Raw genomic sequence first — 57,671 nt, forward strand, 5'->3', positions numbered from 1 at the left:
TCGCCAGCTTTTCAATCACTGCCTCAATATGCGCTTCTACGGCAGCGCCATGCCGTTTCCGCACATCCAAGGGGCGTTTCGTCAAAATCTCATCGCGCTCGCCAGCCAATGCCACAAGCTGGATGACGACACGCCAACTTCTCACGGAGCGGTGGCCGAGCCATTGGCAGTCACGCTTCACGCCTGCAATCGAGCAGGGGATATGCACGGCAAGAGCGTGCTCGTTACGGGCTGCGGCCCTATCGGCGCCCTCGCCATTCTGGCCGCCCGCCATAAAGGGGCGGCAAAAATCACCGCAACTGATATTGAAGATACGGCTCTCGACCGCGCCAATGCACTGGGCGCAGATGCCGTCATCAACACCCGAACCAACCTTGAGGCTTTGGAGCCCTTGAAAGCCGGGAAGGGCACCTTCGATGTGATGCTGGAAGCCTCTGGCAGCGAAATTGCATTGCGCCAAGGGTTGGATGTGTTGCGTCCGCGCGGGGTGCTGGTGCAATTGGGCTTGGGCGGAGACATCTCGATCCCGCAGAACACCATCGTAGCCAAAGAAATCGACCTGCGCGGGACGTTTCGTTTTCATGAGGAGTTCAGCGAGGCAGTGACAGCCATCAATTCTGGCGCAATCGACGTCGCCTCGCTTATCACCCATGAATTTGTGCTGGAAGACGCGGTCGCCGCCTTCGAAATGGCGTCGGACCGTTCGCAGGCAATGAAAGTCCAAATCAAGTTCTGAGAGGTAAAGATGGCAGCAATCGCCAAAGTCAAAACCCAGCATTTCAACGTGCCGCTATCAGAGGTTCTGGTAGACGCAAAGCATGGCGACCACACGCACTTCGAGTTGGTCACCGTCACGATTACTGATGCCGATGGCAAGGAAGGCACGGGTTACACCTATACCGGCGGGAAGGGCGGCCGCGCTATCGAAGCGATGGTGAATCATGACCTTGCGCCGATGTTAATAGGCCGAGAGGCTGACGAAGTTGAGACGCTGTACGACGCGATGCAGTGGCACATTCACTATGTCGGTCGCGGCGGCATCGCTTCGTTCGCGATTTCAGCGGTCGATATTGCCTTGTGGGATATCCGTGGTCGCAAGTTGGGCCAGCCACTTTGGCAAATGGCAGGCGGCGAGGGCAAAACCTGCAAAGCCTATTGTGGCGGCATTGATTTGGGATTCAGTCTACCCAAATTACTGGAAAGCATCCGCTCTTACCTCGGTCGCGGCTTCAACGCCGTCAAAATCAAAATCGGTCAACCGATGTTGGCGCAGGATATTGAAAGAATAGCGGCGGTGCGTGATATGATCGGACCGGACGTTACTTTCATGGTCGATGCCAATTATTCCATGAGCGTCAAACAAGCCATCGAAGCCGCCAAAGCCTTTGAGCAATACGACATTACATGGTTCGAGGAGCCAACGATCCCGGACGATTACATTGGCTATGGCACCATCGCCGACGCAACGGGCATGCCGCTGGCCATGGGCGAAAACCTGCACACGATCCACGAATTCGAATATGCGTTCGAGCGTGCCAAACTCTCCTACATCCAGCCAGATGCCTCTAATTGCGGTGGAATTACTGGCTGGCTACAGGTGGCTGAGCTATCGCGCCAATACGACATTCCTGTTTGCTCCCACGGCATGCAGGAGCTTCATGTAAGCCTCGTGTCGGGGCAAACCAACGGCGGTTGGTTGGAAGTTCATTCGTTTCCAATAGACGAATACACCAAACGCCCGCTGGTCGTTAAAGACCACCGCGCCGTTGCGCCGGATACACCCGGGACAGGGGTGGAGTTTGATTGGGCTAAGCTGGAAGCGGCCTGCGAGCGAAGCGGTGGCGCCTAAGCCTCGTCTTCAGCCTTCTTGCGGCGCGGGGCGGGTTTTGGCTTTTTCGTAGGCGGCTTGCCACCCAGCGATTTTACCACATCGTCGTCTATCGAACGGATGTTCAAATCGCGTTGCGGGAACGGAATTTCGATTTCATGCTCGCCAAAAATCTCGCAAATATCAAAAAGCATCTCGCTTCGGATGATCGGAAATTGTGTCCAGTCCCGCAAATGCACGCGCAACTCGAAGTCTACCGAGCTTTCACCAAAACCTACAAAGTTCACGAATGGTGCAGGTTCTTTCATCACTTCAGGCGGCCTGCTGCCAACTTCCAGAAGTAACTCGCGCACCAACTTGTAATCGGTGCCGTAAGCCACGCCGATTGCGATATCGATGCGCCCGTTCTTCATCTTGTGGGTCCAGTTGCCTACCGATGAGTTGATCAGTTCGGAATTGGGAACGATGACCGACATTCTATGAATCGTCTCAAGCTCGGTTGCGCGCACACTAATTTTTTTGATCGTGCCGGTGTGGCTGCCCGTCTCAATGAAATCTCCAACTTTGATGGGCCGCTCGACCAATAGGATCAGACCGGACACAAAGTTGCTCACGACGTTCTGCAGGCCAAAACCGATGCCCAGGGAAAGCGCACCGGCAACAATTGCGAGGCTCGCGAGATTGAAACCAGCAGCGGTTACGCCCATCAGGCATGCAATGGCGATGCCGGTATACCCTACGCCCGTGGTGATTGAGTTTCGCACGCCGATATCGGCCCGTGTGCGCGACAGAACCGAGCGCGAAAGCCAGCGCTGAAACAGCCGTGTTATGAAGAAAATCAGCACGAAAACGCCGATGCCAAAAAGAATGTTGCCAAGCGAAAACGTGAAGGAACCAATGCTGAAGCCAAAGAAGAGCTGTTTCACAAAGGTCCAAATATCGTCGATCCGCGACCCCCATTGCATTGCGAGAGCAGGAATGCCGACAAGCAACGTGACTGCCATCATCGAAAGGCTAATGAGCAGTCCGTATTGATCCATCCGGTCTGCTAAGACACCGCGATGCGTCGCCAGCCAGTGGCCAAAGCGGGTGTTGGCGAAATTGCCTGGCTCTCCCAATTCGCGGCTTGCTGAAATGCCTATATAGATGGTCACCACAATCGCGCCCGAGATAACGATCTGCTGCGCTATAAAGCGCGATAGGCCGATATAGCCAGAAAGCGCAACGCTAAAGATTGTCAATGAGATGAGTAAGATCGGCACCCTCAGCCAGCGCGGAATGGCACGCTGCGCAACGTCTTTATCTTTGCGAACCAGCATGAGTGCCAGCAAAATCAGCCCGATAAGCATCGCTGCAATGAAGCTGTTGACCAGAGTAACGGTCAATTGCGCACTAACTGCAGTTGCAAGACTGGACACAACGTAATCCAAAACTTGAACGGCCGCTAAAATAACGATCAAAAAGCTGATGCGTGATGCTGCATGGCTGGAAAAGGGCACCAGCCGCATCTTGTCGCTATCCGGCGAGAACACTGCCGAGGCTAACGCCACAATGAAGAAATAAGAGACAGTCGCCAGCATGATTGGGGTCAAAATGCGCCCTACGGTCGCCGGATAGAGCTCAAACGCTGTCAGCACGCCGACGAATACAAACGCTGCAATACCCATAACCAAAGTCGGGATCAGTGTTTTGACCAGCGCATTGGAAAGCAGAAAAAGTTTTGAAGGATATTCCGGCATATCGTGGCGTATGACATTGCGCACGAACCACCGGAAACTCCCGGCGAGCGCAAATGCAAGAAAGGCCGCCAAAGCCAGCTTGCTGGGATTGCTGTTCAACAGACCGGTAAACCAGTTTGAAACGGTGTTCCAAACACGGAATGCAGCTTGGTCGATGTCGGAGCCAAGGGATGAAAAAGTCTCGGTAGAGATGGGCGTGCGCTGGGTAAGTGCTTGTGCAAACGCTTCCCGCCTCAATTGGGCGATACGGTCGACATTGCGGCTAATGCGATTGAGCAGATCGTCACGCCGTGTGGTGAGAACCAGCAGTTCAGATCTCTCGTTCGTGAGCCGTTGGCGTTCCTCGCTGACGAGTTGATCTTCAGCAGAGCCGTCCTCGGGCGGCGCACCAATCTTTGTGATGGCCTCATTGAGCTGGCTCAGCCGATCTTGAACGGGCTTCATGACCCCATCAATAGCCGGCCGTTGGTCGAGCAACTTGCTGCGCGCGCCGATCAAGGTGTCGTCATCGCCTTCCGCGGAATTAATCACACGTTCTATGAAATCAGTAGTGCGGTTTAACTGCTCAAGCTGCTCGGGCACCGTTTCTACCAACGGTGCTTCGGTTTGCGCGTATGCAGGCGAAAAAGTCATTGCGAGCGCAATGAGGGCGATTCCAATTGCGGCCGCATAGTGCGAAGCGAACCAAAAAGTGGAACGACGGAAAGGGGTGTTCATCAGACCGGCGCTCTTCGCTGTAGGCGCAGGATGCGCCAATTGTTGAAATTGCTCATTGTCGATTTGGAAAATGCCACAAGCACCACGAAAACAAAACAGATGTACACATAAGTTCAGAGCCGCCAATTGGTTCCCCAAAAGGCGGCTCTCGCATCCGGCTTTGCGAAGCCGAGGGTTTATTGTGTCGCGACAGACTTCAACTTGTCTTCAATTGCAGTCGTGATTTTGGATGCCTTGGCGAAATCCGCTTCCGTGCAGGCAGATTTTGCCTGATCCGCAAGGCTTACCAGCATGTTCAGATCTTCAGCCGAAAGGGTTGCCCTTACGATAGCCTTCTCCGACGCAGCAACCGCCGTGTTACATCCATCAGCGTCCGTAATATTGGCAGCAAGAGCCGGTGTGGCGCTGAAGCCAACGATAGCAGCAACGGCAATGGCTGCCATGCTGTAGCGAGAGTTGCGGACGAGACGGGTCTGATTTTCAAAGATCGACATAGGAATTCCTTTCCTGCCGACGCACAGTGCATCGGCCAAACTTCCGGCTGCATACTTGGTACGAGCCGATGGGTAATTCAATGGTATATTTCACCTGAACGGAGCCTGAACAGGCTTTGCGATGGTCCGCTAGGTTGAAATTTTATAGCTTGTTTACAGGATCTTATCCCACAAATGCTTTTTCTAAAACAAATGTGTTTGGCATTGAATTGGAGCCCTCTACCAGCCCTGCCTCTTCGCAAATGGCTTTGATGTCCAGATTGAGAGCCATCGAACCACAAATCATCACCCGATCATCGGGCCCCAATGGTGGTACGCCAAGGTCACGGGCAACGTCGCCGTTTTGCAACAGCGTGGTGATCCGCCCCATCTTTGGCGATTCCTCGCGGGTGGTTGTTGGATAGTAGAGCAGTTTACCTTCGCATTCCTCTCCAACAAGCGGGTCATTCTTGACCCGTTCGATAAGGTCGGCCCCGTAAGCCAGCTCAGCGACGTCTCGGGTTGTGTGGGTAAGAATGACCGTGTCAAAGCGCTCATACATCTCCGGTTCGCGCAACAGCGAGGCGAAGGGCGCAATACCCGTGCCAGTGGCAATCAGATAGCAACGTTTGCCGGGCAATAAGGCGTCCAGCACGAGCGTCCCCGTGGGCTTGGGTTTAACGATCACTTGATCGCCAACCTTAATGTGTTGAAGCCGTGAGGTGAGAGGGCCGTCCGGCACCTTGATTGAATAGAATTCCAGCTCTTCGTCCCATGCGGGAGAGGCAATCGAATAGGCACGCAAGAGCGGACGTCCATTATCGCCGACCAAGCCCAGCATCACGAATTCGCCAGAGCGAAAGCGCAGGCTTTTGGGTCGCGTGACCCGAAACGAGAAAAGCCGGTCAGTCCAATGGCGCACATCCGTTACGATTTGCGCGTCGGGATGCATTAATTCTGGTGTGGTGCTTGGAGAGGAGGTGTCGATGGTCGTGTCGCTCATGTATCGTCCATATTCCGGCAAGGCGCAGGCTGGCTTCTTGGTCCAATTGTGCAATGCCCCCAGTTCAATGTCCATTCAGCATGTCGCAAACAAATGTCAAATTCCATGACAGCTGCGCAAAAGCTTTCCCTTTCACACCGCCTGCTCGACATGCCACATTGGTGCAACTGATTTGCATGAAACCGGAATGCCTGCCCGTGAGCGCCAAACGCCTTCCTCAAGAAACCATACGACGCAAGCGCGATGGTGAGCACCTCTCCGCCGAAGAGATCGCTGATTTTGTGTCGGGCATTACAGATGGTTCGATTACCGAGGGCCAAATCGCAGCACTCGCGATGGCAACTTTCTTCAAAGGCATGAAGCGCGATGAAGCTGTCGCCCTGACGCTCGCCATGCGCGATTCCGGCACGGTTTTGGATTGGTCAGACCTCGATGGGCCTGTCTTGGACAAGCACTCCACAGGCGGCGTGGGCGACAACGTCTCGCTGATGCTCGCGCCTGCAGTGGCGGCTTGCGGCGGTTTTGTACCCATGATTTCCGGGCGGGGACTTGGGCACACCGGCGGCACGCTCGACAAATTTGATTCCATTCCCGGCTACACAACTCAGCCCGACAACGCGCTCTTCCGGAAAGTCACTAAGCAAGTTGGTTGCGCCATCATCGGCCAAACCGGCGACCTTGCCCCTGCCGACAAGCGTTTTTATGGCATCCGCGATGTAACAGCGACGGTTGAATCAGTGCCACTCATTACGGCTTCTATCTTGTCCAAAAAGTTGGCTGCCGGACTGCAAGGTTTGGTGCTGGATGTGAAATGCGGCAACGGCGCTTTCATGGATGATTTGGAGAAGGCGCGAGAATTGGCGCGCTCGCTCGTGGCTGTGGCCAACGGTGCGGGGCTTGCCACCAACGCCGTGCTGACCGACATGAACCAACCGTTAGCCACAGCAGCGGGGAACGCGGTTGAAGTTCAAAACGCCATCGACTTTCTCACGGGACGGCATGTTGACACCCGCCTGTGGGATGTGTCCGTGGAAACTTGCGCCTCCATGCTGGTGAGCGGCTCCTTGGCGGCTGATATTGAAGAAGGACGTGAGAAAATCTCCCAAGCCTTGTCTAGCGGTGCGGCAGCGGAAAAATTTGCTCGCATGGTCGCGGAACTGGGCGGACCGCGAGACATTCTGGAAAAGCCTGAAGTGCATCTTGAGAAAGCACCGATTGTACGTGCGGTCACAGCTGAACAAACCGGTAGCGTGACTGCAGTAAACACCCGTGCAGTCGGCATCGCTGTGGTCAGCCTCGGTGGCGGGCGTATTCGTGCTGCCGATCCTGTCGATCCAGCAGTAGGCTTCACCGATCTTGCGTTGGTGGGTGACGCCGTTGAAGCCGACGACCCTATCGCGATGGTTCATGCGCGAACGGACGCGGACGCCGATGCTGCGATTGCTGCGCTGCGGGCTGCGTACCAGATTGGCAGTGCCCGGGATGTGGTGGATGCGTCCGTGATTATCGAGCGGGTGTCGTCCCATGATGTTTAAGCGTCTGTTCTAAAGATGGAACACCGTAAATACGCTGTGCGGCCCTTCGCAAAGCTGCCTGGCTTAAACTACGCCCATGCCCAACCGTTCCGAAACTGGCCAGATAACATCATCACATCAGCGATTGGCGGTTGGCTGAAAGAGAACCCGCCGGGTTTGGAACTCGCGACGCTTGCGTTGGATGAACTGCAGCGCCGAGGAAAGGATCTCAACGCCGGTATGCGTTTTGCCGAAGCGGGGTTGGAGCCGATCCCCTGGCTTGCGGAAGCTGGAGCCAAGGTGCGGGAGGTCTTCACTTCCGAAGTGTTGTCGACCCAAAAGCAAGGCGCATTACGAGGCTCGGTCTACGTTATGTTGCGTGGCGGGTATACGGCGGAAAACGGTTGGTATGGATGCTATGTCGGATCCACAAAGAAATCGCCTGCCCGCCGCTGCACCGAACACCGCAAATGCATCCGCGCTGGCCGTGGCCTGCCAACCCACGGCATAGAGCCGCTCTGGTCGCTCTTCGATTTCATCAACCCCGTGCCCGTCAAGCGCGATGTGCTTATGGAATGGGAAACCCGTCTGCACGAAGCGTTGGCCCCAGTTGTGCCGAAGGTGACGGGTGATGTGGCCTTTTAGGCGGTTACTGGCTGGCCCAAACGATACGCGCTACCCATTCAACATCGCTCATGTCCAACACCCGCTTCGGATGGGCCGGATTGAGACTGTCCAGCTCAATTGTCTTAACTGTCTTGCGCGCCAAGACCTTCGCCATGACTTCGCCCTCAAGCGTTTTGACAACCACTCGGTCGCCTTTTCGAACCTTTTCGCCGGGCGAGACGATGATTGTGTCGCCATCGCGGTAAAGAGGCATCATGCTGTCACCGGAAATTTCCAAAGCATAAATATTTTCCCCGTCCGGGCGGGGCAGGTTCACCTCGTCCCAACCTTGTCCGGAAGGATAACCACCGTCGTCAAAGTAACCGCCTGCGCCCGCTTCTGCCATACCGAGCAACGGCACTGAGGGGGGCAGGGAATAGACGGGTGGGGTGGTTGCCTGGGCGACCAAAGCTTTCAACGCGTCCACCTTTGAGGGCACCGCGCCGTTAATAAGCGCGGTGAAGGTATCAATGTCGGTGTTGGTAGCCGCCATGATTTTCGACAGACTTTCCGTCGATGGCCAGCGCAAACGACCATCCGCGCCTTCGCGTTTTGATTTGTTGAAGGTTGTTGGATCAAGCCCAGCCGTGCGCGCCAGACGTGAGACAGACATTTTGTTGCGCTCTGCAAGAGCATCGATAGCGGCCCAGACACGGGCATGTGAAAACATGGCGTGGATATCTTATCAACAGGAATATTTCCCTAGATAACCCTCTAGCCCCACTTTGTAAACGAGCGGGTTATCTGTCCCCCGTTTTATCAACCGGCGGTGTAGGGGGCGCGGCCTGTGGTTAGCGCATGGTCGAGATACTCAATGCGGTCTTGACCCCAGAAGACTTCGCCATTCAGCACATAGGCAGGCGCGCCAACCACGTCCGCGGCGATGGCTTCTTTTGTATTGCGTGTGCGGATGGCGGCAACGTCTTCACTTTTCGCTGCAGTAATGATCGCATCCGCGTCAAAACCGGCGCCAGTCAGCTTGGCGGCGATCACGCTCTCGTCAGACATATCTTTTTCTTCTGCCCACACGCCCGCAAAAACAGATGCCATGTAGGCGGTCGGATCTTCACCCGTTTGCAAAAGTGCAATCACGCACTGATCCGCTAAAGCGATGTTGGTGGGGAAATGCGCAGGTTTGAGATTAAGCGGCAGACCGCGAATATCAGCCACGCGCTGAAGTTCCAGCAGGCGATAACGCTGGCGAACTTCAGGACGCTGCGCTGGCGGAACCGCGCCGGAAACTGCCCAGACGCCCATCAAATCAACCGGCTTATAATTCAGCTTCGCGCCATGTTTTGCCGCGACATCAACGATCGCCTGATGGCCGAGATAGACAAATGGCGACATGCCGATGAAGTAGTAATCAATTTCCATGGGTTGATCTCTTGAAGTTTGGGAAAGTCGTTGAGGCAAAAAATAACCCCGCCGCTTTGCATCTCAAAGAGGCGGGGTTAGCAGTGGTGAACCGAGCCTGGCTTTACGTCAAGCTGCGTCTTTCTTCTCAGCCTCACCGCCAAAACGCCCATAGAACGTCTCGCCGTTTTTCGCCATTTCGTTGATCAGCCTGATCGGCTTGAAGTGGTCGCCATACTTCTTCGCCAGTTGACGCGCCCGCTTTTGGAACGCCTCCAGCCCAATGCGATCAATATAGGAAAGCGGCCCGCCAGACCACGGCGCGAAGCCGAAGCCTAGGATTGCGCCCACATCCGCCTCGCGGATATCGGTCACAACGCCTTCCTGCACAGTGCGTGCGGCTTCCATCGCGATGGTGTAGAGATAGCGATCTTTGATGTCCTGAATGTCGATGCTGTCGGCATCCAATTGCGGAAACTTCTCCCGCAGTTCAGGCCAGAGCTTCTTAGTCTTCGGCTTTTCAGGATAGTCGTAAAAGCCCTTGCCACCCTTTTTGCCAATCCGTCCATTGTCCTCAACCATCCACTTGATGAGGTCTTGATGGCGGGGGTCAATGGCATCGGCCCCAAGGTCGGCAATCGTTTGTTTGATGACCTTGTTAGAAAGATCAATCGCTACTTCGTCGTTGAGTTCCAGCGGTCCCACAGGCATGCCAACCATGCGTGCCACGTTGTCGATCATTGCGACCGGCACGCCTTCGGTAAGCATGGTCCAGGCTTCGCCCATATAGCGAATGACACAGCGGTTTACGTAGAAGCCACGTGAATCCTGCACCACGATGGGCGTCTTCTTGATCGCCATCACATAGTCCATCGCAACGGCCAATGCTTCGGGCGAGGTCTTCTTGCCCATGATGATTTCCACCAGCATCATTTTGTCGACAGGCGAGAAGAAGTGGATGCCGATGAAGTTTCTCGGTCGCATAGACGCCTGCGCCAATTCACCGATTGGAATTGTTGACGTGTTGGAAGCGAAAATCGCCTTTTTGCCGATGACAGCCTCGGAAGACTCTGTGACGATCTTCTTCACGCCCTTATCTTCAAACACCGCTTCAATCACGAGATCGCAGTCGCTGAGATCATCATAATTTGCCGTTGGGTGGATGAGAGAAAGCAGCGCTTCTTTCTTCTCTTCGGTCGAGTGTTTGCGCGAAATCGCCTTGTCGAGAAGTTTCTCTGAATAGGCTTTGCCTTCTTTCGCTTCTTTCTCGTCGCGGTCCAGAAGCACAACTTCAATGCCTGCTTTCGCAGTCACATACGCAATACCCGCTCCCATAAAGCCAGCGCCGATCACGCCTATCTTTTTTACCTTCGGCACTTCAATGTCCGGACGGCGCGCGCCCTTGTTCAACTCCTGCATGTTGATGAACAGTGTGCGGATCATCGCCTTGGCTTCAGGCGTGGTAATGCAATTGGCGAAATACCGGCTCTCGATTTTCAAGGCCAGATCGAAGGGCACTTGAAGGCCTTCATAAACGCATTTCATGATGTTGGTCGCAGCCGGATAATTGCCCGCCGTTTCCTTGCGCATGATCGCGTTGCCCGCGGACAGCATTTGTACACCTTGAGGCGACCAAACATTGATCGGCGCTTTAAAGCCCTTCTCATCCCAAGGCGCGACGGGTTTCAGCCCGTCACGGATCATTTGCTTCGCTTTCGCAACAGTCTCGCCAGCAGGCACAACTTCGGTGATCAATCCAAGCTGTTTCGCCTTTTTGGGGCGCTGATTTTTGCCTTGCAGCAGCATGGTCACCGCGTCCTGCGGGTTTACAAGCCGTATCGTGCGCTGCGTGCCGCCGCCACCGGGCAGAAGGCCGACTTTCACTTCGGGAAAGCCAAACGTGATGCGGTCATCATCCGCCGCAACACGGGCATGGCAGGCAAGAGCGATTTCAAAACAGCCGCCCAGTGCCAAGCCTTCCAGCGCCGCCACCCAAGGCTTGTCGCCCGTCTCGATTTGGCGAAGCGTAAGGTTCAGCTTGTAAGCACCGTCCATCAGCATACGAGCAGCTTTCTGCTCATCGGTCTTTTTCAGCGCTTCATATTCGCCCTGCATAGCCTGCAGCATCGTCAGGTCTGCGCCTGCGCCAAATGCCTTCTTGCCGGAGGTTAAAACAACGCCTTTGATAGCGTCGTCGGAAGCAACCTTGGCAATTAGCGCATCGATGTCTTCCATAACGGAAGCGTCGATGACGTTCATCGACCGACCGGGAGAATCCCAAGTAACAAGCGCAATGCCATCGGCGTCAGTTTCAATGGTGAAGTTTTTCATACCGTTTCCTTAGATTGGACTGGCAAATGCGAGCACTTTGGCCGCTTTTATTGCCCCGTACACGAATAGAAATAGTGCAACGAGTGCGCACGCAACTGATGAGATTTGAGTGGTTTGTTGATCAAACCAACCGGTTTCCCCGAGTGGAGCGTCCCCGTTTAAAATAAAATTCCGAATGCGCCACCAATTGGGGCCGTGATAAGAACTGACGGCAAAATTGAAATAGGCGAATGTGTTAGCAGCTACCACTAGTGCTAGCCCCAGAATGAAACACACTGCAGATGAGTATAGCGTTTCGGATATGCCCAAATCGCTTATCTGTGATTGAGCTAACCTAGTTGAACCAAGATAGCTCAGTATTGCTAAAACGCCGCCACCATTCAGGAGAAAAATTCCCCGTAAAGCCGCAGATCCATAAGCCTTCATGCCTTCAACATAGAGCTGGCCTTCAACGATTAGCGAATCCGCAGTTTTGTCTCTCGCAACATATTCTCTTTCCTGCCCAACGTTTCCCACCAACGCCTTACACCCGCTCGATAATCGTAGCCGTGCCCATGCCGCCGCCAATGCAGAGCGTCACCAGCGCCGTATTGAGATCGCGGCGTTCCAACTCGTCCAGCACGGTGCCGAGTATCATTGCGCCGGTCGCACCCAGCGGATGGCCCATAGCGATTGCGCCGCCGTTCACATTGATGCGGTCGCGGGGGATGTCGAAGGCCTGCATGTAGCGCAGCACGACGGAGGCGAAGGCTTCGTTCAGCTCGAACAGATCGATATCCTCGATCTTCATCTTGGCGCGTTTCAGCAACTTCTCGGTCACGTCCACCGGGCCGGTCAGCATGATGGCCGGTTCCGAACCGATATTGGCAAAAGCGCGGATTTTGGCACGAGGTTTCAAGCCCATCGCCTTGCCACCGCGTTTGGAGCCGAGCAGCACAGCCGCTGCACCGTCCACGATGCCGGACGAATTGCCCGCGTGGTGGACATGATTGACGTCTTCCAATTCTGGATAGCGTTGAACGGCAACAGCATCGAAGCCGCCCATCTGCCCCATCATTTCAAACGCGGCGTTGAGCCCTGCAAGGTTCTGCATATCTGTGCCAGGGCGCATGTGTTCGTCGTGGTCCAGCAATGTCAGGCCATTTATGTCTTTCACCGGCGCAATGGAGTTCTTGAACCTACCTTCTTCCCAGCTTTGGGCCGCACGCTTTTGGCTCTCAACGGCGTAAGCGTCCACATCATCGCGGGAGAATCCGTATTTTGTAGCGATCAAATCCGCCGAAATGCCCTGCGGCACAAAATATGACGGCACGGCCACGCTCGGGTCCATCGGCCAAGCATTGCCCGCCGCGCCGATGCCGATACGGCTCATGCTTTCGACGCCGCCGCCGATGGCGATATCGTCCGCGCCAGCTTCAATTTTGGCAGCAGCGAGGTTCACAGCATCAAGACCCGACGCGCAATAGCGGTTCACCTGAATGCCCGCAACGTCCTGATGGTATTCAGCCTGCAAAACAGCCGTGCGGGCGATGTCGCCACCGGCTTCTTTCACAGGGTCCACGCAACCCAAAACCACGTCGTCTACAAGCTGAGTATCAAGCCCGTTGCGGTCTCGGATGGCTTCCAGCACGGAAGCGCCGAGATAGTTTGTCGTCACCTCGTGGAGGGAACCGTCTTTCTTGCCGCGTCCGCGCGGTGTGCGAACGTGATCGTAAATATATGCGTCGGCCATGATGGTCTCCTCAGGCGGCGGATGTTGGTAGAATGTCTTCGGGGCGGGCGAAATTTGGCAACGCTTCAATGCGGCCAAGCCACGCTTTGATGTTCGGGTAGTCGTTCCAGTCTGTCTCGTAGTGGTCGGGCCAGAAACAGTATCCGGCCAACGAGAGGTCAGCGATGGTCACGCGATCAGCTGCCACCCACTCACGCTCTTCAAGGCGGCGATTAAGCAGTTTGAAGGCTTGAATCATACGGGCCTTGGCGAATTGCGCTTCCGGGGTCTCGCCCTTGCCCATGAATTTGTGCATGAAGCGGAACGTTGCCAGATTGCCGGTGAATTTGTGGTTGTCCCAAAGCAGCCAGCGCAAAACCTCGCGGTGCTCTTCGGCGTTGCGCGCTGCAAACTGGTCAAACCGATCTGCAAGATGCCACAGCATCACGCCGGACTGGCTGATAACAATATCGCCTTGTGTGTGGTCGATCAAAACAGGCACTTCACCCATTTCGTTCAGTGCCCTGAACTCCGGCGAGCGGTTTGCTCCGTTCATAAAGTCCACGAACGCGGCGTCCCAATCCGCCCCTGCCAATTGTAGCATTAAGGCCGGTTTGTAGGCGTTCCCGGATTCGAGAAAGCAGTGGAGTGTATAGTCAGCCATTTTCGGCCTTTCCTAATGAGGTCGGTGCGCTCTTTTCGAATTGCAATCCGTCAAACGCTCGCAGCTTCAGACTTGATGTTGCGCGTGCCGCCAGTTCGCTATCCCCGATATAGAGTTTGGCTTCGGCAAAGACGATTGCCTTGCCAGCTTTGGTTACCCAGGCTTCACCTGTGATTGGCCCCATCGGCACGGCTTTCAAAAATTGCGTGTGCAGATCAATAGTCGCCATCGCGTATTTCATCCCAAGTGAGATGAAGGTGTTGAAGCCCATCGCATCGTCCATCATGGCGCCCAAAAACCCGCCTTGAATGACACCACCAAAATTGATCATGTCGGCGTTGGGGGCAAAAGAAACCCGCGAATACATTTCGTCTGCGCGATGCTCTATCAGGTCCATGCCCATCCAACGGGCGGATGGCGGTGCCATGTCGGGCGAGAAATTTGAGGCCATAGACAAGGTCTTAAAGCCCCCGCGCGATCAGCAGTTTCATGATCTCGTTTGTGCCACCATAAATGCGCTGCACGCGAGCATCGCGGAACATGCGAGCGATAGGATACTCGTTCATATAGCCATAGCCACCGTGAAGCTGGACACATTCGTCCATCACTTTGCATTGCAGATCGGTGACCCAATATTTTGCCATTGAGGCGGTAGAAGCGTCCAGCCCGCCTTCCAGATGCCGCTCGACGCAATGGTCGACGAAAACACGAGCAACACTGGCTTCGGTTTTCAGTTCAGCCAGTTTGAACTGGGTATTTTGAAAGTCGATGATTCGGTTGCCAAAGGCGCGGCGTTCTTTGACGTAGTCGATGGTGATCGCCAGCGCCCGTTCGATGGCACAAATCGCTTGATTGGCGATCAAAAGACGCTCTTGCGGCAATTGCTCCATCAACTGATAGAACCCTTTGCCTTCTTCCGCACCCAATAGATTGGACGTTGGCACGCGCACATCGTTGAAAAACAATTCCGACGTATCATTGGCCTTCAGTCCAACTTTGTCGAGATTGCGTCCCCGTTCGAAACCCTCCAGCCCATCCGTCTCCAGAATAACCAACGAGGTGCCCTTGGCGCCCGCCGTTGGGTCAGTTTTGACGACGACGACAATCAAATTAGCGTGCTGTCCGTTGGTGATGAAAGTCTTCGATCCATTGATCTTGTAGTGATTGCCGTCTTTTACTGCGCTGGTTTTTATGCCTTGCAGGTCTGATCCTGCGCCGGGTTCCGTCATGGCGATCGCGCCAATAAGTTCGCCCGTTGCCATGCGCGGCAACCACTTTTCTTTCTGCTCTTTCGAGCCATAATGAAGAATGTACGGCGCAACGATGGAATTGTGCAGCGCAAGCCCAAACCCATCCACGCCTTGGTGCCCAATGGCTTCCGCGATCACTGCTTCGTGAGCATAGGTGCCACCGCCGCCGCCATAGGCCTCCGGCATGGATGCACAAAGCAGACCAGCCTCGCCAGCCTTTTCCCAAACCGCGCGATCCACCTTTTCCTGCTTTTCAAAGCGGTCGTAGTGCGGCGCAACCTCTTCCGCCATGAAGCGATTGGCCATGTCTTCCAACATGGCCACATCGTCCTCGCGCCAAGCGGGCGTTGCAATCTGCAACGCTTCTCTGGGGTGATTCATGATCTACTCTCTTGCTTGTGGGCTGGGCTAGAAGTCCTCAGCAGCCATAGCCATCATTGTGTCGGCGCCTGTCTGAATGCGTGCCAGATGAGCGGCGCTTTCGGGCATGATACGCTCCATGAAGAACTTGCCGGTCAGCAGTTTGTTTTCCATGAACTTGGTCTGACCATTCGCACCGGCAGCGAGCTTTTCATGCGCGGTTTTCGCCATCATTGCCCACATGTGGCCAAAGGCGACCAGACCGAACAGGTGCATATAGTCAGTTGAAGCAGCACCGGCATTGTCCGGGTTCTTCATGCCGTTTTGCACCAGCCACATTGTTGCGGTTTGCAGATCGGTGAGCGCTTTGGACAGCGGCTCGACGTAGGGCTTCATCTTCTCATCATCTTTGTGCGCGGAGCAGAATTTGCCGACTTCAGCAAAATACGCCTGCACAGCCTTGCCGCCCTTGCTGGGCAGTTTGCGGCCCACGAGATCGAGAGCCTGGATGCCGTTGGCTCCCTCGTAGATCATGGCGATGCGTGCATCGCGCACGAACTGCTCAACACCCTGATCCTTTGTGTAGCCGGTTCCGCCAAACACTTGCTGCGCCTGCACGGTGGCGTCAAAACCCTTGTCGGTGATGACGCCTTTGACCACAGGCGTCATCAGGCCCATGAAATCATCTGCCGCTTCCTGCACTTCTTTATCGTCTGAACGATGGTGCAGATCGCTTTTCAGCGCAGTCCAATATACCAGTGCACGCGCCGCTTCGTTGAAGCTTTTGATCGTCAGCAGGTTCCGGCGAATATCCGGATGTACGATGATCGGATCGGCCTTTTGGTCAGGAAACTTCGTGCCGGTGATTGCCCTGCCTTGAAGCCGCTCACGCGCCCAGTCGGCAGCATTTTGATACGCTACTTCCGACTGCGCCAAACCCTGAACGCCAACACCCAGACGCGCTTCGTTCATCATCACGAACATGGCCTTCAAACCACGGTTCTCTTCGCCCACGAGGTAGGCCGTCGCGCCTTCGTAGTTCATCACGCAGGTCGCGTTACCGTTAATGCCCATTTTGTGTTCAAGCGATCCGCAGGAAAGCTTGTTGCGCTCTCCTGGATTGCCGTCAGCATCAAGAATGTATTTTGGAGCGATGAACAGCGAGATCCCGTCCACGCCCTCCGGTGCACCGTCGATGCGCGCCAGCACAAGGTGAATGATGTTTTTCGACATGTCGTGCTCGCCAGCCGAAATCCAGATCTTCTGACCGGAAATCGCGAACGTGCCATCTTCGTTGCGCACCGCTTTCGTGCGCATCATGCCAAGGTCGGTGCCGCAATGAGGTTCGGTCAAGTTCATGGTGCCGGACCATTCGCCAGACAACATTTTCGGCACGTAGGCTTGCTTCTGCTCTTCCGAAGCGTGCTCAACCAGAGCGGCGGCCGCACCAGCTGTCAGGCCGGGATACATGCCGAAAGCCATGTTGGCCGAGGAGACATACTCCTGAACCGCTGCGTTCAACGTCGCAGGCAGGCCTTGGCCTCCGTATTCTTCCGGGAAGGGCAGGGCGCCCCAACCGGATTGCGAATAGAGATCATACGCTTCTTTAAAGCCGGTCGGCACTTTCACGCGATTGTCGAAACCCTCGCCTTCAATCCACTGGCAGCCCTCGCGGTCGCCCACTTCGTTAAGCGGCTGAAGAACTTCCTCGGCCAGCTTGCCGGCTTCTCCCAAAATCGCTTCGATCATGTCCGGTGTTGCATCGGCAAAACCGGGCAGGTTGTTATATTTCTGTATCTGCAGAACGTCGTTGAGAACGAACAAAGTGTCCTCAAGCGGGGCGCGATATGTGGGCATGGTATTCTCCTCGAATTATTGCGTCTGCTCAGCGGCAGAGATCTCAAACCAAATGTGCAAGCGATTGAGAAGGGGAAGAGTGTTTGTCTGAGTAACCAAGGTCAACACTTGTCGCGTGCTTCTGAAAAAATACCGCACGCAGCATCCATCCGTGTTCCGTTCAATCTTTCACCGCAAACTAAGCACAAAGATCAAACTGCGTCTACAATTCTTACGTTTACGTCAAAGAAAATGCAAAAAAATCCCATGGAAACTGCATTTTGCCGCTTCAATTTCAATGCTTGGCTTTGCCGCTCAACGATTCGATTTTGTTTTGGAGGTCGGCAATCGTGCGCTCAGTTTCAATGCGCTGGTCTTCCAGCGCTTTCAAGCGATCTGCGTATATTAAACGTATTTTCTCTGGCACGTCATCCGCAGATGATTCGTGCAGCGCAAGAACATCGCCAATTTCTGTCAGCGATAGTCCAATTCGCTTGCAAAAAAGGGCGACGCGCAGTTTTTCGCGGTCATTTGGGCTGTAAAGCCGCGTCGTGCCGGAACGCGAAGGCTGTATGAGGCCCTTGTCTTCATAGAACCGAAGAGTTCGGAGCGTGACTCCGAATTCCTTGGCCAGATCTCCGATTTTGTAAAATCTGCTCACTTTGGCCCATCCCTCGCATCGAACGTTCTGTGCACCGCATAATTGCGTTTCGCTGCTCTAACTTATCCGCCCACAAGGTAGTCGCTTGTATCATTTCGCACACATCCGGCACTTGGATGCATCCACTCAACTGAAATAACACAATTAATTTTTTGGCCTTACCAATAGGTCAAGTCAAGCGCTACGGTGATTCAGCCTTGCAGGGCTATGTGATTTCCAATGGCAATTTAACTCAAATGCCAATCATTAACGCACTGTTTACCATAACCGCTGAAAGTGGGCGCGATTAAGCCCGCTCGTGCGGGCACCCCGATTCTGATGTTTGGCGCGGGGCTGGATGTTGTGGGCGTCGACCGGAAGAAGTCGACCAAAAAGGCGAGATTGATAATGCGTGAAGCTTTTCCGGGTCACTCAAATGACGGACCCACCAACACCAATAAAGGTTCCGAGTCAGCACGGATCGCAAAATTGCGGTCGGCTATCGAAGAAATCGAGCAGCGTATTGCCAACAATGCAGGCGGTTCAATTTCTAGCGAAGAATTGCGCGATATGCAGCAGCAGTTAAACCGGCTTTCCAAACAGGTCACGGCAGCGCCCGCGCCAAAGGCTGCCACGCCAACGCGTCCCGTTGCGAGAGCCATTCCTATCGCTCCGCGTGTCCAAGTCAAACCACCGCAACCGCAATCACCGACTGCCAACGACATCGCAGCATTGGCCCTTCAGCAAGATCAGGCGCTCGAGGTGATCTCACGTCAGTTTGATGTTTTGAAGGCTGAGATTGCGACTTTGAAAAAAGATGTCGCCAAGCCGGTGACCGTTCAGTCGAAGATTGGTCAGGATGAAATTCAGCGCATTGCTCGCTCACTTTCCGGTATGAACCCCACGCCCAACAACGATGATGTGGTTGACCGCTTCAGCAATGAATTGGAAAGCCTGCGAGCGCGTATCCATGAAGATATGCAGCGCGAAATGCGCACGACCAAGCAAATAAACGAACGCCTCGACACGCTTGCCGAAGGCGTTGAAACTTTGGCCGTTAATTCATCAAACGCCGTTATGCCGCGCGTTGATGATCTGTCCGCACAGATCGACAATATGCGGGTTTCAATCGAAGACCTTCCGCAAACGCTTTCCATTACCAGCATGGAAAAGCGCTTGAACACGATCGCAGACCAAATAGACCAAATCACGCAAGCTGCCCCCGGCCAAGACATGTCGAGCGTTGAAAAACGCCTTGATGAAATCGCCCGTGCCCTGGTTGCGGTTTCAAATATGTCGGCGCGGGGTCACGAAGATCCGGAAGCCATGCGTCGCCTTGAAGAGCGTTTTGATGGTTTGGATCAAGCTGTTCAGGCATTGGCCCATAATGGTTCCACGCCGCTTGAAAGCGCCCAAATTGCTGAACTCGCAAATCGAATTGAAACTCTTACAGACCGTCTTGGTTCTTTCGAGAAATATGCTGAAAATGGCGATATTGGTGCGGCTTCTGCGCTTTTCGCCGGCCCGGACACGTCTGCTTTGGAAGCGCAGCTAGCTCAACTGACGGCACGTTTGGATGAGGCATCGCAGGTCAACTCATCGGCCGCACAGCTTTCCAATCTCGAAGCCCAAGTTGGCAAAATTCTGCGCCAGATGAACAAGCAAACCGAAACGGCAATCGTCGATTTCACACCGGTAGAGGCGCGCCTCGGTCAGCTTGAAAGCAAGCTGGATACATCAACGCAATTTTCTGTCGAAGCTGCGCAGCAGGCCGCCCAACAGGCTGTCTCCATGCTCGGTGCCAACAGTGATCAAGGTCAGGCGATTGCCGCTCTTTCGCAAGAGCTGCGGGCGCTGCAAACGATTTCGCAGGCCGCTCCTGACAACACTCAGTCGTTTGACGATATGCGTGACATGCTCGGCAGCATTGCCGATCGTTTGGGCCAGATCGAAAACACGCTGGCGACCAGCAAAGCCGACGCACAGCTAAACCATACCGGCCCGCTTGCCATGCCGCGTGCTCCGCAATACGACCCAGAGCCGCAAATGGCCCAGGGCGCCACTGCTGCGGTATCGGCAGCACAAGCTGTCCGCCACGAGGCGCAGGTTGAGCCAGCGCATTCCCCTGCGCATTCATATGAGTTCGCGCCGGTGGTGCCACAGCCCACGAGTACTGCTGCTGTCGCCGCTCCGTCGCTGGATCCGACCAACGATCTCGACAACACCATGGGCTTTGATTCCAACGAGCATATGCCGATAGAGCCGGAAGCGCGCCAATCTTCCGCTTTGCCCGATGGGATCGGAAGCGATGATCTCAACGACATGGTCGAACGCGCTGCCGCTAAACTTGATGTTGCCAAGGCTTCCTACAATTCCGCCAAGGCTTCCTACGGTTCTGGAGCAGACAACATTAAGCCGGACCCAATCGGCGCTGCACGGCGGGCTTTGCAGGCTACTACTGATGAAATGAACGCTGCACGCAGTGAAGCCGAAGGAAACGTCGAAGGACTGACCGACGATCAACGCAAGTCTTCGTTGCTTGCACGTCTTAGTACCCTCAACATTCGCAAACCGTTGATCGTAGCCGCCGCAGCAGCAATTTTGTTGATCGCCGCTTCTACCGGCTACAAGGCACTCACTGTCGAAGGCGATTCCGAAGTCGCCAATGTCAGCGCGCCCGTTGTTGAGCAGACATTGGTGGAAGATGCAGTTCAAGAAGAAGCTGCAGCAGAAAACGAAGTTGCCGATGAACCGCAGACAGTTGCCGAAGCGCCTGCAAATGCAGAATCCAGCGACCAACCTTCGGCACTCTCGCCGCCAGAAGCCGTGCCGGCCGAGACATCCGAGCAAGTCTCAGAGCAAGTGCCTGAGACCACCCCGAATGAAGTGGACAGCGCAACACTGGAAACCGAGCAACCAGCCGTCGAAGACGAAACGGTAGCCTCGGTCGCTGAAGCGGACGAAACTGCAGGCCAGCAAACTGAAGAGACGATGAAATTTGCTGACGTTGCAGACAACGTCGGTCCTGAGCCATTTGTTGCCGCCGCTCGTCAGGGCGATCCAAAGGCGCTGTTCGAACTCGCTATGCGCTACAGCGACGGCAAGATCGTTCCACGCGATCTTTCTCAATCCGCTATTTGGTTTGAACGCGCCGCAGAAGCAGGTTTCGCGCCCGCACAATATTCTGTCGGATCACTCTATGAAAAAGGCATCGGCGTAGAAAAGAACATCGAGAAAGCCGCGCAATGGTATGCGCTTGCTGCTGACCAGGGCAATGCCCGCGCCATGCACAATCTGGCTGTTATCAACGCAATGGGTGTTGGCGGCAACGAGGCCAACATGGAAGTCGCCGTCAATTGGTTCAAGAAAGCGGCAGAATTTGGCATTAAAGACAGCCAGTTCAATCTCGGAATCCTATACGGACAAGGCATGGGCGTTCCGCAGAACCTGTCGGAAAGCTACAAGTGGTTCGGTATCGCCGCCAAGACGGGTGATGCTGATGCTGCCAGCAAACGCGACGAAGTTGCAAAGGCGATGGACAGCGCCGACTTGGCCCAAATGAAAGAAGTGGTTGCAAACTGGAAAGGCTCCAAGCCTGACGATGCCACAAACCGCGTTGCTGTTCCGCAAGAATGGCGCGGCGCGAGCAAGTCCTCTTCAAATTCAATCGAAATGCTGATCAAGAAGACGCAGATCTCGCTCAATGAGCGCGGCTTTAAGGTTGGTGAACCTGACGGCTTGATCGGACCAAAAACCAAACGTGCGATCATGGAATTCCAGCGCGCTGCGGGGCTGCCCATCACTGGCAAGGTTGATCGTCCGCTCGTTGCTGCTCTGGGCGTGAAAGGCTAACGCCAGATTTCCACAAACGTGGCCTCGTCATGGGTCCAGATACGGCCCTTTTGAGGGCCGTTTTTGTGTTCGCAGTTCAGCAGATTTGACAAGTTGGTGTCGTGGGCGCATTGACCCTTCACCTTTGGTTTATCGGGTTTTAGCGCCCGATGTGTCTGGATCTGCTGGTCGTGAATATCTACCTGCCAATTGCCGAAATGTCGGTGAATGTCTTCGTGCTTTTCGGCATGGGTGCAGGCGTGGGTTTCCTGTCAGGCATGTTTGGCGTCGGCGGCGGTTTTCTAATGACGCCGCTTCTGATCTTCTACCAAATTCCCCCCGCTGTTGCGGTTGCGACAGAGGCCAACCAAATCGTCGCTTCATCATTTTCCGGTGCTCTCGCCCACTTAAGGCGGGGTTCGCTCGACATTAAGCTGGGCATAATGCTGCTTATTGGCGGCGTTGCAGGTTCGATGGTCGGCGTCGTGCTGTTCTCCGCTTTGCGCTCGTCAGGTCAGCTCGATTTCATTATCTCGATTCTGTATGTCGGATTTCTGGGAACCATCGGCTCGCTGATGGTGATCGAAAGCCTGAACGCAATCCGCAAGGCCCGAATGTTGCCTTCTGACGCTGCACCGGCCCCGCGCCCGCCTCAACAGGGTTGGATCGCGAACATGCCCTTCAAGATGCGCTTTGAACGCTCACAGCTCTATTTAAGCGTCATCCCTGTTTTGGGCCTTGGCTTCCTTGTGGGCATTCTTGCATCCATCATGGGCGTTGGCGGCGGCTTCATTATGGTTCCTGCGATGATCTACCTGCTGCGTGTTCCCACTAATGTGGTGATCGGGACCTCGTTGTTTCAGATCATGTTTGTGACGATGTTCACGACCATTGCACAATCTGCGACCAACCAAACGGTTGATGTGGTTCTGGCGTTCATTTTGATGGTGGGTGGCGTTATCGGCGCCCAATTCGGTGCGCAGGCGGGGCAGAAACTGAAGGGCGAACAATTGCGCGCACTACTGGGCCTCATCGTCTTGGCAGTCTGCATTCGCCTCGGCTGGGATTTGGTCGCGACCCCGTCGGAACTGTTTTCCATCGGAACAGCGGTGGCGCACTGATGCGGTTTCTGTCGACCATATTCGCAACATTTTGCATCGCCCTCGGCGCTGCCCAAGCAACACAATTGCAAATCGGACTTTCCAACGAATCCGTGGCAATCACGTCTAGCTTTGATGGCGACAGCGTTGTGGTGTTTGGCTCCATCGAAGGCGGCGACCCGGAAGCGCTGACTCTCGCGCAGTACGATCTAGTGGTCGCTTTGGTTGGTCCCGACGCCGATATCGTGGTGCGGCGCAAACAAAGGCGTGCTGGGATTTGGATGAACGGTGCATCGTTGCCGTTCATCCGCGTGCCGTCCTTTTATTCAATGGCCAGCAACCGAAAACTGATCGAGATAGCCGAGCCACCGGTGCTTTCCAAAAACCGTATCGGTTTTGAGTATCTCAAGTTTGAAACAGGTGCGACGCTTATTGCGGATTCAGAAATTCAGACCTTTCGCGAATCCCTCAATCGCTTGAAAGCCTCGCAAGAGCTGTCGTTGAAACGAACGGACGGCGTGAAGTTCCTCAGCCCAACTCTCTTTCGCGCCAAGCTATCCGTCCCCGCCAATGTTCCGATTGGAAGGCACACTGCCCGTGTCTGGCTTTTTAAAAATGGGGAAGTGATTGCCCGCGAGGCTGCAAGACTGGAAGTTCGCAAGATTGGGTTTGAGCAATTCATGTATAATCTGGCTTACAAGAACGGCCTGCTTTACGGCATCATCGCCGTTCTTGTTGCTATCTTCACGGGCTGGCTTGCAAGCGTTGTTTTCCGTAAGGACTGACGCGAGACTATCTTCGCGCCGGAGACTGCATCCTTGTCCCAGACCGATCCGCTAGAACCCGCCAAAACTTCGCTCAGCGCGCCGTCGCTGGAGAAGCAGCACAAACGCCTGACCGACGCTGCATTAACCCGCCGCACGGCATGGTTGCTCTCGCTTGCAGGTGCCATCCCCTTTCTCGCTTTGTCCTTTGCTGTATTCGGGTTGGAAAAAATTCACCCGCTTCATGGGTTGGCACAAGATGCTCTGAAGACGTACGGCGCAGTTATTCTGTCTTTCCTCGGCGGCATTCGTTGGGGCCTCGCCATGCGCAGCCAAGACCCGGAAACGGGACGCAACGTGTTCGTGTTGGCAGTCATCCCCTCGCTCGTCGGCTGGTTCGCGATTTTTCTGCCTGTGCCTTATGTCTATGGAATACTTGCACTGGGCTTTGCGGCGCAGGGAGCTTGGGATTCGTTTGCTGCACAAAATGGCGTGTTCGGCTTGTGGTTTGCAAAACTGCGCATGACGATCACCGCTATCGTGGTCGCTTGCATGGTGATCGCATTTTTCGGCACAGTTTAAAGCCAAACCAATTGCTTGATCGCCTCGCCACGCAAGCCTAAGTGTTCGCCAGACACCTCGGAGACCAAATCATGAGCAACCCCGTTACCCGATTTTTGGGAGATACTCCCACGCGCGTTGCGGTGAAGCTCATCGTTTTATCGCTGATCGTCGGCTTTGTGATGAACTTCGTTGGTTGGCGACCACGTGATATTTTCAACGGTATCGTCAACTTCTTCCGTAATTTGTGGGAGTTGGGCTTTCAGGTTTTTGCCAATTCGCTGGAATATCTCCTGCTGGGTGCGGCTGTCGTCGTGCCGGCTTTCTTCATTATCCGCTTGCTGAATTTCCGCTCCGGCTCACGCGATTGAAAGCCTGGTGAGCGTCGACGAATCAAAGCCCGTCCGCCCTTTTGAAGTCACCAATGCGATGGTCTTTTCCATCGCCATTCCAATGACGCTGGCCTACATCACCACGCCTTTGCTCGGCCTGGTGGACACAGGTGTGGTCGGTCAATTGGGCGATGCTGCGTTGATCGGAGGTTTGGCGGTCGGGGCTGTATTGTTCGATACCATCTTCACGATGTTCAACTTCCTTCGAGCGGCAACCACTGGCCTTGTTGCGCAGGCAATGGGAGCGGGCGACGAAGAGCAACAACGCATCATCGCCATCCGCGCGCTCATCATTTCGGTCTTGGGCGGAGCGCTGGTGTTGGCGTTGGCTCCGCTAATTTTACAGATCAGCCTGTCGCTGATGACGCTCACACCGGCGGTAGTCGCGGCGGTGACGAGTTACTTCATGATCCGCGTTTTGGCCGCGCCGCTGACGCTGCTGAACTATTCCGTCCTCGGTTGGTTGCTCGGCCAATCCCGCGCAGGCATGGGGCTTCTGCTGCAAACTGTGCTGAACGGCACCAACATCGCGCTTTCATTCATTCTGGGCATCTCCTTTGGCTGGGGTTTGGAGGGGGTTGCTTGGGCCACGGTTATTGCCGAAGGCGTTGCGACTGTTTTGGGACTTCTCCTGTTTTTCGCTCGCGCCCGATTGGGCGGTGCAGTCGATTGGAGGCGCGTGTTCAACCGTCCGGCGCTGATGCGTCTTTTCGCAGTCAATCGTGATATCATGATCCGCTCTTTCGTGCTGGTGTTCACCTTCGCCTATTTCACCGCGCAAGGCGCCCTGTTTGGTGAAACGACGCTGGCGGCCAACGCGATATTAATGAACTTCTTTCTGGTTGCCGGATATCTGCTCGACGGATTTGCAATGGCGGCAGAACAGTTCGTCGGCCGGGCAATCGGTGCGAACTATCGCCCCGCCTTTGATAAATCGGTGCGCCTAACGCTCTATTGGGGGCTGCTTTTGGGCACGGCCGGAACGGTTATCGCCTATGCTGTTGGCCCGTGGTTGATTGACCTGCTGACGGTGCTGCCGGACGTGCGATCTGAAGCGCGGGTCTATCTTTTGTGGGCTGCACTCACACCGATTGTCGGCGTTTTAGCGTTCCAGATGGACGGCATTTACATTGGCGCTACGTGGTCTGCGACCATGCGGAACATGATGCTTTTGTCGATCGCCGCGTTCATGATCGTTTGGTATCTGACACAATCAACGCTGGGAAATCATGGCCTGTGGTTGGCCCTGCTCACGTTCCTTGGCGTTCGCGGCATTACGCTTTCAGCGGCCCTACCAGCCCATCGGCGCAGAGCGTTTTTGATTTAGGTTCACTCAAGCGGCTTGGCTGCCCATTCCTCTATCTTGCTGCCGCGCAGTTCTTCGAGGCTTTGTCCAATTTTCCTAAGCCTTTTCTGCATGCCCTCGCAGATTTCGCGGGGCAGGGATGGGCCTTCATAAACCATGCCAGAATAAAGCTGCACCAGCGCCGCCCCCGCTTCTATCTTTGCCATAGCGGTCTGCGCATTGTGCACGCCACCAACACCGATGAGCGGCATTGAACCGCCAAGCCGTTGCGCCATACGCGCCAGCACGGTCGTTGATCGCTCAAACAGCGGGGCACCGGAAAGGCCGCCAGCTTCCGAAGCCAACGGTGTCGGCTTCAAGCCTTTGCGCGAAAGTGTCGTGTTGGAAACGATCAACGCATCAAAATCGCTGGCCTGCAATGCTGCCGCGATTGCGTCCATCTCACCCTCGTCCAAGTCGGGCGCGATCTTCAAGAATAAGGGCACACCGACTTGCAAAGCTGCTCGCGCCGCACTCACGCGGCTCAGCAGATCGCTGAGTGGATCAGCACCTTGCAATGCTCGCAGACCTGGAGTGTTGGGTGATGAAATGTTGATCGTGAAATAGGATGCCAAGCCAGCGAAGGCTGCTATTCCCTTCACATAATCCGCAGCGAAATCTTCGCTGTCTTTGTTTGCTCCAAGATTGACGCCAACGATGCCATGCGAACGGCGCTCGGCGCGTGCCCGAAGCCGAGCGGCAACTTTCTCGTGCCCTTCGCTGTTGAAACCAAGCCGGTTAATGACGCCACGCTCTGCCATAGCGCGAAACACCCGCGGCCTTGGATTGCCCGGTTGGGGGCGTGGCGTCACCGTGCCGATCTCTGCGTGGCCGAAACCCATGCTCAGCAACGCATCGGGAACATCAGCACCCTTGTCATATCCTGCAGCCATGCCAAGTGGATTGGGGAAGTCGAGACCCGCTATTTCAGTTCTCAAACCTGCATGTCTGGCATTGTTGTAGCGGGGGTGGAGCCCGGATTTCAGCGCCTTGATCGAAATGCCGTGGGCTGTCTCCGCATCAAGAGCAAACAATGCGTTACGGCCGATGCCATCGAAAAACAAACCCATAATATCAGATCTCCAAATCGGGCAGTGAATGAACGCCGTCGCTGCCAAGTGGCATAGGCCTGGTCCATGCAACAGCTTCCATCGAAAGCGTGGCATAAAGGTGGGGGAACAACGCGCCGCCGCGCGACTCCTCCCACTTCAAACCCTTGCCCAGAGCTTCGACTGAAATGGCTGCCAGAAGCAGGTCATCTTGGCCCGAGAAATGCTTTGCCGCCGTTTCTGCCACCTGTCCTGCTGTGGAGAAATGAATGTAGCCATCAGCAAGATCAATTGGTGCGCCTTCAAAAACCCCCTCGGCTTCCGCTGCCTGCCAGTCTGCGCGGGGTGTGATTTTATAGATCAATCGGGGGGTGATCATAAGCGGAAATTCCTGAAGGCTGACGTTGTTTACGATGCCCTGCCATACCTTCGCAGCCTAAGCCAATGTGGCACAAACGGCATGTTATGCTGATTGTGCTGTAGCCCTACTATTGCCCATCCTGACACTGCCATGACCCGCCAGCACGATGAGTGCGCTCAACACAATTGAGACCATAGCCGATATGTAGGGTGAAGAGATAAGCACGGGCAGCGAGTTCACGTAAGGAGCGATCATGCCATAAGCGGTTACCGATGTGCCGATCAAAATCGACAAACCAACAGCCCAAGCTGGAAGCCGTCGCGTCTGTGTCGTCGCCAACAGCGGCACAAACAATCCACCAGCTCCAAGCAGAAGCGCACTGCGCAACGCTTCCCATATAGGAACGCTCGTTCCGTTTAAGGAAAGCCCAATACCAACGGCCACCAGCACACAAAGAAGCCGCGTGCCGAACATGCTACGCTCGCCGGGATCTTCACGCCTCGACCTGCGAAAGCTTCGAACCGCGGCGGAAGAGAACGCAAGAATTGTCGTCGAAAGGGCGTTGAAAGCGATGAACAGCAAAGCCAGGTAGGGCAGCACATGCAGCATCGGATTGTTTGATAGCAATCCCGCGCGTTGCTCGTCCGCGCCTTCCATAATCAGCGCAATTGAAAGTCCGGAAACGGCCACCACCACAAACACGAACAACGCGGCCCAGCCGATATGCTCCATCGTTGCTGCCGGTCTTTTGACGGTCGCCATGCGCGAAAAACTCTGCGGCAACACCGAAAAACCAGCGGCCAGAACGCATACACTTAAATACGCAGCCCATCCGCCGCTGTCCTGAAAACTCAGCCCCGTCAACGGTGGCAAAGGTGTCAATTCCGACCCGGCAATGAGGCTCGCATCATCCGATGATAAGACGCCCGGTAGCAGAGCGATGAAAAAAGTTGGAATCAGCACGCAAATAACCGTCCATAACGCCAGAACCGCATTGACGAGTAGAATTGAAAACCAACCGCCGACAAGCGCTGGCAGAACCGCAAGACCCAAAATCATCCAGCCGCCCGTGTTGGAATTGTCCACAGCCAAACGTTCCAACACGGCTAACGAAACCCCAAATTCGGCAATGGCTAACAACAGCAACATTGCCAACACAACCGGCACCGAAGCCATCCCCGCGCCTTGCCCAGGATATCGGATGGCGAAATAGCCGGTCACAGTTGATACGGTCTCGCGATACAAACTGTGGGCAAAGAAAACGCTCATCAGGGTCATGCCCAAAAACACGGCCATCAGCCAAAGCGCTTGGCCTTGTGTGGTGAGCGAAGCAAAAACCAGCAGCACCGCACCACCAGCAAAGTCTGCGCCGCCGCCGAAACCTGTAGTGGCCGACGAACCCATTTTATCAGCAAAGAAAAACGATCGTCCTGTCATCGTTCGCCCGCGCCATGCCAGAACAGCGATAGCAATATTGAACAACAGCAAAGCACCCGCATACGTGAGGAATACCGGCAACCCGAGACGACCGAGAAGGGCGAGAATGACAAGGCCGGATATGAAGGATGCAGCGGCAATCCAAAGCGCGGTGGAAATCTGGTCATTGTCCAGCGGGTGCGCTTTTGCGTCCTTAAGGTTGAGCGAACTCATGGCCGCCGCAACTCGCTGTTTTGATCGGGCGGCAGGGTTGCGTTGCGGCCGGCGCGCAGATCGATCCGCTGCTGCAAACGCGCTACAATTCCCAGCATTACGACAAAGATGAACGGCGCAAGCGTAAGGCTAAGCCAAATCCGCAATTGTTCATTTTCAAACTGAGAGATGCCCACCACGCCCGCCGATATGGTCAGCCCGATAAACGTAGCTCCACAAGCGATCGCCAGCGATTGTTGCCGCCAGGTCAGGTGGGTCCAACGCGGAATATGAAAAGAAAACAAGCGGGCCATCACTCCATCCGGCAAGTTCATGCCGCAAGCGGCATGTTGAAACGGCATTCAGTCAGTGGACGTTCGGTCCAGACATTGACCCAAAAACCAGACAAAAGGCAAACCAATTGCCACTATAAAGATGGTGCAAAGGCACCGTTCAGGTGGTTTGCCTGATTTCCACATTTGTATAGGATATCAAACAGCGAAACAAAGGGGGTTGTTTCGTCAGGGAGAACAAAAGTGGACACTGCAACTACCAAAATCATTATCGTTGACGATCATCCGCTTTTCAGGGGCGCAATGGCGCAGGCTCTTGGCAGTGACGACGGTTCTATTGATATCATTGAGGCTGGTGGGTTTGGCGAGTTGCAATCAGCAATCGGCGAGCACCATGATATTGATCTCGTTTTGCTTGATCTCGCTATGCCGGGCGTTAGCGGATTTTCCGGCCTTCTAACGCTGCAGGCTGAACACCCAGATCTCCCTGTAATGATCGTCTCTGCCAGCGACGACCCATCCACTGTTAGTCGCGCTATGGCGCTGGGCGCAGCGGGCTTTGTGCCGAAATCTTCGTCGATTGACACAATTCGCGTCGCCATCGAAGCGGTTTTGCGCGGCGATACTTGGCAGCCCGAAAACAGTGCCGGTGTCAGCGAAAGCGATCCGGAAATCGAGGATATTTTGAAGCGTGTCACCACTTTGACACCGCAGCAAAAGCGCGTTTTGTCGATGATCTCGCAAGGTCTGCTGAACAAGCAGATTGCCTATGAACTCGACGTTTCCGAGGCGACCATCAAAGCACATGTTTCAGCTGTTCTACAAAAGATGAACGTCGACAGCCGCACCCAAGCCGTCATTCGCCTGTCGCGCCTCGGTGCCGATCCACTTTCACTCGCTTAGAGTTTATTCCGCCGCCTCCGCGATGCTACGTGCGTTGTGATATTGCGTGAGCAACGATCTAAGCGCGGCAGGCTTCACAGGTTTCGTAAGCATCACAATGTCTGCCGCATCCGCCATCCGTCGAACGGCCGTACTGCGATCGGCGGTGAGTAAGATGCAGGCAATGCTGCGCTCCCCTGTTGAACGCACAGCTTCAATCACATCCAAGCCCGTGTCGCCGTCTAGATGATAGTCCGCGATGAGAACATCTGGGGTGGCGTCCCCCAAAGCAGTAAGCAGATCAACGGACTTACCAAAGCATGACACCTCGCAGCCCCACCCGCTCAACAGATGCTGCATGCCGTCCAGAATACGGGGCTCGTTGTCGATACAGGCCACACGCAATCCGCTCAAAGGCATTGAAGGTGTCGGAGCGGCTCCTTGCTGTTGCGACTTTGCCACCACGCCAATCGCGACCGGCACTGTTACAGTAAATTTTGTGCCGCGTTTCATGCGCGATGAGAGCGAGATGTTGTGTCCTAAAGTATCCGCAATGCGCCTAACGATGGAGAGACCAAGTCCCAATCCTTCCTCGGTGTGACGCGCTTCGTCCAATCGTCGGAACTCTTCAAAAACTACCTTTTGATCTTTGCTTCTAATGCCGGTTCCAGTGTCGATTACTTCAATTTCAAGATCTTTGCCTGCGAGGCGCGCATCAACGGTGACGCTGCCGCTGTTGCTGTATTTGATCGCGTTGGAAACCAAATTCTGCAGCAGTCTGTGAAGCAGTGCCGGGTCGCTGTGAACGGCAAATCCGTTATCCCGCACGTCCAGCGACAAGCCTTTGGCCTCAGCTGAGGGTCGAAACTCGACGTCTAGCCGCTTGAACAAGTCCGATAGCGCGAAATCGCTGCGGTTGGGTTTTAAAGCGCCGGCATCCAGACGCGAAATCGCCAGCACTGCCCCCAAAATCTCTTCGACTGATTCCAATGAGTGATCGACTTTCTCGGCCAATTGCCGCGTTGGTTCCTCGGCCAGTCTCTCTGCAAGGCTGGATGCATAAAGCCTTGCCGCGTTGAGCGGTTGCAGAACATCATGACCAACTGCAGCCAGAAACCGGGTCTTACCGATATTTGCGGTTTCTGCTGCCTCGCGGGCAGCGGCCAATTCAGCATTCAACTGGGTAAGTTCTTGGGTTCGCTCCTCAACCCGTCGCTCCAGAGTTTCATTCGACAATTGCAACGCCTGCGCCGCCTGCACTCGGTCTGTCACATCATGCCACGAGACAACATGGCCGCCGATGGGCAGTGCATTGGCATGGATTTCCACGATACGCCCGGTTGCCAAAAGCCGCACCTGCCATGGTTCGCTTTGGTCCAGCAGTTGGCGCGTGAAATCGGAGACGCTGTCGCCTTCCCATGTGCAGCGTTCGGCCACGGCCTCTGCTATTGTCGAAAGCTTGGTTCCGGCTTGTCCGAGGTCGGCAGGCAGGTCCAGCAGACGGCGAAATTGGGAATTCCAGCTCGACAGACGGAAATCCTCATCAAACACCGATATGCCTTGCTCTACTTGGTTGATAGCGGTTTGCAGGATGCCCTGATTCTCCAAAAGCGCTTCCGAGGCATCATCAAGCAGTCGCGCATCGATGGCGTTCGTCTGCCCCTGCTGGCGCAGCATGAGCGACATAACCAACCGTGCGGACGCCGCCCCGATGGCACTTGCCAGCAATTGTTCGGCAAAGCGCATTGTCTTTTCATCGGCGATTGTGTGGCGCTCTTGCACACGCAATTCGCCATCGAAAAAGCTGCTGAACGCGCGATAGGCGCGCTCTTGGCCAATGTAGCTGGAGACTTTCTGGCGCAACTCGCCAACGGTCACCGTATCATTGAAGTTTGAAAATATGCCACTGGCGCGATTATCAAAATACCAAAACGTGTTGGCCTGCATTCGTTCCAACGGCCGTGCGGCGCGGCTTTTGGAAAATACGTAATAGAGCAGACAATTCATCAGAAGGCTGATCAAGACCCCATGCGTCAGCGGTGCCATGTCCAGACCGAACATCGCCTGCGGATGCAACCATGCAATACCGCCGGGACCTGCGCTCAAAAGCGGCGCGTTTGGATCCAGCAAAGTAGGCAGCAACAGCGTGTAGAACCACATTGCAAAGCCGCCAATCATGCCCGCCAGCGCCCCGCGTCCATTGCCATCGCGCCACAACATCCCCCCAAAAAATGATGGCGCGAACTGAGCGACAGCAGCAAACGATAAAAGGCCAATTGCGGCCAATGCGGCGGAGTCTCCTGCGATCACGACGTAGGCGTATGCCATCGTTAAAATCCCGAAGATTGCCGTGCGGCGAATCTTCAGTAGCGAGCGGGACATATCAACCGAATGAACAAGATTGAGCCGCACCATGAGCGGCAAAACGATGTTGTTTGAAAGCATGATCGACAGCGCCACGCTTGCCACGATCACCATCGCGGTCGCGGCAGACAAGCCGCCAATAAAGGCCAGCAGTGTTACTGCGGAAGCGCCTTGCGAGAGCGGCAGTGCAAGCACGTATATGTCCGGGCTGGCGCTGTCACCGAGCTGTATCATACCCGCTAAAGCCACGGGCACTACGAACAGATTTATCGCGATAAGATAGAGTGGAAACAGCCAGCGGGCAGCTTTCAACTCTTCCTGTGTTCGCTGCTCCACCACCCCTACGTGAAACTGCCGCGGCAACAAAAAGAAGGCGCATAGAGACAGCAAGGTGAAAATGGCAAAGGTCGATGGCGTTATGCCTGCCTGAAAATTTGCACTCACATAGGCGGATGAACCAATGGCCTCGACCATATCGCCAAAGCCATCAAACACCTGAAAAACGACGAAAAGACCGACACCTAAGAAGGCCAACAGCTTTACAATAGATTCCGTCGCCACAGCCAACATCAGGCCGTCTTGGTGTTCGGTAGCATCCGCGTGGCGTGTGCCAAATGCGATAGTGAACAGGGCCAACAAAATGGAAATGTACAAGGCGGTATCGACAGGCGCTCCCTGCGCCAGCACGAAGGGTTGCGCGGTCAACATCGTCTCAACAGACGTCTCAATTGCCTTCAACTGCAGTGCGATATACGGCACCGTGCCCACAATCGCGATGATTGCCGCAACCGCGCCCACCACCGAGCTTTTGCCGTGGCGCGATGCGATGAAGTCTGCCACGGATGTAAGCCGCTCTGCTTTCGCCACCCTTATGACATGACTATACAGTGGGTAGAGGACGGTGACCGCTAGAATGGGGCCAACATAGATCGCCAGAAAGTCCAGCCCCGTTGTCGCCGCCAACCCCACTGAGCCGAAGAATGTCCATGAAGTGCAATATATCGCCAGCGAAAGCGCATATATAATCGGGCGACCCGACGAAGGTTGCGATTGCTTCCTGCGGCGATCACCAAAGGCAGCCACCACGAACAAGAACAGCAAATAAGCAATGGCCGCAAATGCGACGCCCCAGGCGTTCATAGTGCGATTTTCCTCCCGCAACCCGCTCCCGAAAGTCGCTACCGCTTTAATTCAACACATTCGCGCGCATTTTGTATAGCGCAGTCTTTCAGCCGCTGTTCAAAGTTGCGCAACTTCAGGGTTAACGCTGGGTAAATAGTGTGCTAACGCGACGCCAGAGATATAATACGCTCTCTTCGCAGCCGGGCTCAAAACGGTTGCCAACCCCAAAACAGATCACAGAGGGAACTACCAATATGTTGAATGAATTCAAAGATTTTATTGCCAAAGGCAATGTCATGGACCTTGCGGTCGGTGTCATCATCGGCGCCGCCTTCGCCGCGATCACCGCATCGCTTGTCGGTGACGTCATCATGCCCATTATCGGCGCCATTTTCGGCGGCCTCGACTTTTCCAACTACTTTGTCGGCCTAAGCGGTGACGTGACCGCTGGTACGCTCGAAGCAGCCAAAGAGCAGGGCGCTGTCCTTGCATATGGTAGCTTCATCACCGCGGTTGTGAATTTCATCATCATCGCTTTCATCATCTTCATGATGGTCAAGGCTGTGAACAACATGCGCAAGAAAGAGGAAGAAGCCCCAGCCGAGCCGGAAGCTCCGCCAGCGGACATTCAGCTTCTCACGGAAATTCGTGACGCGCTGAAAAAATAATCCTCGCACTTCGCAAGCAATTTTAAACCCCGGAATGCGACTACGTGTTCCGGGGTTTTTTATGATGCCATTCTATCTGTTTGTGACATTGCACACATTCATTCACGTCCATAGGTTATAGTCCTTCAGGTAACACCGCGTCGGTGAAAACGGGGAAACAATGAAAAATCTGAAACGAGCTCGGTCTGCTTTCAAAAGAGCCCTTTTTGTGCTGTTCGGTTTCTCGATGGTGGTCAATCTGTTGATGCTCACCATGCCGTTCTACATGCTGCAAATTTACGAGCGTGTTTTGCCTTCGCGCAGCAATGATACCCTGATGTTTCTGTCCATCATTGCGGTTGCGGCTTTGGTGGTGCTTGGCGCGCTGGAGGCTGTTCGTTCCGTCGTTGCATCACGTGCTGCCGCGCGCCTGGAAACCGACTTGGGTGCAGACACCCTTCGGGCTTCCATATTGATGGGTCGCCAATCCGGTAGCGACATACAGCTGCTGCGCGACCTATCTATGGTTCGTTCGTTCATCGGCTCGCGCGGCGTGTTTGCCCTGCTTGACGCCCCATTTGCTCCGATCTTCATCATTCTCCTGTGGTTTCTGCACCCCTTGCTCTTTTGGCTGACGGTTGTCGGCGCAGCTATCCTGCTCATGCTTGCCGTGCTCAACCAATGGGTCACATCGAAACAGACCAAAGAGGCAGTCTCTGAACAATCGCGTGCCATGCGCACCGCCACCGCGATGGTTGAAAACGAAGAGACTTTGCGCGCTATGGGAATGACCGACAACGGCGTGACTGTTTGGGGCAAGAATAATGCTGAAGCTCTGATTGCGCAGGATTCTGTTGATGTGCGCAACGCCGTTTTGGCGGGCATATCCCGCACGATCCGCATGATCCTGCAAATTGCAATTCTTGGGGTTGGTGGCTGGCTGGCCCTGCGCAACGAGATTTCGCCTGGCGTGATTTTCGCTTCATCCATCATTGCAGGTCGCGGTTTGCAACCGATTGACCAGATCATTGGTGCATGGAAGCAATCCACGCTTGCATGGAATGCTTGGGTGCGCCTGCGCGGCTTTATGGAACGCATGCCAGATCCAGCTGAACGCACGATACTTCCCGAAATCAAAGGTCAGATCAGCGTCGATACCATCCGTGTCATGCCACCCAAGGGCAGCGGTGACGAACCAATTTTGAAGAACCTGTCTTTTGAAATTCCGCAAGGGGATATGCTGGGCATCGTTGGCCCAAGTGGGTCTGGTAAATCGACATTGGCCCGCCTTCTCGTCGGTGCTCAGGTGCCAGATCACGGTGTTGTTCGTATTGATGGCACCGATATCCAGAACTGGGATGACCGCCAGATCGGCAACCAGATTGGTTACCTTTCCCAGGAAGTGCGCCTGTTCCCAGGAACTGTTAAGGAAAACATCGCTCGCATGAGCGAAGCGCCCGACGACAACCTTGTTCTCGAGGCCGCCCGCAAAGCGCAGGTTCACGAGCTCATCCAGTCGCTTCCCCAAGGCTACGACACATTCGTTGGCCCCGGCGGTTACAAGCCTTCAGTCGGCCAGCGTCAGCGCATCGCGCTTGCCCGAGCCTTCTATGGAAATCCTCGGATCATGGTGTTGGACGAGCCTAACGCTAACCTTGATGACGATGGCCAATTGGCGCTTCGTCTCGCGCTACGTGCTGCACGGGAAAACGGTGCAACCGTGATCGTTGTGACCCAGCGCAAGCAGGTTTTGACCGACATGGCTAACATCATGCGCTTGCATGCTGGCACGATTGATTTCCACGGCTCCAACCAAGAGTTTGTCGCTGCGTTGCGACAATTGCGCGAACGCAAAGAAAGCGCCGTTGCCGAGCAGCAGCGTAAACTTCGGGAAAATGCATTGTCCGCTGCAGGGGTGTCTCCATCTGCAAACACTGGTGGCGGCAAAACGGACGGAGCCGCAAAGCCAACCCTATCGATGGGCACCGGCACTTCCGGCATGGGCTACACCGCAAAAATGGGTTCTAAACCGGTTAGCGGAGCGGAGAAGGGCAAGAAGTCGCCCAAACAAGACGCAGCACCTGCGGGCGATATGCCCACAAAGAAGGGAGACTGATACAATGGAATTGAAAATGGGTCAGCCGTCAGAAAACTCTGTATCCGGCGCAGCAACAGAAGCGCCCAATACTTCATCGGATTGGGCCAGTCGGGTCAAAACAACCGCGGGCAGGGCCATATTCATCGGCCTGGTCACATTGGCCTTGTTTTTCGGTGGCTTTGGCTACTGGGCAGCAAACGCCCCGCTTGCGGGCGCAGCAATCGCCCCCGGTATCGTAACCGCCAGCGGTCAAAACTTGCGCATTCAGCACCTTGAAGGCGGAATAATCGAGGAGATCCTTGTTCGTGAGGGCGACGAGGTCGTCAAAGGTCAGCCATTGATTAAGCTGGACCCAACAGAGGTTCGTTCCACCAGCAACCGCGTCGCGATTGCTCTCGTCTCGCTTCGTGCACGGGCAGAGCGGCTACAGGCTGAGCTGGCGGGAGACGAAACTCTCACTTTCAGCGAAGGGCTGTTGCAACAGGTTGAGCAGGCGAAAGTCGTTGATTTGTTGAGAGAACAAGCGCGTGAATTCCAAAAACGCAGGGATCGCCTCTCCACCGACGCCAGCATTATCAACCAGTCAATTGAAGCCCAAAAAGAGCGCATTGAAGGCCTGGAATCACAAATCAAAGCGCTTGAGCTTCAGAGCGAAATTCTGGTTGAGGAAATCGCCACCAAGCGCGAATTGTTGCGCCGTGGCCTGACCCGTAAGTCAGAGATCAACATACTGCGTCGCAACCAGGCAGATATTCTTGGCCGCATCGGCAGTGCCCGTTCGGCTATTGCAGAATCGAAGACCGCTATGGTCGAAGCGCAGGAACGCAAAAACAAACTGGGCGCAGATCTTGCAGAGCAGGCAGTCAGCCAACTCAACCAAGTGCGTCAGGAAATCAACGATTTGAGCGAGCGCGGTAGCGCAGCCGAGAGCGTGTTATCCCGAATGATCGTGCGCGCTCCTGCTGATGGTGTCATCGTGACCGCGGCAAAGAATACGGTCGGAGCGGTGGTTCGCCCTGGCGAAGACCTCATGGTGCTTTTGCCCACCGGAGGCGAACTGATTGTTGAGGCGCGGGTGAATCCTGCCGACAAAGAATTGGTGAAGCAGGGGCAAGACGCGAAGCTGTTCTTCTCTACACTTGACCGCAGAACGCCGGAAGTGTCTGGCAAAATCACTTATGTCTCAGTGGACCAAGTTATTGACCCGGTGACCAACGAGCCGTATTTCCCAGCCCGATTGCAGATCGCACAGGAATTGCCAGAAGGTCTGCGTCAGGATCAAATTTTTCCCGGTCTGCCTGTTGAGACATTCATCAAGACAGGCGACCGGACGTTCCTAGAATATCTTGTCAAACCAATATCAGATCGCTTCAACCGCGCCTTCCGTGAAAGCTAGGGGTTAGGGTCAGCACGCAGCACGGTAGGTTCGACCCCGTCTGTCGCGGTAGATGCAGCGACCGTCACGTGCTCGACCGATCAAAGCACCTGTCACGCCGCCAATAGCTGCCCCTACGGCGGCTCCTGTCTTGGTGCCTGTAGTGATCGCTCCAGCTGTTGCACCGATGCCGGCACCGACCGCAGCGCCTCTTTCTGTGGGCGTGCAAGCCGTAAGGCTCAGTATGGCTATGGCGATAATGCTCAAACATTTCATGGCTGTCTCCGTCTATCAAGCGGCGCACACGTCGGGCGCGCTACATAGGTGAAGGCTAAACGCGACAGCATCATGTTGGTCACCAGATCAGCCCATCACATTGGGTGACAGGCGTTAATCTGAGCCTTTAACTGCGTAGCTTTTCACATTCGGGAACAAGGTTTATCGGTGCGCCCTTCATCTCAAAAGCACGCAGATTGTCGACAACCCGCTGCGCCATCGCCGCGCGGGTCTCCTCCGTCGCACTGCCGACATGCGGTTGTAAAACCACGTTATCCATCTTGCACAATACTTCCGGCACGTGCGGTTCTTTCTCAAACACATCCAGACCTGCCGCACCCAAGCGCCCCTCGCTCAAAGCCGAGATCATTGCTTGCTCGTCTATAACGGTGCCGCGCGATAGATTGATAATCGTGCCATCGGGCCCTAGCGCATTCATCACATCGGTATTGATCAATTTGTTGGTTGCAGGCCCACCCGGCGTGATGACGATCAAGACATCGGAAGCAGAGGCCATCTCCACCAGATCGCCATAATAGCGATGGGCCACGCCCGGTTTTTCGTTGCGGGAATGATAGACGACCTCGCAATTGAAAACCGAAAGTTTGTGCGCAATCGCTTCACCGATACGTCCAAGACCAACAATGCCAACCGTCTTGCCTGCGATACTGCGGGTTAGTGGCGCATCTCCATTTTTCTCCCACGCTCCAGAACGCACATATTTGTCGTGCAACACCAAACGGCGCATGGTTGCCAGCAACAGCATGATAGTGGTGTTGGCCACATCATCGTTCAAAACGTCGGGCGTGTGCCCAACCATGATGCCTTTCGAAGCCGCATGTTCAGCCGCGACGCCATCGTAACCGACCCCAAAAGATGAAATCATTTCCAGCGATGGCAGCTTGTCGATCAGGTTCTGCGGCGCATAGCCGAAGGTGGCAACCGCAGTTACACCCTGGAAATTCTTGCCATCAGACGCAGCGATTTCATCTTTGGTTGTATGATGCACCGTGTAGAGATCGGACAATTTGTCCGCGATCGGTGGATTAAAATTTCCGATGATGAGCAACTCTTTAGACATGAACCAACCTTTTTGGGCTTACATTTCGTCCATTGTTGAACATCAACCGATGAAACGACACAAGCCCTGCGGTGCAAAACCGATTGGCTCTGGACAAAAGGCTCAACCATCGGTGCAATTGGCGGCCACGAAGCCCTTTGAAGCCGCACACTATGTCTCTGACCATCCGCCTCGACCCGACCGACAACGTCGTCACCGCTACCCGCTCGCTGGAAGCAGGAATTGATGCTGATGGGGTGACAACCAATGGGATGGTCCCGCGCGGCCACAAGGTTGCCTCTGTTGCCATCGCCAAAGGTGAGGCAGTTCGCAAATACGCCCAGATCATTGGCTATGCGGCGCGCGACATAGCCCCGGGCGATCACGTTCACACGCACAACGTCGAGTTTCGCGCCACGGATGCAACACACGATTTCGCAACAGATCTTCGACCCGTACCGCTAGCGGAAACCGTGGACACTTTTATGGGGTATCGGCGCACCAACGGGCGGGTTGGAACCCGAAATTACATTGCAGTCATTACTTCGGTAAATTGCTCTGCCACCGCCGCGCGTCGCATCGCCGATGCGTTTGGGCCGGAAGAACTTGCCGATTTCCCCAATGTCGACGGCGTAGTCGCTTTCGTCCACGGCACCGGTTGCGGCATGGCAGGCAGCGGCGAAGGCTTTGACGCACTGCAGCGCGTCATGTGGGGATACGCCCGTCACCCGAACCATGCCGGCGTGCTAATGGTTGGGCTCGGTTGCGAGATGAACCAAATCGACTGGCTGTTGGAAGCCTATGGCATTGAGAAAGGCCCATTGTTTCATGCCATGAACATTCAAGACGTTGCCGGCCTTCAAAAAACCATTGATCTTGGAATCGAGAAGATTCGCGCCATGTTGCCCATCGCCAACGAAGCCAAACGTGAGCCGTGCCCTGCATCCGAACTCATTGTCGCGCTGCAATGCGGCGGTTCCGACGCATGGTCTGGTATCACGGCTAACCCGGCATTGGGTTACGCTTGCGACTTGCTCGTTGCACAAGGCGGCACAGGCGTGTTGGCCGAAACGCCGGAAATATACGGCGCCGAGCACCTGCTAACCCGCAGGGCAATCGATGAAAAAACGGGCCAAAAATTGGTCAGTCTCATTCATTGGTGGGAGGACTATACCCACCGCAATCGCGGTTCGATGGACAACAATCCTTCACCTGGAAACAAAAAAGGCGGTCTTACTACCATCTTGGAAAAATCTCTCGGCGCTGCCGCCAAAGGGGGCACCAGTCCGCTGACAGGCGTGTTCAAATATGGTGAGCCGATCACCAGCAAGGGCTTCACTTTCATGGATTCGCCGGGATACGACCCCGCATCCGTAACGGGTCAAATCGCTTCGGGCTGCAATCTTGTCACGTTCACCACAGGACGTGGTTCGGCCTTCGGCTCTAAACCTGCCCCCTGCGTGAAAATTTCAACCAACACCCAGATGTATGAACGCATGAGCGATGACATGGACTTCAACGCTGGCAGCATCCTCAGCGACGGTCAGTCAGTCGAAGAGGCGGGCAGAGCGATCTATGAAATGCTGCTGCGGGTTGCCTCCGGTGAGCAGACGAAATCCGAACGCCAAGGGCTAGGTGACTATGAATTTGTGCCGTGGCAAATCGGCGCGACCATGTAAAAAAGCGCCGGTTTCCGCAGTTCTATCATGAAGGGATCACCAATCTTTCAAAGTGTCATCACTTTGTGACTCTTATCTCGTCACAATTCGTTTCCATGTTGTTAACCATAATTTCTGACACTGGAACTGCACGGAGAAGGATAGGACCATGGCACAACGTCAACACAGTCTGCGCGATGCCCCGCAGCCAAAAAGACCGGAAATGGTGCGCATAAAGCGCAAAGAAAAGCCCGCAATGCGCCCGAATGCGCAGGATTTCTTTTCGCCTTGGACGGTGCCCGTCGATCCGCGTTTCGCAGAAGATTCAACGCGTCCACGACACTAAGCGAAAACGATCATTGGCATGGTGAAAAATGGTGCGCCTAGAGGGAGAAACTTCAAACTCCCTCTTTGAGACCTTAGAAGATTGGAACGCCTATCTCAAAGCCGAAAAGATCGAATTTCCACAAAGGGAGAATCCATCACGCCAGCCTTCCCGTAGAGGGCCTTCGCTATGATGGAAGGAGCATATTCGTCCGAAGGTTCGAGGCTCAACTCGACGTTCCAGTCGGTTTCCGTAAAGCGCAAGTCAGTGAGAAATCACTCGCCCAGGGTCACGCTGCGCCTCACCGAAGAAGAGCTCGATCGCCTGAAGCGCGCGGCAGCAGGAGTTTCCATCAGCGCCTACATTCGGAAGCAGTTGTTTGGCGATCAGGTATCATTGCGAAAGACCAGAAGTCGCGTTCCTGTCAAAAATCAGAAAGCCCTCGCGCAGGTACTCGGTAAACTCGGCGAAACCCGTATTTCCAACAATCTTAATCAGATTGCCTATGAGGCGAACTGCGGTTCATTGCTGATGGATCAGCAGACCGAAGAAGAGCTGAAGATAGCGTGCGCTCATATTGCCTGGATGCGCGTGAAGCTGATCGAAGCCCTTGGCTTGAAAGGAAGCCAAGAAGGATGATCCTCAAGGGCAATCAACGTGCAGGTGGTCGGCAGTTGGCTCGTCACCTCCTAAATGATCGGGATAATGACCATGTTGCTATCCACGATCTGCGCGGCTTCATTTCAGAGGATTTGAACGGTGCATTTACTGAGGCGTTTGCCGTCAGCAAAGGCACTAGGTGTACGCAATTCCTTTTTTCGCTCAGTCTGAATCCACCAGAGAATGCCCGAGTGCCGACCGCTGTATTCGAAAAGGCAATCGATAAAATCGAGGAACGTCTCGGTCTATCCAATCAGCCTAGAGCGATTGTGTTCCATGAAAAAGAAGGGCGTCGACACGCTCATTGTGTCTGGTCGCGAATTGACACCTCTGAGATGAAAGCGATCAATCTGCCGCACTACAAAATGCGCTTGCGCGACATATCCCGTCAGCTCTTTCTAGAGAATGACTGGCGGATGCCTCGCGGATTACAAAACGCGCAAGAGCGAGACCCGTTGGGATTTTGCCAAGCGGAACATCAGCAGGCGAAGAGGACGGAGCAAAGCGCATCTGCCATCAAGAAGATTTTCAAAGAGTGCTGGGCAGCCTCAGACTCCGCCGTATCATTTGGCCATGCGTTGAAAGAACATGGCTACTGTCTTGCTAGAGGTGATCGACGAGGTCATGTCGCTGTCGATGCGGATGGCGAAGTGTTTGCTATGTCCCGATGGCTCGATCTGAAGGCCAAGGATGTTCGTGCCAAATTGGGTGATGGATTGTCACTTCCGTCAGTTGAAGAGGCAAAGGCCTGGATCAAGCAAAAGACCAATGACGTTCCAAGCGAGGAATTGGCTGAAGCGACACGACAGATTCGTAAAAAGCTGCTTGATTTGGAAGCGCGACGCGTTGATCTCGTGAAAAACCAACGAGCGGAAAGGAGGGTGCTAGCTGAAAAACAGGCTGCGAGACGAGACGAGGAAAAAAAGAATTCGTGCCGCTCGCTTACCGACTGGTTTGAAAGCCTTGTGGTTTCGTGTGACTGGTAAATACCAAAAGATCGCAAAGCAAAATGCAGACGAAAAGTTCGCGTGTGACGTTCGTGATAATACGGAACGTCAGCGCTTGATTGAACAACACTTGCGACAACGTCAGCGCCTTCTGACAGAAATGAAAATGACCAATCTCCAAAAGGAGATTGGCCTAGAAAGCTCTAAGCGGTCAGATGCTCCGAGCAAGAGCGTGAACGATGTTCAACGAAGCGCGATCCGTAGTCCCGCCAAGACAAAATTTCGAAGAGGACGTCATCAAAGCGGATAGTTTTATTGCATCATGACGTATGATGCAAAAAATATTTGTTGACTCTGGGTCAGGTAATCACTATTTTCGCATCATGGACAATGATGCACAAATTTACATAAAGCTAGCCGACGCTGTGACGGTCACGGCAGGATATCCGTTACGCCGTTCTGCTGAGGCTCTGGATGACGGCGATGTTCGTCTGATTCAGCTCAAGAATACAAACCCAGACGGTGCGATTAATTGGATGGAGGTGGCTTCCATTTCGCTGCCATCCAAACGTGAGCCAAATTGGCTGACCAATGAAGATGTCATCTTCTCAGCGCGTGGAACAAGAACTTTTGCTTACCCGCTTGATAATGTCCCCCCGAAAACAGTTTGTGCCCCTCAGTTTTTTGTTCTGAGCATCCGCAATACGAATGATCTTTCTCCGCACTTTCTTGCATGGCAGATTAATCAAAAGCCTGCGCAAGACTACTTCCAACGAAACGCCACTGGCTCACATATTTTGAACATTCGCCGCTCGGTCTTGGAAGAACTAACGATCACCGTGCCCAACATTCAAAAGCAAATGATGATTGTCACATTTTGGCAGGCGGCGCAGAGAGAGCGCTCACTCTTAAATAGCTTGATAGAAAACCGAAATTCTCAACTCGAAGCATTGGCCGCTGGCCTTGCACCTAATGGCAAGGAGGCCAGGATATGAACGCACAGATTAAGCAAGACGATATCAACAAAGCCGTATGGGAGGCCTGCGACACGTTTCGTGGCACGGTCGATGGCGCTGTCTATAAAGACTACGTCCTGACGATGTTGTTCCTGAAATACATCAGCGATGTGTGGCAGGATCATTACAACAATTACAAGAAAGAGTATGGCGACGAACCAGAACTCATTCACGAAATGCTGAAGAATGAACGCTTCGTTCTCCCGCCGTCTGCCAATTTCTATGAGCTCTACAAACGCAGGCATGAAGCTGGAAACGGCGAACGCATCGACAAGGCTCTTCATGCAATTGAAGAAGCCAACATCACCAAACTGCGTGATGTCTTTCAGGACATCAGCTTCAACTCTAACAAGCTCGGCGAAGAGGCGCAGAAGAACGAGCTGTTGAAAGACCTTCTTGAAGATTTTGCCAAGGAGAAGCTGAACCTCGCGCCAAGCCGTATCGGCAAGCTCGATATTATCGGCAACGCCTACGAATTCCTAATCAAACAGTTCGCAGCGGATTCTGGGCGTAAAGCTGGCGAGTTCTATACGCCGCCAGAAGTGTCCGAACTCATGGCTGAATTAGTCGCGCCAAAAGAAGGTGATGACATTTGTGACCCTACTTGTGGCTCTGGATCACTCTTAATGAAGTGTGGTCAACGTGTTCAGATCGAGAATAACGGCTCAAAAAAATACGCGCTCTACGGTCAGGAAGCGATAGGCAGCACTTGGGCTCTCGCCAAAATGAATATGTTCCTGCACGGCGAGGACAATCATCGCATTGAATGGGGCGATACGATCCGTAACCCCAAACTCCTGAACAGTGAAGACAGCCTCAAGCACTTTGATGTGGTTGTCGCCAATCCACCATTCAGTCTTGAAAAATGGGGACATGGAACGGCTGATGCAGATCGGTTCGGGCGTTTTCGGCGTGGTATCCCGCCGAAGACGAAAGGTGATTATGCCTTCATCCTTCATATGATTGAGACAATGAAACCGAAGACAGGCCGCATGGCAGTTGTTGCTCCGCATGGTGTGTTGTTTCGCGGATCATCAGAAGGAAAAATCAGACAAAAGCTCGTTGAGGAAAATATCCTCGATGCAGTGATCGGCCTGCCTGAGAAGTTGTTTTATGGCACGGGCATCCCTGCTGCGATCTTGGTTTTCCGCAAAAACAAGACCGATAAAAATACGCTGTTCATCGACGCAAGCCGCGAGTTCAATTCGGGGAAAAATCAAAACCAGCTTTCCGACGACAATATCGCGAAGATTGTTGAAACCTACCAAGCGCGAGAAAGCGTCGACAAGTACGCCTATCTCGCAACGCCTGAGGAAATGGCGGAAAACGACTACAATCTGAACATTCCCCGCTACGTCGACACGTTCGAAGAAGAAGAAGAAATTGATCTGATGGAGGTGCGCGCCGAACGCGTGAAACTCAAGGCCGAACTCGCTGAACTGGAAGACCAAATGGACGGCTATCTCAAAGAGTTGGGGTATGCCGTATGAGCGAAGAAAACCAACAGGATTCACCGAGAGGCGAACTGATCCTCTACCAAACCGAAGATGGTCAGGCAGAAATAAGTCTGCGGGCGATCGACGGTACGGTATGGCTTACTCAGGCAGAGTTGGCAGAGCTCTTTGCAACAACGCCACAGAACGTCACGCTTCATATAAAAAGCATCTATGAGGACGGCGAATTGCACGAAGAGGCAACTTGTAAGGATTTCTTACAAGTTCGCAAAGAGGGCGATCGTAATGTCGAAAGAAGGCTAAAACATTACAATCTTGATATGATTTTGGCGGTTGGCTACCGCGTCCGCTCCCCTCGTGGGGTGCAGTTTCGTCGCTGGGCAAACACCGTCCTCAAGGAATACCTCGTCAAAGGATTTGCGATAGATGACGCGCGGCTGAAACAGGCCGAGCAATGGGACTATTTTGATGAATGGTTGGCGCGCATTCGCGATATCCGCGCCTCGGAAAAGCGTTTCTACCAAAAAGTCAAAGACCTCTACACAACCGCCATCGACTACGACAAGACATCTGACGAAGCGCAGCTCTTTTTCCAGAAAGTTCAGAACAAGATGCTGTGGGCGGTGACGGGTCATACGGCGGCGGAGCTGATTGCTGGTCGCGCTGATCCTGTCAAACCCAATATGGGTGTCATGTCCTGGAAAGGATCGATCGTTCGTAAAGGCGATGTCGGTATCGCCAAGAATTATCTCAACTCGGAAGAGATCGACGAACTGAACCGCATTGTTACTATGTATCTGGATTACGCCGAAGATCAGGCCAAACGTCGTGCACCTGTCACTATGGCGCAATGGGCGGACAAGCTCGATTCATTTCTCTCTTTCAATGAACGCGATGTGCTGACCCATGCAGGAAAACTGCAAATGAAGGTTGCTCAGAAACTCGCCGCTGATCGCTACGATGCATTCGATCTCAAACGCAAGGAAGCAGACGTCATCGCCGCCGACGCAGAAGACATCGAAGCCCTCGAAAGCCTAGCAAAGGATTTGGAAGGCAAGAAAGGCGCAATCGAATGAAGTATCGCGGCCAATATCCGAAAGACTGGAATGTCTCGCTCTTGGACGACGTTACTTCCCGCGCAAGCGGTCACACGCCGAACAAAAATCATCCTGAATATTGGAATGGCGGCATAAAATGGGTGTCACTCGCTGACTCGTCCAAACTCGACTCTGGGTTAATCGCACACACCGACAAAGAAATATCACGGGACGGCTTAAAGCATTCTTCTGCTGTGCTGCTTCCAAAAGGTACGGTAATAATTTCACGTGACGCAGGCGTTGGAAAGTCGGCTGTGTTGGCGGAAGAAATGGCCGTCAGCCAACATTTTATCGCTTGGAAATGCGATGGCCCAAACCAACTACATAACTGGTATTTGTACAACTGGTTAAGACTCAATAAGCCTGAGTTTGAACGTCAGGCTATTGGCTCAACGATCAAAACAATTGGCCTGCCTTTCTTTAAGAAAATCAAGATCGCGCATCCGACCTATGAAGAACAACGTCGCATCGCGGAAATCCTCTCGACTTGGGATCGCGCGATTGAAGCGACGGAAAAACTAATTGCCAATAGCGAAGCGCAAAAGAAGTCGCTGATGCAACAACTTCTCACAGGCAAAAAACGCCTGCCAGGCTTTGATGGCGAATGGAAATCGGCACGTTTGGATGTCCTTTTCAACTTTAAAAAGGGGCAAGGCATTTCAAAACAAGCAGTTTGTGAAGAAGGTGCACATTCATGTGTTCTCTATGGCGAGCTCTACACTCGCTATGGAGAGATCATTGATGAGGTTGCCAGCCGAACAAATTCCAATGATGGAGTGCCTTCAGTAAGTGGCGACCTTCTTATACCAGCGTCTACGACGACGAGCGGAATCGATCTCGCAAATGTTACGGCTATAGGCGAAAGCGGCGTAAAACTCGGCGGCGATATCAATATTTTGCGCATGAAGAAACCTAATGTGTGCGCTTCATTTTTTGCGCACTACCTTACCCATGTGATGAAACACAATATTGCTTCGCGCGCGCAGGGCATCACTATCATTCATCTTTATGCTGCACACCTCAAAGACCTTGAAGTGCAACTCCCACGCTTAGCGGAGCAGGAAAAAATCTCTGATGTGATCCTGACTGCGGCAAAAGAAATCAACTCTCAAAAAGAGAAACTGCAAAAATTGAAATCCGAAAAATGTGCTCTCATGCAGCAGCTCCTAACGGGAAAGCGCCGTGTCGCGATCAATAAGGAGCAAGCCGCATGAGCAAGTCGCGATCCTTTTCAATTTACCTCCTCAAGGAAGGTTTTGATGCCACGAATACGCTGAAAGAAGACAGCACGCTTGAAGATGGAGTCGATGCAAACGACCTGCCCGAAGGCGCGGGTCTTTATGTGCTCGATAGTCAGGAAACACCGCCTTGGTGGAGAGGTTATTTTGGTATTCAGAAGCACCTGATGCAGACTCTCAAGGGTGCGATCGTATTCTTGCCCGTGAATGATCGAACATTTGCAATCACTTTCGGACACGTATTTCATAACCTCAAACCCGAGAGCTATGAGTACGATTTTGGACTTCGTGTTACGCTAAACAGCGTTGATCCTGATCAGCTAAAAAGCCTGGACTCTTTGATGCCCGAGAATGCAAGGCGGCAGAGAACCCAGCTATCCGTTGGCTCTGATCTAACCCTATTTGATTTTGATCGTGACAGCACAATCTTGAAGAGCCTGACTGGTAAAGTCAGAGAAGAACTGAAACCGTTTTTCAAGCACGCGACAGGCGCAAGCAGCATTCGAATTAGCTCAGATGTTGGACCTGCTGGACTGGCTGCGCTTTGCGGTAAATTGCTGGAACTCTATCAGGACGATACATACAAGACTTCGTTTCCTGACATCCAGAATGTTGCCCCAGTCAAAGACCCCGTGATTGTTGACGCTCTCAACGCAAAACTGATTGCCGCGATAAGGGCGAAAGAGGACAATGTTGTCCTGACTATCCCTGACATCGTGAATTATGCCGACGAGATGTATGCGACGTTTGCAGGTGAAGGCGCTGGTCTCGTCTATGACGATGTTTTTATCGATCGGTACTTCGAGTATTTGGATTCAAACGGCTTCAACCTGGCGACGATCGACGTAGATGCGCTCAAGAAGCATCATCTCGTGCTCACAAATGAGGCTGGGCAACCGCGCGGCGATCGACCCAGCATTCTAAAATGTTTGATTTTCGACAGCACGCTCGATGGTGGGGCGGCAAGTTATCACCTATGCGAAGGAAATTGGTATCAGGTCGATGGCAACTATGTCTCAGAACTGTCCACGTATCTTGACCCTTTATGCGCTGACACCACGCTTATTGAATACAGCCACGACGACGAAGGTGCTTACAATGATGCTGCGGCAACTGCTGCCTCTTCTCTTTGCATGGACAAAGAAAACATCGCACCCGCTGGTCAGAAACAAGTCGAACCCTGCGATATTTTCAAGACAGAGAACAATCTCGTTATCCTGCACCATGTGAAGCGATCAACCGTTTCGGCGATGCTGAGCCATCTGTTTAATCAGGGTTTGAATTCCGTCCAGCTTGTTCGCGATGACTCCGAGGCGTTGGAGAATCTCAAAGCGCTCGCGGTCGACAAAGCTGCTGATGGTGAAGAAGCTGAGATATTGGCGGCATTCGAAGGCAATCGCTTCAAGGTGGTTTTTCAGATTATTACTCACAAAGATAAAACCGCAAAATCTCTGAACCTGCCATTGTTCTCACGCATCAGCCTGAAGCGCACTATGAAGGAGTTGCGCCGAATGGGGATCGATGCGGAATTCTGTTTTGTTGAGAACCAGGTGGAAGCTGCTGAAGGCAAAAAGAAACAACGAAAAAAGAAGGCGGATGACGCGCCTGAAGCGGAGGCCGCATGACTTGGTACGAAAGAAGAGAGCCGTGGCAGGCACAGAAAGAGGACGCACGAGAAGCTGGCGATATCGATTACGCCCGCGTCATCCATTCTGCATCGTTCCGCCGATTGCAGGGAAAAACTCAGATTCTGAATCTGGGTGATAGCGACTTCTATCGCACCCGTTTAACCCATTCTCTCGAAGTGGCACAAATTGCGAGCGGTTTGACCAAGCAAATTGCAAAAGATTACTCGGGCAATCCTATTTGCTCGCACCTCCCCGATCGGACACTTATCCAGGCGATCGGCTGTACACACGATCTGGGGCATCCACCTTTCGGTCACGGCGGTGAAGTCGCCTTGAACTATTGTATGCGTGACCACGGTGGCTTCGAAGGAAATGGTCAGACATTGAGAATTCTATCTCGGTTGGAGAATTTCTCTCAAAGCTCTGGTGCAAATCTCAGCCGCCGTGCGCTCTTAGGCGTTCTCAAATATCCAGCGTCTTTTAACGCAACGAACAATCAAGTTCCCGCGCTGGAAAAATCTACTACTACGGTTTCGCTAATCGATGTGAAGTGCAGCAAGCCTCCAAAATGTTATTTGGATTCAGAAAACGATGTTGTTGAGTGGATTCTCAAGCCTCTTTCAGATGCCGAAAGAGATGATTTCCAAGCTGTTGAGCAAAAAGCAGACAAGCACAATAAGACGAATCACAAGTCTCTCGACTGCACCATAATGGACGTGGCCGACGATATCTCTTACGGCGTTCACGATTTGGAAGATGCAATCGCAATGCGATTGCTCACCAGAGAAGCGTTCGAGAACGCTGTTACGCCCGATAGCTCCACCTCTTTTCTTGATGCATTGAAAGAAAAATATCCGCAGGAATGTGGAAACAACGTGTATGCATATTTCGTGGATATGCTCTTTGGAGAAAGTGCTACTCGAAAAAGATGCATAAGCCGTCTCATTCACCACCTAATCACGGCGATCGAAGTGGTAGAAAAAGAGGAATTTTCAGAACCACTGCTACGCTATCGGGTTCAAGTGAAAGAGCGACAAAGAGCGCTTCTCGATGCCCTTCAAGATGTTGTACGAGATCAGGTAATCCTCAACCCAAGCATTCAACACTTGGAGTTCAAGGGTCAGAAAATGGTTGTCTCGGTTTTTGAGGCAATGGCATCTGATCCACTCCGCCTTCTTCCGAAAGATGCAAAAATTATCTTCGAAAAAAGCGGCCAGAACGTAAGAGTGATCTGCGACTACGTTGCAGGAATGACTGATCTTTATCTTCTTAAAACCTATGAACGACTCTTTAGTCCGCGCATGGGGTCAGTATTTGACAAATTGTAAGGGAGTAAAACTAATGAGCGAAACTCCCAACACAGCAGAGCAATATTCAGCGCATATTCCCGCCCTTCAGACCCTAATTTCTTTGGGTTGGACATTCCTGCCCACATCAGATTGCGCCGAGCTGCGGGGTGGGAACAAAGCCGTACTGCTAACGAGCATTCTGATCGATGAGCTGAAAAAACGGCGCTTCGAATACAAGGGGCGAGAGTACCCGCTTTCCACCAATGCGATCGATCAGATTGTCCGCGATCTTTCAGCACCGCAGATGCAGGAAGGTCTGCTGACGGCAAATGAAAAAATCTACAATGCCCTGACACTAGGTATGACGGTGACAGAGTTTGTAGAGGGCAAAAAGCACTCTGCAACTATTCCAATCATCGACTGGGCAAACCCGCAGAACAACAGCCTGATTGTTACTGAAGAGTTCGAAGTTCTCGCTACTGACGGGGTGCATACCCGACGCCCAGATATCATATGCTTCGTAAATGGGCTGCCGCTTGCGGTGATCGAGGCCAAACGACCCGATTCAGGCAACCCAAATAAGTCGATGGTCGATGAAGGCATCAGCCAATCGATCAGGAATCAAAAGGCGGATGAGATTCCCAATCTATTCGCCTATTCCCAGCTCTTGCTTTCGATCAGCGGGACGGAAGGGCGCTACGGAACAACAAAGACTCCGAAGAAATTCTGGGCGAAATGGTCTGAAGAAGAAATTGATGAAAGCCATTTCTCAAAGATCAAAAACACTGCGCTCAGTGACGACGCAAAGCGCTTGCTGTTTGCGGGCAAGCCAAAAAGCATCCAAGACCACTTTGAGGCACTCTGGTCAGGAGTGCAGTTCGTTACAGATCAGGATCGGCTGCTTATCAGCCTGGTTTCGCCAGAGCGGCTTTTGGAATTTGTCCGCTACTTCATCATTTTTGACCGCAAAGTTGGCAAGGTAGCCGCCCGCTATCAGCAAGCCTTCGGTATCAAAGCGTTGATCGATCGGATTTCCGTCATTCGTCCTGATGGCGGTCGTGAGGGTGGTGTGATTTGGCATACTACGGGCTCGGGCAAGAGCTTCACGATGGTGTTCTTGTGCAAGGCGATGCTTCTTCGACAAGAACTTGCCCAATGCCGTGTCGTCGTTGTCACTGACCGCATTGATCTGGAGAAACAACTTGCGCGCACGTTTCTGACTGGTGGCGCTATGGGTGTGTCAAACGCAACCAAGAAGGATGAAAACAGAGCAAAGGCGTCTACTGGTCGGGATCTTGCCAAGCGCATTGGCAAGGGGAATGAGCGCATCATATTCTCGATCATCAATAAGTTTGGCACGGCTTCAAAATTGCCTGAGTGCTACAATCCCAGCGAAAATCTTATCGTTCTCGTTGATGAGGGACACCGAAGCCAGGACGGCGAAAATCACGAGCGCATGAAGAAGGCACTTCCAAACGCTGCCTACGTTGCGTTCACAGGCACGCCTTTACTGAAGAATGAGAAGACGACCAATAAGTTTGGTCCGATCGTTCATGCCTACACCATGCAGCGTGCTGTTCAGGATGGAACTGTCACGCCTCTGCTCTACGAAGAACGCCGCCCCGTTTTGGACATCAATGCAAGCGCGATTGATAATTGGTTTGAGAAAATTACAGCGTCCCTGACTGACAAGCAAAAGAGTGATCTGAAAGAGAAATACGGCAAGAAGGGGCAACTCTACGGGTCAGGAAACCGAATTGAGTTGATCGCTTGGGATATTGCCGTTCACTTTGACGAGAACTTCAAAAAACTCGGCAAAGATTTGAAGGGGCAGCTTGCAACAGACAGCAAACTTTCAGCGGTTCGTTACAAGAAGGCATTGGACGCGACGGGGTTGGTGAGCAGCGCAATTATCATCTCATCCCCCGATACACGCGAAGGGCATGAAGACGTCGATGAATCAGAGCTGCCAGAAGTCCAACAATGGTGGAAGGACAACGTAAAAGGTGATCCCGCAGAGTATGAAAGGCAGGTCATCGAAGATTTTGGAGAGCCTGGTGCTCCCGATATTCTGATCGTCGTAGACAAGCTGCTGACAGGATTTGACGAACCGAAAAATGCGGTTCTCTACATCGATAAACCCCTAAAGCAGCACAACCTCATTCAGGCGATTGCGCGCGTAAACCGCCTGCATGACCAGAAGAAATATGGCCTGCTAATCGACTACAGAGGCATTTTGAAGGAGCTGGATACAGCCATTACGGAGTACCAAGACCTTGCAGAGCGTACTCAAGGTGGTTTTGATGTCGATGATATCGAAGGGCTCTATGCCAATGTCTCGACGGAATACAAGCGGCTACCCGCACTGCATGATGCACTTTGGGCGGTTTTCAAATACGTGAAGAACCGTTCTGATCGGGAACAATACCGCCAGATACTCATACCGAATCTCAGCACGGGTAAAGATGACCAGGTTGTCGACCTCAATCAAAAAGTTCGAGAGGACTTTTACGAGGCGCTGACCGAATTCGGGATGTGCTTGAAAATCGCCCTCGGCTCTCGCTCATTCTATGAGGATAAGTCTTTCTCTGAAGCCGATATCCAAACCTACAAACGCGATCTGAAGTTCTTCAGCGAGCTGCGTCGAACCGCCAAACAAGATGCCCAGGAAACGGTCGATTTTAGCGCGTATGAAGATCAGATTAGGCGGCTGGTCGATCGCTACGTGGTGGGAGAGAACATACAGGAAGCAGACGGCGTTTATATCGTCAATGAGCTTGGTAAAAAGGAAGAGCCAGAGAATTGGAGTGAGGAGAAGACACGCAACGAAACGGACATTATTCGCTCGCGTTTGAAAAGGACGATCGAGCAGGAATTGGCTGACGATCCGTATGCCCAGTCATACTTCTCGGAGCTGTTGCGCAAGGCGATCGAAGAAGCGAACGCACTCTTTGAACATCCCTTCAAGCAGTATGCTCTTTTCAAAGAACTCGACGAGAAAGTTTCAAACCGCGATGTCGAAGGTATCCCTGAATCGCTTTCAGGAAATTCACACGCCGCCGCATATTTCGGTGTGATGAAAATGAAAAATCAAAGCGGAGAAAATCTCGAAAACGCGACCGATGAGCTTGTGGAGCTGAGCCTCGCCATCGACGAAATTGTGAATGTTGCGGTAGCCGAAAACTCTCTCAACACTCAGAATATCGAGGCCTCTGTTCGCAAGAAATTGCTTCCGCTCCTGTTCAAAAGATTGGGCTTGGATTCAGCCAAAGACGTTGTCGAGCAAATTGTGGGCATCGTTCGATTGGGTTTGTCCAAAGGGGCTTTCTAAATGCGCGCCGCGGTTTCCTATGGCGAGAGGCAGGTCGAGTATTCTGTCTCGATCAACGATCAACTTACCGACCGTGTCCGTATCCACGTGCATCCGAACGGCTCGGTTGAAGTTGAGAGTCCCGCAGGCAAATCAGATGCTGATATAGCCAAGGCAATTCTGAAACGCGCGCGATGGATCGATACCAATTTGCGTCAGTTTGAGAGGCTGAGAGAGCATTCACTCCCCAGACAATATGTCAGCGGTGAAACTCATTTTTATCTAGGCCGTCGCTATCAGTTGAAGGTGATTGACGGAGTTCGCGGTGCATCTTGTGTTCGGATGAAGGGAGGCCGCATTCACGTTGAGCTTCCTCATGCTGATCCAGCCGCAATAAAGCGTCGCTTGAACGCGTGGTACAAGAGCCGCGCAACATCCTACTTCGAGGATAGGCTAAACGAGATTTCATCTGGGATTCGGTGGGTCGATACCCCGCCACCAGTCAAACTGGTCAAGATGAAAAAGCAGTGGGGGAGTTGCTCTCCTTCGGGAAGCGTTTACCTGAATCCGATGCTGATTAAAGCTCCTCGTGAATGCGTTGACTACGTTATTGTGCACGAGCTCTGCCACCTTATGGAACATAATCACAGCAAGCGTTTTTACTCACTGTTGCAGACACACTGCCCAAATTGGCAGCACGTAAAATCGAAATTGGACGGAATGGCCGAGCTTCTTCTGGCTGAATGAGCTATATCATGGGGTTTTCAGGGGAGCAGGAACGCGCCCTTGAATGGTGGTGCAGCGGCCAAACGTCTGCGAGTGGGTTTCAAGGGGCGCGATAGCCCCTGATCCTCCTGAAGGGATCGATGGGTGCAGGGAGAGTGAAATCTCACCTGCGAGGGGTCAACCGCCGATACGGTTGCATGGCGAGAACGGGCTCAATGCCCAGGTCACGCCATTGGCCAGAGGGATGCAACGGGAGAGCGCAGCGTCTCCCTTGCCAAGATGGTGTTGTCTGACAACACACATCTTGCGGAGCGCGATAAATCGCTGTTTTGAGCAAAAACTCATTTTCGCGACGGTTCGCTGAACCGCCCAAATGACCCTTTGTCGAACGAACTTGCGATATCCATTTGCGAGAAAGACAGAGCTGTTTCTGCTCCAAACGACTAATGGGTTTTTGGGAGTTTGATGACGAAATCCGCCCGCAACGTTGTTGCGGGCGGATTGCTTTTTTGGGTTTGCTCAAGCGAAGTGCTTCTTCACAACACTGAACCGTTCAATGGCTTCAATGCCGCCGCGCTTGGTGTAACCTTTCATCGGAACTGTCATATAGCGTGGGTGCCAATCGTTGTTGCCGTTAGAGCGTGTACCATCGAGACAATCACGGATGATTTTCTTCTGCACCTTCGCCGTTGAGGAAACGTGTGCGTCGGCGGTGGCTTTTCCCGCGGCTTCTTTCACACAAGCATTGATAGCTTCCTTGTCGCGCAATAGGTCAAAAAACGCTTCCTCGGGTGACCAGTTTTCAGCCATATCGACGCTCAATAACCCGCCCAATCCTTCGACCAAAGCGTCACCGCTCGGCAACGTCTCTGCGACAACGAAGGTGTAAATCCGCATGACCGTTTCGTTATCAAACTCGCGCAATTTGGCGAAGATAGCGTAAGGACACAGACCGTCCGCCCATGACCTTTGCGTTGGTACGAGCGTGAGGGCGTCATCCAGTTTCAAGCCAAGCAGTTCGACAATTTCCCAACGCTCCTCGGCAAATCGAGTCTCAGCTTTGTTGCTCGCCACAGATTCCTGAATTGCTTCCGTATTCGCTTTTTGCTTCTCGGCGCGAATGTCCCACAGGCTAGAACCCGCAATCATCTGTGCCAGTCCAACCCGTAGGGCGATGTCTGTTTGAGAGAGTAGTTTCTCGCGCACGACTGCGTGACGGTGCAGGTCGAGATAGTTTTGCATGGCCTTGGTCAGTTCGGGACGTGACGGCGTTGGCTCGACTTCGGCTTCGCCGCCATCGACCCTCGCTTTCTCACGTTTAGCGGCTTCCTTTGATGTCAGATAGCCTTCGTGAAACGTCACTTCACCATCATGCGCGATAGTCACATAGACCTTGCCGCCCTTGGACTTCGTAATCTTGCTGTACTCCCATGATGACCAATGTTCGCCGACTTCGAACAAAACGACCTCACTCCAACCATCGTCGAGATAGCGGTCGCGGGCTTCGGCCACGGCAGTGTTCTGCAACGCCCAAAATTGAATTGCGTCATCGAAATAGCGTTCTTTCCCGAACAGGTCGGAAATGATGTTGCCGCCATATCCATCAACATCAAACAGAGCGTTGGCGACAGGAATATCCGCACCGCCAAAGAGCCACGCCTTTAGGGCGCGACCGCGCGGCGCGTAGTCATCTTCACTGATGAATAGTTGCCACCACGCTTTTTGTTGACGTTTGGTCGCCAACGTCAGCGCACGGATAGTGTCTGCGCCGATGTCGTCCTTGCGGTAAGCAGTCAGGATAGGTTGATAAAGATTGGCGATTGCCAAGCGTTGTTTGACCAGTCGCTCAGTCACACCGAAATGAGCGGCAACGTCTTCGACGCTTCGCCCTTGTTTCACGAGCGCAGAAAACGCCTTGTATTGGTCAATCTCGTCCATCGGCAGACGCGCAATGTTCTCAGCCAAGCTGGCTTCAATCGCTTTGGCGTCATCGCCGTCTTCCATGATGATACACGGTAGCGGGTCAACCGTGCCGCCTGTCTCAATTGCTTCCTCAGCAAGTTTGGTTGCGGCGTAGTAGCGTCTTTGCCCTGCGACAATTTCAAAAGCCTCGCAATTGGGGCGCACCAAAAGCGGTTGCAAAACGCCAAGCGAGCGAATGCTTGGCAGAATGTCATCGACGTTTTTCGCGCCGCGCTTGCGGACATTCAGGTTGGTGGTTTTCAGGTCTTTGAGTTCAATATGGTCTAGTCTCATGATTTCCTCCTTCGGTTCGGTAATGCAGGATTGCATTCGAAAATCCCGCCGCGTCTGTCGGGGTTTTCGGATGAAATCGCCGCGTCAAAACAAGTCCATCTGATTGCGGCTCACTTCGTCGAACAGGCCGATGTCACACGGCTTTTGCAGACACGGGCGGTCGGCGCGGCGAAATCGTTTTGGCTGATTGCCAATCGCCTCCAGACGTTCTTTCAGCGAAACAAGCCGATAGCCGTCGATGACGAATTGCAGGCCAACTTCGGTTTGCTCGATTGTTGACGGTGATTTTGAATTGCTCATTGCCGCCTCCTATCCGCACCGATAGGCAAGGCGGTCGCCCGCTATGTCCGTCATCGCGTAGTCAACGCTCAGGTCGTTGGCGATGGCATCAAAATCGATATAACTTTCGAACGCTTTCGGCACTTCGCCGAACAGGCCTTCATCAACGAACTGCTCGGCCAGTTGCTTGAGGGTGTCGACCTCATAGATATCGACTTCGAGTGTCTCGATGTCGTCAGTGTCGGGATTGAACCTGTAACCGCATTCACCGTTGGCGATGATAAAGCGGATTTTCTCGTGGTCTTCCCATTCGTCCACAAGGTCGAAGAACCGCACCAAATTGACTTGATTGAGTTGGAAAGCGTCGGCGAACGCGCAATCAATGCGTTCGCCGTCGATGAACTGGATTTCAAACTCCTCGACGGGGTCACCGTAATTGTTGCGGCATTTGTCGGCTTTGGTTTTGTAATCCTCCGCGCTGTCGAAATAGAAACCGACTGCCGAAATGTCATAGGGTTGGGCATAGAGTCTGGTCATCGTTTACTCGCTTTCTC

General features: G+C 53.5%; 49 protein-coding genes (1 of these 49 only partly in view). 26 read left to right on the forward strand and 23 right to left on the reverse strand.

Translation table 11 applies throughout. The features are described from left to right. Both ACFQ14_RS12330 and ACFQ14_RS12335 read left to right on the forward strand, forming a co-directional pair. Positions 1-736, forward strand: partial view of an L-idonate 5-dehydrogenase gene (locus ACFQ14_RS12330; RefSeq protein WP_377213057.1) — the 3' portion only. 296 nt of this gene lie to the left of the window's left edge; only the last 736 of its 1,032 coding nucleotides appear in the window; its start codon lies off the left edge, out of view; the stop codon is at positions 734-736. A 9-nt stretch (positions 737-745) separates the two neighbouring features. Beyond that, the gene (locus ACFQ14_RS12335) at positions 746-1,849 is read left to right on the forward strand and encodes a mandelate racemase/muconate lactonizing enzyme family protein (protein ID WP_377213058.1); all 1,104 of its coding nucleotides are present in this window, start codon (positions 746-748) and stop codon (positions 1,847-1,849) included. Here the strand turns inward: ACFQ14_RS12335 and ACFQ14_RS12340 are convergent. The 3 genes from ACFQ14_RS12340 to ACFQ14_RS12350 all read right to left on the reverse strand — a co-directional run bounded on the left by ACFQ14_RS12340 (position 1,846) and on the right by ACFQ14_RS12350 (position 5,709). After that, positions 1,846-4,284 carry a mechanosensitive ion channel domain-containing protein gene (locus ACFQ14_RS12340; protein WP_377213059.1) on the reverse strand — a complete coding sequence of 813 codons (2,439 nt, stop codon included), beginning with the start codon at positions 4,282-4,284 and terminating at the stop codon, positions 1,846-1,848. The two genes, ACFQ14_RS12335 and ACFQ14_RS12340, sit on opposite strands and share 4 nt — an antisense overlap. A gap of 176 nt (positions 4,285-4,460) precedes the next feature. Next, on the reverse strand, positions 4,461-4,778 hold the full coding sequence (locus ACFQ14_RS12345; protein WP_377213060.1) for a hypothetical protein: 318 nt from the start codon (positions 4,776-4,778) through the stop codon (positions 4,461-4,463). A gap of 163 nt (positions 4,779-4,941) precedes the next feature. After that, positions 4,942-5,709, reverse strand: a complete 768-nt coding sequence (locus ACFQ14_RS12350; protein ID WP_377213139.1) for a ferredoxin--NADP reductase — start codon at positions 5,707-5,709, stop codon at positions 4,942-4,944. A gap of 248 nt (positions 5,710-5,957) precedes the next feature. Here ACFQ14_RS12350 and deoA point away from each other — a divergent pair, with 248 nt between their 5' ends. Together deoA and ACFQ14_RS12360 are read left to right on the forward strand one after the other, a co-directional pair. Continuing rightward, positions 5,958-7,295 (forward strand): thymidine phosphorylase, encoded by a 1,338-nt coding sequence (gene deoA / locus ACFQ14_RS12355; protein WP_377213061.1) that lies wholly within the window; start codon positions 5,958-5,960, stop codon positions 7,293-7,295. 15 nt (positions 7,296-7,310) lie between these two features. Continuing rightward, entirely contained in the window at positions 7,311-7,919 is a 609-nt protein-coding gene (locus ACFQ14_RS12360; protein ID WP_377213062.1) for a hypothetical protein, read from the forward strand. Between the two features lie 4 nt (positions 7,920-7,923). Here ACFQ14_RS12360 and ACFQ14_RS12365 read toward each other — a convergent pair whose 3' ends face one another. From ACFQ14_RS12365 to ACFQ14_RS12410, 10 genes are all read right to left on the reverse strand, one after another. Continuing rightward, complete coding sequence (locus ACFQ14_RS12365; RefSeq protein ID WP_377213063.1) at positions 7,924-8,610, reverse strand: S24 family peptidase; 687 nt, start codon at positions 8,608-8,610, stop codon at positions 7,924-7,926. Between the two features lie 89 nt (positions 8,611-8,699). Further along, a complete protein-coding gene (locus ACFQ14_RS12370) occupies positions 8,700-9,314 on the reverse strand; it encodes a 2-hydroxychromene-2-carboxylate isomerase (RefSeq protein ID WP_377213064.1) in 615 nt (204 codons plus the stop codon). A 108-nt stretch (positions 9,315-9,422) separates the two neighbouring features. Then, a complete protein-coding gene (locus tag ACFQ14_RS12375; RefSeq protein ID WP_377213065.1) occupies positions 9,423-11,624 on the reverse strand; it encodes a 3-hydroxyacyl-CoA dehydrogenase NAD-binding domain-containing protein in 2,202 nt (733 codons plus the stop codon). Positions 11,625-11,633: 9 nt separating this feature from the next. After that, positions 11,634-12,143 (reverse strand): hypothetical protein, encoded by a 510-nt coding sequence (locus tag ACFQ14_RS12380; RefSeq protein WP_377213066.1) that lies wholly within the window; start codon positions 12,141-12,143, stop codon positions 11,634-11,636. Positions 12,144-12,147: 4 nt separating this feature from the next. After that, entirely contained in the window at positions 12,148-13,356 is a 1,209-nt protein-coding gene (locus ACFQ14_RS12385; protein WP_377213067.1) for an acetyl-CoA C-acetyltransferase, read from the reverse strand. Between the two features lie 10 nt (positions 13,357-13,366). Continuing rightward, complete coding sequence (locus ACFQ14_RS12390) at positions 13,367-13,999, reverse strand: glutathione S-transferase family protein (RefSeq protein WP_377213068.1); 633 nt, start codon at positions 13,997-13,999, stop codon at positions 13,367-13,369. Further along, positions 13,992-14,450, reverse strand: a complete 459-nt coding sequence (locus ACFQ14_RS12395; RefSeq protein WP_377213069.1) for a PaaI family thioesterase — start codon at positions 14,448-14,450, stop codon at positions 13,992-13,994. The genes ACFQ14_RS12390 and ACFQ14_RS12395 overlap by 8 nt, the downstream gene beginning before the upstream one ends. A 10-nt stretch (positions 14,451-14,460) precedes the next feature. Next, entirely contained in the window at positions 14,461-15,630 is a 1,170-nt protein-coding gene (locus ACFQ14_RS12400) for an acyl-CoA dehydrogenase family protein (protein ID WP_377213070.1), read from the reverse strand. Positions 15,631-15,657: 27 nt separating this feature from the next. Beyond that, a complete protein-coding gene (locus ACFQ14_RS12405; protein WP_377213071.1) occupies positions 15,658-17,466 on the reverse strand; it encodes an acyl-CoA dehydrogenase C-terminal domain-containing protein in 1,809 nt (602 codons plus the stop codon). Between the two features lie 274 nt (positions 17,467-17,740). Next, complete coding sequence (locus tag ACFQ14_RS12410; protein ID WP_377213072.1) at positions 17,741-18,106, reverse strand: MerR family transcriptional regulator; 366 nt, start codon at positions 18,104-18,106, stop codon at positions 17,741-17,743. 387 nt (positions 18,107-18,493) lie between these two features. Between ACFQ14_RS12410 and ACFQ14_RS12415 the strand changes: the two genes are divergently transcribed. The 6 genes from ACFQ14_RS12415 (at position 18,494) to ACFQ14_RS12440 (ending at position 26,060) form a co-directional block, all read left to right on the forward strand. After that, the gene (locus tag ACFQ14_RS12415; protein WP_377213073.1) at positions 18,494-21,937 is read left to right on the forward strand and encodes a peptidoglycan-binding protein; all 3,444 of its coding nucleotides are present in this window, start codon (positions 18,494-18,496) and stop codon (positions 21,935-21,937) included. A gap of 170 nt (positions 21,938-22,107) precedes the next feature. Then, the gene (locus ACFQ14_RS12420) at positions 22,108-23,037 is read left to right on the forward strand and encodes a sulfite exporter TauE/SafE family protein (protein WP_377213074.1); all 930 of its coding nucleotides are present in this window, start codon (positions 22,108-22,110) and stop codon (positions 23,035-23,037) included. Further along, positions 23,037-23,801 (forward strand): TIGR02186 family protein, encoded by a 765-nt coding sequence (locus ACFQ14_RS12425; RefSeq protein WP_377213075.1) that lies wholly within the window; start codon positions 23,037-23,039, stop codon positions 23,799-23,801. The genes ACFQ14_RS12420 and ACFQ14_RS12425 overlap by 1 nt, the downstream gene beginning before the upstream one ends. Before the next feature lie 33 nt (positions 23,802-23,834). Further along, entirely contained in the window at positions 23,835-24,362 is a 528-nt protein-coding gene (locus tag ACFQ14_RS12430; RefSeq protein WP_377213076.1) for a DUF3429 domain-containing protein, read from the forward strand. Positions 24,363-24,433: 71 nt separating this feature from the next. Further along, positions 24,434-24,712 (forward strand): DUF6460 domain-containing protein, encoded by a 279-nt coding sequence (locus tag ACFQ14_RS12435; protein WP_377213077.1) that lies wholly within the window; start codon positions 24,434-24,436, stop codon positions 24,710-24,712. 58 nt (positions 24,713-24,770) lie between these two features. Then, positions 24,771-26,060 carry an MATE family efflux transporter gene (locus tag ACFQ14_RS12440; protein WP_377213140.1) on the forward strand — a complete coding sequence of 430 codons (1,290 nt, stop codon included), beginning with the start codon at positions 24,771-24,773 and terminating at the stop codon, positions 26,058-26,060. A 2-nt stretch (positions 26,061-26,062) separates the two neighbouring features. Here ACFQ14_RS12440 and ACFQ14_RS12445 read toward each other — a convergent pair whose 3' ends face one another. The 4 genes from ACFQ14_RS12445 to ACFQ14_RS12460 all read right to left on the reverse strand — a co-directional run bounded on the left by ACFQ14_RS12445 (position 26,063) and on the right by ACFQ14_RS12460 (position 29,431). After that, on the reverse strand, positions 26,063-27,148 hold the full coding sequence (locus tag ACFQ14_RS12445; RefSeq protein WP_377213078.1) for a quinone-dependent dihydroorotate dehydrogenase: 1,086 nt from the start codon (positions 27,146-27,148) through the stop codon (positions 26,063-26,065). 4 nt (positions 27,149-27,152) lie between these two features. Beyond that, on the reverse strand, positions 27,153-27,506 hold the full coding sequence (locus tag ACFQ14_RS12450) for a DUF952 domain-containing protein (protein WP_377213079.1): 354 nt from the start codon (positions 27,504-27,506) through the stop codon (positions 27,153-27,155). Between the two features lie 84 nt (positions 27,507-27,590). Continuing rightward, a complete protein-coding gene (locus ACFQ14_RS12455; RefSeq protein WP_377213080.1) occupies positions 27,591-29,138 on the reverse strand; it encodes a hypothetical protein in 1,548 nt (515 codons plus the stop codon). Then, the gene (locus ACFQ14_RS12460; protein WP_377213081.1) at positions 29,135-29,431 is read right to left on the reverse strand and encodes a hypothetical protein; all 297 of its coding nucleotides are present in this window, start codon (positions 29,429-29,431) and stop codon (positions 29,135-29,137) included. The genes ACFQ14_RS12455 and ACFQ14_RS12460 overlap by 4 nt, the downstream gene beginning before the upstream one ends. Positions 29,432-29,653: 222 nt before the next feature. Between ACFQ14_RS12460 and ACFQ14_RS12465 the strand changes: the two genes are divergently transcribed. Further along, positions 29,654-30,313 carry a response regulator gene (locus tag ACFQ14_RS12465; RefSeq protein ID WP_377213082.1) on the forward strand — a complete coding sequence of 220 codons (660 nt, stop codon included), beginning with the start codon at positions 29,654-29,656 and terminating at the stop codon, positions 30,311-30,313. Between the two features lie 3 nt (positions 30,314-30,316). Here ACFQ14_RS12465 and ACFQ14_RS12470 read toward each other — a convergent pair whose 3' ends face one another. Beyond that, positions 30,317-33,796 carry a hybrid sensor histidine kinase/response regulator gene (locus ACFQ14_RS12470; RefSeq protein ID WP_377213083.1) on the reverse strand — a complete coding sequence of 1,160 codons (3,480 nt, stop codon included), beginning with the start codon at positions 33,794-33,796 and terminating at the stop codon, positions 30,317-30,319. Positions 33,797-34,032: 236 nt separating this feature from the next. Here ACFQ14_RS12470 and mscL point away from each other — a divergent pair, with 236 nt between their 5' ends. The 3 genes from mscL (at position 34,033) to ACFQ14_RS12485 (ending at position 37,919) form a co-directional block, all read left to right on the forward strand. Further along, positions 34,033-34,446 (forward strand): large conductance mechanosensitive channel protein MscL, encoded by a 414-nt coding sequence (mscL, locus tag ACFQ14_RS12475; protein ID WP_377213084.1) that lies wholly within the window; start codon positions 34,033-34,035, stop codon positions 34,444-34,446. Between the two features lie 160 nt (positions 34,447-34,606). Beyond that, positions 34,607-36,541 carry a type I secretion system permease/ATPase gene (locus ACFQ14_RS12480; protein ID WP_377213085.1) on the forward strand — a complete coding sequence of 645 codons (1,935 nt, stop codon included), beginning with the start codon at positions 34,607-34,609 and terminating at the stop codon, positions 36,539-36,541. A 4-nt stretch (positions 36,542-36,545) separates the two neighbouring features. Then, positions 36,546-37,919 (forward strand): HlyD family type I secretion periplasmic adaptor subunit, encoded by a 1,374-nt coding sequence (locus ACFQ14_RS12485; RefSeq protein WP_377213086.1) that lies wholly within the window; start codon positions 36,546-36,548, stop codon positions 37,917-37,919. 9 nt (positions 37,920-37,928) lie between these two features. Here the strand turns inward: ACFQ14_RS12485 and ACFQ14_RS12490 are convergent, their stop codons facing one another. Both ACFQ14_RS12490 and ACFQ14_RS12495 read right to left on the reverse strand, forming a co-directional pair. After that, the gene (locus ACFQ14_RS12490; protein ID WP_377213087.1) at positions 37,929-38,174 is read right to left on the reverse strand and encodes a glycine zipper domain-containing protein; all 246 of its coding nucleotides are present in this window, start codon (positions 38,172-38,174) and stop codon (positions 37,929-37,931) included. Between the two features lie 127 nt (positions 38,175-38,301). Then, entirely contained in the window at positions 38,302-39,255 is a 954-nt protein-coding gene (locus ACFQ14_RS12495; RefSeq protein ID WP_377213088.1) for a 2-hydroxyacid dehydrogenase, read from the reverse strand. 152 nt (positions 39,256-39,407) lie between these two features. On the opposite strand from ACFQ14_RS12495, the gene ACFQ14_RS12500 reads away from it, so the two are divergent. The 12 genes from ACFQ14_RS12500 (at position 39,408) to ACFQ14_RS12555 (ending at position 54,603) form a co-directional block, all read left to right on the forward strand. After that, a complete protein-coding gene (locus ACFQ14_RS12500) occupies positions 39,408-40,913 on the forward strand; it encodes a UxaA family hydrolase (RefSeq protein WP_377213089.1) in 1,506 nt (501 codons plus the stop codon). Positions 40,914-41,061: 148 nt separating this feature from the next. Then, on the forward strand, positions 41,062-41,238 hold the full coding sequence (locus ACFQ14_RS12505; RefSeq protein WP_377213090.1) for a hypothetical protein: 177 nt from the start codon (positions 41,062-41,064) through the stop codon (positions 41,236-41,238). A gap of 168 nt (positions 41,239-41,406) precedes the next feature. Continuing rightward, positions 41,407-41,856 carry a ribbon-helix-helix domain-containing protein gene (locus tag ACFQ14_RS12510; protein ID WP_377213091.1) on the forward strand — a complete coding sequence of 150 codons (450 nt, stop codon included), beginning with the start codon at positions 41,407-41,409 and terminating at the stop codon, positions 41,854-41,856. After that, positions 41,853-42,863, forward strand: coding sequence for a relaxase/mobilization nuclease domain-containing protein (locus ACFQ14_RS12515; protein ID WP_377213092.1), 1,011 nt, complete (start codon positions 41,853-41,855; stop codon positions 42,861-42,863). The genes ACFQ14_RS12510 and ACFQ14_RS12515 overlap by 4 nt, the downstream gene beginning before the upstream one ends. 290 nt (positions 42,864-43,153) lie before the next feature. Next, positions 43,154-43,819 (forward strand): restriction endonuclease subunit S, encoded by a 666-nt coding sequence (locus ACFQ14_RS12520; RefSeq protein WP_377213093.1) that lies wholly within the window; start codon positions 43,154-43,156, stop codon positions 43,817-43,819. Next, positions 43,816-45,330, forward strand: coding sequence for a type I restriction-modification system subunit M (locus ACFQ14_RS12525; protein WP_377213094.1), 1,515 nt, complete (start codon positions 43,816-43,818; stop codon positions 45,328-45,330). The genes ACFQ14_RS12520 and ACFQ14_RS12525 overlap by 4 nt, the downstream gene beginning before the upstream one ends. After that, the gene (locus ACFQ14_RS12530; RefSeq protein ID WP_377213095.1) at positions 45,327-46,370 is read left to right on the forward strand and encodes a virulence RhuM family protein; all 1,044 of its coding nucleotides are present in this window, start codon (positions 45,327-45,329) and stop codon (positions 46,368-46,370) included. Before ACFQ14_RS12525 ends, ACFQ14_RS12530 begins: the two co-directional genes overlap by 4 nt. Continuing rightward, entirely contained in the window at positions 46,367-47,605 is a 1,239-nt protein-coding gene (locus ACFQ14_RS12535; protein WP_377213096.1) for a restriction endonuclease subunit S, read from the forward strand. Before ACFQ14_RS12530 ends, ACFQ14_RS12535 begins: the two co-directional genes overlap by 4 nt. Next, positions 47,602-49,254: a DUF6119 family protein gene (locus tag ACFQ14_RS12540; RefSeq protein ID WP_377213097.1), complete on the forward strand. Its 1,653-nt coding sequence runs from the start codon at positions 47,602-47,604 to the stop codon at positions 49,252-49,254. The genes ACFQ14_RS12535 and ACFQ14_RS12540 overlap by 4 nt, the downstream gene beginning before the upstream one ends. After that, positions 49,251-50,585 carry an anti-phage deoxyguanosine triphosphatase gene (locus tag ACFQ14_RS12545; protein ID WP_377213098.1) on the forward strand — a complete coding sequence of 445 codons (1,335 nt, stop codon included), beginning with the start codon at positions 49,251-49,253 and terminating at the stop codon, positions 50,583-50,585. The genes ACFQ14_RS12540 and ACFQ14_RS12545 overlap by 4 nt, the downstream gene beginning before the upstream one ends. A gap of 13 nt (positions 50,586-50,598) precedes the next feature. Further along, positions 50,599-53,877 carry a type I restriction endonuclease subunit R gene (locus ACFQ14_RS12550; protein ID WP_377213099.1) on the forward strand — a complete coding sequence of 1,093 codons (3,279 nt, stop codon included), beginning with the start codon at positions 50,599-50,601 and terminating at the stop codon, positions 53,875-53,877. Then, complete coding sequence (locus ACFQ14_RS12555; RefSeq protein WP_377213100.1) at positions 53,878-54,603, forward strand: M48 family metallopeptidase; 726 nt, start codon at positions 53,878-53,880, stop codon at positions 54,601-54,603. It begins immediately after the preceding gene. A 498-nt stretch (positions 54,604-55,101) separates the two neighbouring features. On the opposite strand, the gene ACFQ14_RS12560 is transcribed toward ACFQ14_RS12555, so the two are convergent. The 3 genes from ACFQ14_RS12560 to ACFQ14_RS12570 form a co-directional block, all read right to left on the reverse strand. Further along, positions 55,102-56,838, reverse strand: coding sequence for a ParB/RepB/Spo0J family partition protein (locus ACFQ14_RS12560; RefSeq protein ID WP_377213101.1), 1,737 nt, complete (start codon positions 56,836-56,838; stop codon positions 55,102-55,104). A gap of 84 nt (positions 56,839-56,922) precedes the next feature. Continuing rightward, positions 56,923-57,138, reverse strand: a complete 216-nt coding sequence (locus tag ACFQ14_RS12565) for a hypothetical protein (RefSeq protein WP_377213102.1) — start codon at positions 57,136-57,138, stop codon at positions 56,923-56,925. 9 nt (positions 57,139-57,147) lie between these two features. After that, on the reverse strand, positions 57,148-57,654 hold the full coding sequence (locus ACFQ14_RS12570; RefSeq protein ID WP_377213103.1) for an antirestriction protein ArdA: 507 nt from the start codon (positions 57,652-57,654) through the stop codon (positions 57,148-57,150). Positions 57,655-57,671 lie beyond the last annotated feature (17 nt).

The sequence above is a fragment of the Pseudahrensia aquimaris genome (genome assembly GCF_042676045.1).
In the GTDB taxonomy this organism is placed as follows: Bacteria; Pseudomonadota; Alphaproteobacteria; order Rhizobiales; family Rhizobiaceae; genus Pseudahrensia; species Pseudahrensia aquimaris.

Coding starts and splice junctions, on each gene's coding strand:
- ACFQ14_RS12540 (WP_377213097.1), top strand. CDS start 47,602: ATGAGCAAGTCGCGATCCTTTTCAATTTACCTCCTCAAGGAAGGTTTT.
- ACFQ14_RS12500 (WP_377213089.1), top strand. CDS start 39,408: ATGTCTCTGACCATCCGCCTCGACCCGACCGACAACGTCGTCACCGCT.
- ACFQ14_RS12350 (WP_377213139.1), bottom strand. CDS start 5,709: ATGCATCCCGACGCGCAAATCGTAACGGATGTGCGCCATTGGACTGAC.
- ACFQ14_RS12455 (WP_377213080.1), bottom strand. CDS start 29,138: ATGAGTTCGCTCAACCTTAAGGACGCAAAAGCGCACCCGCTGGACAAT.
- ACFQ14_RS12375 (WP_377213065.1), bottom strand. CDS start 11,624: ATGAAAAACTTCACCATTGAAACTGACGCCGATGGCATTGCGCTTGTT.
- ACFQ14_RS12360 (WP_377213062.1), top strand. CDS start 7,311: ATGGAACACCGTAAATACGCTGTGCGGCCCTTCGCAAAGCTGCCTGGC.
- ACFQ14_RS12525 (WP_377213094.1), top strand. CDS start 43,816: ATGAACGCACAGATTAAGCAAGACGATATCAACAAAGCCGTATGGGAG.
- ACFQ14_RS12460 (WP_377213081.1), bottom strand. CDS start 29,431: ATGGCCCGCTTGTTTTCTTTTCATATTCCGCGTTGGACCCACCTGACC.
- ACFQ14_RS12560 (WP_377213101.1), bottom strand. CDS start 56,838: ATGAGACTAGACCATATTGAACTCAAAGACCTGAAAACCACCAACCTG.
- ACFQ14_RS12435 (WP_377213077.1), top strand. CDS start 24,434: ATGAGCAACCCCGTTACCCGATTTTTGGGAGATACTCCCACGCGCGTT.
- ACFQ14_RS12520 (WP_377213093.1), top strand. CDS start 43,154: ATGATGCAAAAAATATTTGTTGACTCTGGGTCAGGTAATCACTATTTT.
- ACFQ14_RS12385 (WP_377213067.1), bottom strand. CDS start 13,356: ATGGCCGACGCATATATTTACGATCACGTTCGCACACCGCGCGGACGC.
- ACFQ14_RS12340 (WP_377213059.1), bottom strand. CDS start 4,284: ATGAACACCCCTTTCCGTCGTTCCACTTTTTGGTTCGCTTCGCACTAT.
- ACFQ14_RS12480 (WP_377213085.1), top strand. CDS start 34,607: ATGAAAAATCTGAAACGAGCTCGGTCTGCTTTCAAAAGAGCCCTTTTT.
- ACFQ14_RS12400 (WP_377213070.1), bottom strand. CDS start 15,630: ATGAATCACCCCAGAGAAGCGTTGCAGATTGCAACGCCCGCTTGGCGC.
- ACFQ14_RS12450 (WP_377213079.1), bottom strand. CDS start 27,506: ATGATCACCCCCCGATTGATCTATAAAATCACACCCCGCGCAGACTGG.
- ACFQ14_RS12485 (WP_377213086.1), top strand. CDS start 36,546: ATGGAATTGAAAATGGGTCAGCCGTCAGAAAACTCTGTATCCGGCGCA.
- ACFQ14_RS12445 (WP_377213078.1), bottom strand. CDS start 27,148: ATGGGTTTGTTTTTCGATGGCATCGGCCGTAACGCATTGTTTGCTCTT.
- ACFQ14_RS12335 (WP_377213058.1), top strand. CDS start 746: ATGGCAGCAATCGCCAAAGTCAAAACCCAGCATTTCAACGTGCCGCTA.
- ACFQ14_RS12345 (WP_377213060.1), bottom strand. CDS start 4,778: ATGTCGATCTTTGAAAATCAGACCCGTCTCGTCCGCAACTCTCGCTAC.
- ACFQ14_RS12440 (WP_377213140.1), top strand. CDS start 24,771: ATGGTCTTTTCCATCGCCATTCCAATGACGCTGGCCTACATCACCACG.
- ACFQ14_RS12415 (WP_377213073.1), top strand. CDS start 18,494: ATGCGTGAAGCTTTTCCGGGTCACTCAAATGACGGACCCACCAACACC.
- ACFQ14_RS12405 (WP_377213071.1), bottom strand. CDS start 17,466: ATGCCCACATATCGCGCCCCGCTTGAGGACACTTTGTTCGTTCTCAAC.
- ACFQ14_RS12555 (WP_377213100.1), top strand. CDS start 53,878: ATGCGCGCCGCGGTTTCCTATGGCGAGAGGCAGGTCGAGTATTCTGTC.
- ACFQ14_RS12565 (WP_377213102.1), bottom strand. CDS start 57,138: ATGAGCAATTCAAAATCACCGTCAACAATCGAGCAAACCGAAGTTGGC.
- ACFQ14_RS12505 (WP_377213090.1), top strand. CDS start 41,062: ATGGCACAACGTCAACACAGTCTGCGCGATGCCCCGCAGCCAAAAAGA.
- ACFQ14_RS12530 (WP_377213095.1), top strand. CDS start 45,327: ATGAGCGAAGAAAACCAACAGGATTCACCGAGAGGCGAACTGATCCTC.
- ACFQ14_RS12495 (WP_377213088.1), bottom strand. CDS start 39,255: ATGTCTAAAGAGTTGCTCATCATCGGAAATTTTAATCCACCGATCGCG.
- ACFQ14_RS12470 (WP_377213083.1), bottom strand. CDS start 33,796: ATGAACGCCTGGGGCGTCGCATTTGCGGCCATTGCTTATTTGCTGTTC.
- ACFQ14_RS12545 (WP_377213098.1), top strand. CDS start 49,251: ATGACTTGGTACGAAAGAAGAGAGCCGTGGCAGGCACAGAAAGAGGAC.
- ACFQ14_RS12510 (WP_377213091.1), top strand. CDS start 41,407: ATGATGGAAGGAGCATATTCGTCCGAAGGTTCGAGGCTCAACTCGACG.
- ACFQ14_RS12365 (WP_377213063.1), bottom strand. CDS start 8,610: ATGTTTTCACATGCCCGTGTCTGGGCCGCTATCGATGCTCTTGCAGAG.
- ACFQ14_RS12535 (WP_377213096.1), top strand. CDS start 46,367: ATGAAGTATCGCGGCCAATATCCGAAAGACTGGAATGTCTCGCTCTTG.
- ACFQ14_RS12425 (WP_377213075.1), top strand. CDS start 23,037: ATGCGGTTTCTGTCGACCATATTCGCAACATTTTGCATCGCCCTCGGC.
- ACFQ14_RS12515 (WP_377213092.1), top strand. CDS start 41,853: ATGATCCTCAAGGGCAATCAACGTGCAGGTGGTCGGCAGTTGGCTCGT.
- ACFQ14_RS12395 (WP_377213069.1), bottom strand. CDS start 14,450: ATGGCCTCAAATTTCTCGCCCGACATGGCACCGCCATCCGCCCGTTGG.
- ACFQ14_RS12490 (WP_377213087.1), bottom strand. CDS start 38,174: ATGAAATGTTTGAGCATTATCGCCATAGCCATACTGAGCCTTACGGCT.
- ACFQ14_RS12390 (WP_377213068.1), bottom strand. CDS start 13,999: ATGGCTGACTATACACTCCACTGCTTTCTCGAATCCGGGAACGCCTAC.
- ACFQ14_RS12370 (WP_377213064.1), bottom strand. CDS start 9,314: ATGGAAATTGATTACTACTTCATCGGCATGTCGCCATTTGTCTATCTC.
- ACFQ14_RS12570 (WP_377213103.1), bottom strand. CDS start 57,654: ATGACCAGACTCTATGCCCAACCCTATGACATTTCGGCAGTCGGTTTC.
- mscL (WP_377213084.1), top strand. CDS start 34,033: ATGTTGAATGAATTCAAAGATTTTATTGCCAAAGGCAATGTCATGGAC.
- ACFQ14_RS12550 (WP_377213099.1), top strand. CDS start 50,599: ATGAGCGAAACTCCCAACACAGCAGAGCAATATTCAGCGCATATTCCC.